The sequence below is a fragment of the Hyphomicrobium sp. genome (genome assembly GCF_051860585.1).
GTDB lineage: Bacteria > Pseudomonadota > Alphaproteobacteria > Rhizobiales > Hyphomicrobiaceae > Hyphomicrobium_C.
In genome coordinates, this window is sequence record NZ_JBHYDS010000002.1 from 256,975 (window position 1) to 310,307 (window position 53,333).

The 53,333-nt window shown below is 64.4% G+C and carries 50 protein-coding genes and 4 tRNA genes (1 of these 54 running past the window's edge); 17 read left to right on the plus strand and 37 right to left on the minus strand.

Going from position 1 to position 53,333, the window contains the following annotated elements; translation table 11 throughout:
* Positions 1-511, minus strand: partial view of a bifunctional UDP-N-acetylglucosamine diphosphorylase/glucosamine-1-phosphate N-acetyltransferase GlmU gene (gene glmU / locus ACTIFK_RS03995; RefSeq protein ID WP_439541755.1) — the start only. The gene continues 848 nt to the left of window position 1, outside the view; the window shows 511 of its 1,359 coding nt (coding positions 1-511); its start codon is at positions 509-511; its stop codon lies beyond the left edge, outside the window.
* Between the two features lie 371 nt (positions 512-882).
* On the opposite strand from glmU, the gene ACTIFK_RS04000 reads away from it, so the two are divergent.
* Entirely contained in the window at positions 883-1,797 is a 915-nt protein-coding gene (locus ACTIFK_RS04000) for a hypothetical protein (RefSeq protein ID WP_439541756.1), read from the plus strand.
* A gap of 392 nt (positions 1,798-2,189) precedes the next feature.
* Here the strand turns inward: ACTIFK_RS04000 and ypfJ are convergent, their stop codons facing one another.
* Entirely contained in the window at positions 2,190-3,179 is a 990-nt protein-coding gene (ypfJ, locus tag ACTIFK_RS04005; protein ID WP_439541757.1) for a KPN_02809 family neutral zinc metallopeptidase, read from the minus strand.
* Positions 3,180-3,534: 355 nt separating this feature from the next.
* On the opposite strand from ypfJ, the gene ACTIFK_RS04010 reads away from it, so the two are divergent.
* On the plus strand, positions 3,535-3,717 hold the full coding sequence (locus tag ACTIFK_RS04010; RefSeq protein WP_439541758.1) for a hypothetical protein: 183 nt from the start codon (positions 3,535-3,537) through the stop codon (positions 3,715-3,717).
* A gap of 234 nt (positions 3,718-3,951) precedes the next feature.
* On the opposite strand, the gene ACTIFK_RS04015 is transcribed toward ACTIFK_RS04010, so the two are convergent.
* The 3 genes from ACTIFK_RS04015 to rpiA form a co-directional block, all read right to left on the minus strand.
* Positions 3,952-4,707: an SDR family NAD(P)-dependent oxidoreductase gene (locus tag ACTIFK_RS04015; protein ID WP_439541759.1), complete on the minus strand. Its 756-nt coding sequence runs from the start codon at positions 4,705-4,707 to the stop codon at positions 3,952-3,954.
* Between the two features lie 62 nt (positions 4,708-4,769).
* Positions 4,770-6,134 carry a glutathione-disulfide reductase gene (gor, locus tag ACTIFK_RS04020; protein ID WP_439541760.1) on the minus strand — a complete coding sequence of 455 codons (1,365 nt, stop codon included), beginning with the start codon at positions 6,132-6,134 and terminating at the stop codon, positions 4,770-4,772.
* A 114-nt stretch (positions 6,135-6,248) separates the two neighbouring features.
* On the minus strand, positions 6,249-6,971 hold the full coding sequence (rpiA, locus tag ACTIFK_RS04025; protein ID WP_439541761.1) for a ribose-5-phosphate isomerase RpiA: 723 nt from the start codon (positions 6,969-6,971) through the stop codon (positions 6,249-6,251).
* Between the two features lie 135 nt (positions 6,972-7,106).
* Between rpiA and ACTIFK_RS04030 the strand changes: the two genes are divergently transcribed.
* From ACTIFK_RS04030 to rpmG, 6 genes are all read left to right on the plus strand, one after another.
* On the plus strand, positions 7,107-7,796 hold the full coding sequence (locus ACTIFK_RS04030; protein WP_439541762.1) for an HAD-IA family hydrolase: 690 nt from the start codon (positions 7,107-7,109) through the stop codon (positions 7,794-7,796).
* A gap of 252 nt (positions 7,797-8,048) precedes the next feature.
* The gene (topA, locus tag ACTIFK_RS04035) at positions 8,049-10,817 is read left to right on the plus strand and encodes a type I DNA topoisomerase (RefSeq protein ID WP_439541763.1); all 2,769 of its coding nucleotides are present in this window, start codon (positions 8,049-8,051) and stop codon (positions 10,815-10,817) included.
* A 148-nt stretch (positions 10,818-10,965) separates the two neighbouring features.
* Complete coding sequence (rnr, locus tag ACTIFK_RS04040) at positions 10,966-13,281, plus strand: ribonuclease R (protein ID WP_439541764.1); 2,316 nt, start codon at positions 10,966-10,968, stop codon at positions 13,279-13,281.
* A gap of 90 nt (positions 13,282-13,371) precedes the next feature.
* Positions 13,372-13,812, plus strand: a complete 441-nt coding sequence (locus tag ACTIFK_RS04045) for a DUF983 domain-containing protein (RefSeq protein ID WP_439541765.1) — start codon at positions 13,372-13,374, stop codon at positions 13,810-13,812.
* The gene (locus ACTIFK_RS04050) at positions 13,809-14,564 is read left to right on the plus strand and encodes an NUDIX hydrolase (RefSeq protein ID WP_439541766.1); all 756 of its coding nucleotides are present in this window, start codon (positions 13,809-13,811) and stop codon (positions 14,562-14,564) included. Before ACTIFK_RS04045 ends, ACTIFK_RS04050 begins: the two co-directional genes overlap by 4 nt.
* A 127-nt stretch (positions 14,565-14,691) precedes the next feature.
* On the plus strand, positions 14,692-14,859 hold the full coding sequence (gene rpmG, locus ACTIFK_RS04055; protein WP_291151579.1) for a 50S ribosomal protein L33: 168 nt from the start codon (positions 14,692-14,694) through the stop codon (positions 14,857-14,859).
* A gap of 662 nt (positions 14,860-15,521) precedes the next feature.
* Here rpmG and ACTIFK_RS04060 read toward each other — a convergent pair.
* Both ACTIFK_RS04060 and ACTIFK_RS04065 read right to left on the minus strand, forming a co-directional pair.
* Positions 15,522-16,892, minus strand: coding sequence for a PleD family two-component system response regulator (locus tag ACTIFK_RS04060; protein WP_439541767.1), 1,371 nt, complete (start codon positions 16,890-16,892; stop codon positions 15,522-15,524).
* A gap of 46 nt (positions 16,893-16,938) precedes the next feature.
* Entirely contained in the window at positions 16,939-17,346 is a 408-nt protein-coding gene (locus ACTIFK_RS04065) for a response regulator (RefSeq protein WP_439541768.1), read from the minus strand.
* 177 nt (positions 17,347-17,523) lie between these two features.
* Between ACTIFK_RS04065 and ACTIFK_RS04070 the strand changes: the two genes are divergently transcribed.
* Together ACTIFK_RS04070 and ACTIFK_RS04075 are read left to right on the plus strand one after the other, a co-directional pair.
* The gene (locus ACTIFK_RS04070; RefSeq protein WP_439541769.1) at positions 17,524-17,829 is read left to right on the plus strand and encodes a DUF3572 family protein; all 306 of its coding nucleotides are present in this window, start codon (positions 17,524-17,526) and stop codon (positions 17,827-17,829) included.
* Positions 17,822-18,742, plus strand: a complete 921-nt coding sequence (locus ACTIFK_RS04075) for an ROK family protein (protein ID WP_439541770.1) — start codon at positions 17,822-17,824, stop codon at positions 18,740-18,742. Before ACTIFK_RS04070 ends, ACTIFK_RS04075 begins: the two co-directional genes overlap by 8 nt.
* A 265-nt stretch (positions 18,743-19,007) precedes the next feature.
* Here the strand turns inward: ACTIFK_RS04075 and ACTIFK_RS04080 are convergent, their stop codons facing one another.
* Positions 19,008-19,889, minus strand: a complete 882-nt coding sequence (locus ACTIFK_RS04080; RefSeq protein WP_439541771.1) for a cell envelope integrity EipB family protein — start codon at positions 19,887-19,889, stop codon at positions 19,008-19,010.
* Between the two features lie 174 nt (positions 19,890-20,063).
* Between ACTIFK_RS04080 and ACTIFK_RS04085 the strand changes: the two genes are divergently transcribed.
* Positions 20,064-20,531 (plus strand): RidA family protein, encoded by a 468-nt coding sequence (locus ACTIFK_RS04085; RefSeq protein WP_439541772.1) that lies wholly within the window; start codon positions 20,064-20,066, stop codon positions 20,529-20,531.
* A gap of 38 nt (positions 20,532-20,569) precedes the next feature.
* Entirely contained in the window at positions 20,570-21,331 is a 762-nt protein-coding gene (locus ACTIFK_RS04090; protein WP_439541773.1) for a glycerophosphodiester phosphodiesterase family protein, read from the plus strand.
* Positions 21,332-21,346: 15 nt separating this feature from the next.
* Here the strand turns inward: ACTIFK_RS04090 and ACTIFK_RS04095 are convergent, their stop codons facing one another.
* The 8 genes from ACTIFK_RS04095 to ACTIFK_RS04130 all read right to left on the minus strand — a co-directional run bounded on the left by ACTIFK_RS04095 (position 21,347) and on the right by ACTIFK_RS04130 (position 26,809).
* On the minus strand, positions 21,347-22,204 hold the full coding sequence (locus ACTIFK_RS04095; protein ID WP_439541774.1) for a hypothetical protein: 858 nt from the start codon (positions 22,202-22,204) through the stop codon (positions 21,347-21,349).
* Between the two features lie 447 nt (positions 22,205-22,651).
* Positions 22,652-23,842 (minus strand): NADH-quinone oxidoreductase subunit D, encoded by a 1,191-nt coding sequence (locus ACTIFK_RS04100; RefSeq protein ID WP_439541775.1) that lies wholly within the window; start codon positions 23,840-23,842, stop codon positions 22,652-22,654.
* Positions 23,835-24,275 (minus strand): GFA family protein, encoded by a 441-nt coding sequence (locus ACTIFK_RS04105; RefSeq protein ID WP_439541776.1) that lies wholly within the window; start codon positions 24,273-24,275, stop codon positions 23,835-23,837. Before ACTIFK_RS04105 ends, ACTIFK_RS04100 begins: the two co-directional genes overlap by 8 nt.
* 5 nt (positions 24,276-24,280) lie before the next feature.
* Positions 24,281-24,736 (minus strand): thioesterase family protein, encoded by a 456-nt coding sequence (locus tag ACTIFK_RS04110; protein ID WP_439541777.1) that lies wholly within the window; start codon positions 24,734-24,736, stop codon positions 24,281-24,283.
* Positions 24,733-25,170, minus strand: coding sequence for a hypothetical protein (locus ACTIFK_RS04115; RefSeq protein WP_439541778.1), 438 nt, complete (start codon positions 25,168-25,170; stop codon positions 24,733-24,735). Before ACTIFK_RS04115 ends, ACTIFK_RS04110 begins: the two co-directional genes overlap by 4 nt.
* A complete protein-coding gene (locus ACTIFK_RS04120; RefSeq protein WP_439541779.1) occupies positions 25,167-25,763 on the minus strand; it encodes an NADH-quinone oxidoreductase subunit C in 597 nt (198 codons plus the stop codon). Before ACTIFK_RS04120 ends, ACTIFK_RS04115 begins: the two co-directional genes overlap by 4 nt.
* 99 nt (positions 25,764-25,862) lie before the next feature.
* Complete coding sequence (locus ACTIFK_RS04125) at positions 25,863-26,453, minus strand: NuoB/complex I 20 kDa subunit family protein (RefSeq protein WP_439541780.1); 591 nt, start codon at positions 26,451-26,453, stop codon at positions 25,863-25,865.
* Positions 26,444-26,809 carry an NADH-quinone oxidoreductase subunit A gene (locus tag ACTIFK_RS04130; RefSeq protein WP_439541781.1) on the minus strand — a complete coding sequence of 122 codons (366 nt, stop codon included), beginning with the start codon at positions 26,807-26,809 and terminating at the stop codon, positions 26,444-26,446. Before ACTIFK_RS04130 ends, ACTIFK_RS04125 begins: the two co-directional genes overlap by 10 nt.
* Before the next feature lie 315 nt (positions 26,810-27,124).
* Here ACTIFK_RS04130 and ACTIFK_RS04135 point away from each other — a divergent pair, with 315 nt between their 5' ends.
* On the plus strand, positions 27,125-28,462 hold the full coding sequence (locus ACTIFK_RS04135; protein ID WP_439541782.1) for a hypothetical protein: 1,338 nt from the start codon (positions 27,125-27,127) through the stop codon (positions 28,460-28,462).
* Between the two features lie 90 nt (positions 28,463-28,552).
* Here the strand turns inward: ACTIFK_RS04135 and ACTIFK_RS04140 are convergent.
* The 12 genes from ACTIFK_RS04140 to ACTIFK_RS04195 form a co-directional block, all read right to left on the minus strand.
* Positions 28,553-28,629, minus strand: a tRNA-Asp gene (locus ACTIFK_RS04140).
* A 173-nt stretch (positions 28,630-28,802) separates the two neighbouring features.
* Complete coding sequence (locus ACTIFK_RS04145) at positions 28,803-29,318, minus strand: AAA family ATPase (RefSeq protein WP_439541783.1); 516 nt, start codon at positions 29,316-29,318, stop codon at positions 28,803-28,805.
* A 146-nt stretch (positions 29,319-29,464) separates the two neighbouring features.
* A complete protein-coding gene (locus ACTIFK_RS04150; protein ID WP_439541784.1) occupies positions 29,465-29,980 on the minus strand; it encodes a DUF1993 domain-containing protein in 516 nt (171 codons plus the stop codon).
* A gap of 160 nt (positions 29,981-30,140) precedes the next feature.
* A tRNA-Val gene (locus ACTIFK_RS04155) sits at positions 30,141-30,215 on the minus strand.
* Between the two features lie 357 nt (positions 30,216-30,572).
* Positions 30,573-30,977: an HU family DNA-binding protein gene (locus ACTIFK_RS04160; RefSeq protein ID WP_439541785.1), complete on the minus strand. Its 405-nt coding sequence runs from the start codon at positions 30,975-30,977 to the stop codon at positions 30,573-30,575.
* 201 nt (positions 30,978-31,178) lie between these two features.
* Positions 31,179-33,602 carry an endopeptidase La gene (lon, locus tag ACTIFK_RS04165; protein WP_439541786.1) on the minus strand — a complete coding sequence of 808 codons (2,424 nt, stop codon included), beginning with the start codon at positions 33,600-33,602 and terminating at the stop codon, positions 31,179-31,181.
* Between the two features lie 406 nt (positions 33,603-34,008).
* Positions 34,009-35,262, minus strand: coding sequence for an ATP-dependent Clp protease ATP-binding subunit ClpX (clpX, locus tag ACTIFK_RS04170; RefSeq protein ID WP_439541787.1), 1,254 nt, complete (start codon positions 35,260-35,262; stop codon positions 34,009-34,011).
* A gap of 395 nt (positions 35,263-35,657) precedes the next feature.
* Entirely contained in the window at positions 35,658-36,305 is a 648-nt protein-coding gene (locus ACTIFK_RS04175) for an ATP-dependent Clp protease proteolytic subunit (protein ID WP_439541788.1), read from the minus strand.
* A 185-nt stretch (positions 36,306-36,490) separates the two neighbouring features.
* Entirely contained in the window at positions 36,491-37,846 is a 1,356-nt protein-coding gene (gene tig / locus ACTIFK_RS04180) for a trigger factor (RefSeq protein WP_439541789.1), read from the minus strand.
* A gap of 98 nt (positions 37,847-37,944) precedes the next feature.
* Positions 37,945-38,029, minus strand: a tRNA-Leu gene (locus ACTIFK_RS04185).
* A 248-nt stretch (positions 38,030-38,277) separates the two neighbouring features.
* Positions 38,278-41,460: an efflux RND transporter permease subunit gene (locus ACTIFK_RS04190; protein ID WP_439541790.1), complete on the minus strand. Its 3,183-nt coding sequence runs from the start codon at positions 41,458-41,460 to the stop codon at positions 38,278-38,280.
* 53 nt (positions 41,461-41,513) lie between these two features.
* On the minus strand, positions 41,514-42,665 hold the full coding sequence (locus tag ACTIFK_RS04195) for an efflux RND transporter periplasmic adaptor subunit (protein WP_439541791.1): 1,152 nt from the start codon (positions 42,663-42,665) through the stop codon (positions 41,514-41,516).
* A 293-nt stretch (positions 42,666-42,958) separates the two neighbouring features.
* On the opposite strand from ACTIFK_RS04195, the gene ACTIFK_RS04200 reads away from it, so the two are divergent.
* On the plus strand, positions 42,959-44,578 hold the full coding sequence (locus tag ACTIFK_RS04200; protein WP_439541792.1) for a glucan biosynthesis protein: 1,620 nt from the start codon (positions 42,959-42,961) through the stop codon (positions 44,576-44,578).
* A 23-nt stretch (positions 44,579-44,601) separates the two neighbouring features.
* On the opposite strand, the gene ACTIFK_RS04205 is transcribed toward ACTIFK_RS04200, so the two are convergent.
* The 4 genes from ACTIFK_RS04205 to sseA form a co-directional block, all read right to left on the minus strand.
* Complete coding sequence (locus ACTIFK_RS04205; RefSeq protein ID WP_439541793.1) at positions 44,602-45,093, minus strand: YciE/YciF ferroxidase family protein; 492 nt, start codon at positions 45,091-45,093, stop codon at positions 44,602-44,604.
* A gap of 73 nt (positions 45,094-45,166) precedes the next feature.
* Complete coding sequence (locus ACTIFK_RS04210) at positions 45,167-45,382, minus strand: CsbD family protein (RefSeq protein WP_439541794.1); 216 nt, start codon at positions 45,380-45,382, stop codon at positions 45,167-45,169.
* Between the two features lie 153 nt (positions 45,383-45,535).
* Positions 45,536-46,225 carry a vWA domain-containing protein gene (locus ACTIFK_RS04215; protein WP_439541795.1) on the minus strand — a complete coding sequence of 230 codons (690 nt, stop codon included), beginning with the start codon at positions 46,223-46,225 and terminating at the stop codon, positions 45,536-45,538.
* A 61-nt stretch (positions 46,226-46,286) separates the two neighbouring features.
* Positions 46,287-47,150 (minus strand): 3-mercaptopyruvate sulfurtransferase, encoded by an 864-nt coding sequence (gene sseA / locus ACTIFK_RS04220; RefSeq protein ID WP_439541796.1) that lies wholly within the window; start codon positions 47,148-47,150, stop codon positions 46,287-46,289.
* A 424-nt stretch (positions 47,151-47,574) separates the two neighbouring features.
* Between sseA and ACTIFK_RS04225 the strand changes: the two genes are divergently transcribed.
* Positions 47,575-48,282, plus strand: a complete 708-nt coding sequence (locus ACTIFK_RS04225; RefSeq protein ID WP_439541797.1) for a hypothetical protein — start codon at positions 47,575-47,577, stop codon at positions 48,280-48,282.
* A 15-nt stretch (positions 48,283-48,297) separates the two neighbouring features.
* Here ACTIFK_RS04225 and ACTIFK_RS04230 read toward each other — a convergent pair whose 3' ends face one another.
* A complete protein-coding gene (locus tag ACTIFK_RS04230) occupies positions 48,298-48,498 on the minus strand; it encodes a hypothetical protein (protein WP_439541798.1) in 201 nt (66 codons plus the stop codon).
* A 213-nt stretch (positions 48,499-48,711) separates the two neighbouring features.
* Between ACTIFK_RS04230 and ACTIFK_RS04235 the strand changes: the two genes are divergently transcribed.
* A complete protein-coding gene (locus ACTIFK_RS04235; RefSeq protein ID WP_439541799.1) occupies positions 48,712-49,122 on the plus strand; it encodes a response regulator in 411 nt (136 codons plus the stop codon).
* 181 nt (positions 49,123-49,303) lie between these two features.
* Here the strand turns inward: ACTIFK_RS04235 and ACTIFK_RS04240 are convergent, their stop codons facing one another.
* Both ACTIFK_RS04240 and ACTIFK_RS04245 read right to left on the minus strand, forming a co-directional pair.
* Positions 49,304-50,491: a trypsin-like peptidase domain-containing protein gene (locus ACTIFK_RS04240; protein WP_439541800.1), complete on the minus strand. Its 1,188-nt coding sequence runs from the start codon at positions 50,489-50,491 to the stop codon at positions 49,304-49,306.
* Between the two features lie 849 nt (positions 50,492-51,340).
* Positions 51,341-51,415 (minus strand) — tRNA-Lys (locus tag ACTIFK_RS04245).
* A gap of 267 nt (positions 51,416-51,682) precedes the next feature.
* Here ACTIFK_RS04245 and ACTIFK_RS04250 point away from each other — a divergent pair.
* Positions 51,683-52,624 carry a DMT family transporter gene (locus tag ACTIFK_RS04250; RefSeq protein WP_439541801.1) on the plus strand — a complete coding sequence of 314 codons (942 nt, stop codon included), beginning with the start codon at positions 51,683-51,685 and terminating at the stop codon, positions 52,622-52,624.
* A gap of 142 nt (positions 52,625-52,766) precedes the next feature.
* On the opposite strand, the gene ACTIFK_RS04255 is transcribed toward ACTIFK_RS04250, so the two are convergent.
* Together ACTIFK_RS04255 and ACTIFK_RS04260 are read right to left on the minus strand one after the other, a co-directional pair.
* Positions 52,767-52,979, minus strand: coding sequence for a hypothetical protein (locus ACTIFK_RS04255; RefSeq protein ID WP_439541802.1), 213 nt, complete (start codon positions 52,977-52,979; stop codon positions 52,767-52,769).
* A gap of 183 nt (positions 52,980-53,162) precedes the next feature.
* Positions 53,163-53,324, minus strand: a complete 162-nt coding sequence (locus ACTIFK_RS04260; protein WP_439542071.1) for a hypothetical protein — start codon at positions 53,322-53,324, stop codon at positions 53,163-53,165.
* Between the last annotated feature and the right edge of the window lie 9 nt (positions 53,325-53,333).

Below are 53,333 nucleotides of genomic sequence, written 5' to 3' on the forward strand. Positions count from 1 at the left end.
GGCGCACGGCGCGCTCGGCATCGGTCGCGTCCTTGGCTTCGCGGATCGCCGTCAGCGTCCCGTCTTCCGCCGTGATGAGGCGGCCATAAGCGCCCGGATCGCGCGCTTCGAAGCCGAGCACCGCAATCGAAGCACCCCGCTCGAGCTCGCTGAGGAGAGCTTTGAGCGTCTCGACCGTGACCAGCGGCGTGTCCGCGAACAGAACCAGGAGATCGCCCCGATGCGCCGCGATGGCGCTGCGCGCGGCGAGCACGGCGTGCGCCGTCCCGAGCTGGGTCTCTTGCACGAAGACACCCGCGCCGGGAGCCGCCGCCAGCGCTTCCTCGCGCACGGCATCCATGCCGGGACCGACGACGACGACGAGGCTGTCGCCTCCAACCTCCTGCGCCACCGTCAGCACATGCCCAAGCATCGAGCGCCCGGCGATGCGGTGCAGCACCTTGGGCATGGCCGAACGCATGCGGGTGCCCTTGCCGGCAGCCAGAATCACGGTGAGAAGGGGTCGAGCCATGAGGCGGTCCTGAACGCTGGAGCATAATCAGACGGCGTCGGACCGCACGCGGCCAGACGGGACCGGCGCATCACGGCTGCCAGCCCGGAATCGGCTGCACGCTATCGTTCCCATGCGCTCCGCGCAAATGGCCCAGCGCGTCCCGCGCAAATGGCCAAACGCAGCTCGGCTGGAAAGCCCTTCCGCCGCAGCATCTTCACTATCCCCAAGTCGTCCACAGTTGCATGACCCCGTTGCGTTGACCCCCTGGGGGGACTCAGCCACCTAGAACGTTGGCGGAAGGCCAGTGCAGAGCCCGACGCCGGTGAGCGAGGCGCGCCCAGTGGCGCGCGAGAATCCTGAAATTTTCTAGTAGGGTCCGGAATCTGATCATGACGGAAAAGAGCATTCCTCAGCCAAGTTCGCCCCAGGTCAGGAGCCGGACGCTGACGCCTTACGTCGTGGGCTGGTCGGTCGCCGCCACCCTGGCCGTCGTCTACCTCGGACTTCTGATGACCAAGCCGACCGATGTGGCCGGCTATCTCACCGCCGATTCGGAACTCTCCAACAGCTCGGCGGATCCCGACGATCCAGTGGAACTCGCTGCCAACCACGCCGTGGCCGAGGTGCGCACGCTGCGCAACACCATCGACCTTTTCCGCAACGAGCTGATCGAGCTCCGCGCCCAGGTCTCGAGCCAGACCGAAGCGGCGCGCGACCTCACGACCCGCATCGCGGCCATCGAGACCGCGCCCCAGCAGACAGCCGCGCTCACGCCGAAGGAAAAGGCTGCCCTCGCCAAGGCGGAGAAAGCCAAGGCCGCCGAGCCCGCTCAGGTCGCCGCGGCCGCTGCAGCCGAACAGAAAAAAGCCAAGGACGAAAAGAAAGCCGCCGCTGCCAAGGCCGCCAAGCCGGACCTCGAAACGGGCAGCGTCGCGCAGCCGGCCGCAGGCGCCATCACGTTCGGCCCGCCGACCGTCACGACCACGATCGCCGTTCCGGGAGGTTCCGAGGCCGCTGACGCACCTGCACAGGCACCCTCGAACAAACTGGTCGGTGTCCGCATTGCGACCGGCCCCTCGGTCGACAGCCTTCGCCTCAGCTGGACGCTGCTGAACGAGCGCCATGGCCAGGCGATCAGCTCGCTCCAGCCGCGCGTCATCACCGACGTCTCCGGCAGCGAGCAGACGTTCGATCTCCTCGCCGGTCCGGTCGCCAACGTCGACGAGGCCCGCAAGCTCTGCCAGGAACTCGCCCTCAAGGCGACGCCCTGCCAGGTTGCCCGCTATACCGGCGACGCGCTCTAGTTCGCGCCGCCCCGCGGCCTCCCGGTCACTGCAAGCTCAACCAAACAAAAGGCCGCGCCCTTTCAGGAGCGTGGCCTTTTCTATCCAACTTCCCGCGTCCTGCGTCAAATTCCGTCATCCCGGCCTGCGCCGGGATGACGATAGATGGCTGAGCGTATGCGCCAACCAAAACGGCGGGACGGGCTTAGCGTGCCGAAGCGGGATTAGAAGTTTGCGTAGACGAACCGCCGAGGACACCCGCTTCGCCACTCCCCGTCTATGCGAGGTGACGAGGGGATGCCTGAACGCACCTGAACCGGAAGCACTCAAGGCCGCGCACACGAATGCTCGCAACGAAACAAAAGGCCGCGCCCCAAACGGAGCGCGGCCTTTTCTCTTCGAGCGGCCCGCTCCTAGAGCGCGCCCGACTTGAACGTATCGCAGGACTTCATCTCGCCCGATTCGAACCCGCGCGTGAACCACTCCACGCGCTGCGCTGCCGTGCCGTGCGTGAAGGCATCCGGCACCACGTGGCCCTGCGTGCGCTTCTGGATCATGTCGTCGCCGATCTGGCTCGCGGCGTTGAGGCCCTCTTGAATATCGCCGGGCTCGAGCCGCTTCTTGAGCTGATCGTTGAGGTTCGCCCACACGCCGGCCAGACAATCGGCCTGCAGCTCCATCATCACCTGGATGCGGTTGCCCTCGCGCTCGCTCGCTTGCTGCTTGGCCTTCTGGACCTGGTCCGAAATGCCGAGCAGCGTCTGCACATGGTGGCCAACCTCGTGCGCGATCACGTAGGCCTGCGCGAAATCGCCCGGCGCATTGAAGCGCCTCTTGAGCTCGTCATAGAACACGAGATCGACATAGACCTTCTGGTCGAGCGGACAATAGAACGGTCCCATCGCCGAAACGCCCGTGCCGCAAGCCGTGCGCGTGCCGCCGCTGAACAGCACGAGCTGCGGCTCCGTGTACTTGCGCCCTAGGCTCTCGAACACATGGCTCCAAACGTCCTCCGTGTCGGCCAGCACGCGCGAGATGAACACCTTCATCTCGTCATCGGCCTTCGGGACCGGCGTGTCCTTGCTGCCCGGCTGCGAGCCCGGCAGGCCTGGAATGTCGTGCGGTCCGCGATCCGCCTGGCGCCGCGGCGCCTCCTGCTGCTGGGGAAGCTGCGAAATGTCGGGGAAGCCCTGTCCGCCCAGCAGCACTTCAAGCGGATTGATTCCAAAAAACAGCATGATCGCGCCGAGGATCAGCAGCGACGTGAGGCTCATGCCTCCCTTGCCACCGATCGGGATCTGGATCCCGCGCCCGCCACCGGCGCCGGGAAATCGGAAGCCGCCCCCTTGGCCGCGCCGGTCGTCGACATTGTCGCTTTGGCGGTCTTCATCGTCGTAGCGCATGAGGCACCCGTATTGCTTCCAACGGCCTCGACCATAGCGTCAGAGACGGGTTGCTTTCCAGTCGTTTGACCCAACGCGGCCGCGGACTGCCGACGCGAGAGGCAACGCGAGCCAAATCTTTGGACGCTCACCTCAGCCGTGGCGCGCCGCGCGGGCGGGAGAAACCGTCAATAGCTTGACGGCGCGGCGCTTTTTGCGCGCCCCTCGCCTTGGCATGGCGATTGCTGAATTCACGTCGGGGTAAAACGGCCAATTCGCCTGTGGGCGAGCGCCTGGCGCCGATTGCCCGGGCAGAACGCCGGGTGCTAATCCGGCCGCCTGTCGACACAGTGAGCAAACCTCAAGGAGGCGTCATTTGCAGCGTCCACTTCCGCCGTTTCGCGCCCAGCCCTCTCGCCGGGCCAACGCGCCCAAGCCCTCCGCCGATGCGCGCAAGGACACCGTGATCGAAATTTCGGTCAAGGCGCGCCGCCATCCCGTGAAGCTTGCGCGCCTCAACGCCGCGCCGGCTCTGAAGGTGCTCAGCCCTCTCGCCTGAGACCAACGAAAGAGGCATCCCGGACCGGGTCTCGCCCGTCCGGGATGCGCACTTGCCCGCATCTCCAGTTGCCCTGTCATCCTAGGCCTTGTGCCTAGGACCCATTCCTCCACGTCGGAAAGCCGTGGTCAGGTGGCTGACGCTTCAGCAACTGCATCTCTTCGCGCAATCTGAAACTTGGATCCTCGGGACAAGCCCGAGGATGACAGTGAGTGAGCGGCGCTCCAAAAAAGACTAAAGCCCGGCCGACATGCCGCCGTCCACGGCCAACTCCGCGCCGGTCACATAGAGAGAATCGTCGCTCGCGAAAAACAGTGCCGCCCGCGCGATCTCGTCCGCCGTCCCGAACCGCCGCATCGGTGTCTTGTCGAGCAGCGCCTTGGCGACGAGCGGGTTCTTGATGAAGCGCTCGGTCAGCGCCGTTTCGATATAGCCCGGCGCCAGCGTGTTCACCCGGATGCCGTACTGCGCGTACTCGACCGCGAGCGCCTTGGTCAGCGCCGTCACCGCCCCCTTGGTGGCCGAATAGGCCGCGAGCTGCCGCAGACCGCGGTTGCCCATGATCGACGAGACGTTGATCAGCGACCCAGCGCCCGACGCCTTGAGCAGCCCGAATGCATCGCGCGCGATCCGCACCACGCCGTCGAGGTTCACTTCGCGGATCTTGACCCAGTCTGCGTCCGAGAGGTGGCGAAAATCGCTGCGCACGTTGAGACCGGCATTGTTCACGACGATGTCCGCGCGCCCGAACGCACGCTCGACCTCGCGAAACAGCGCCGTCACGTCCTGCCCGCGCGAAACGTCCACAGTCATTGCCGTCGCCTTGAGGCCCTGCCCCGAGAGCGCGGCAGCGGCTGCCTCGGCGCTTTCGCCGTTGAGGTCGGTCACGAACACGTGCGCGCCCTCGGACGCAAACAGCGTCGCGATCGCCCGGCCGATACCCGCACCCGCGCCGGTCACAACGGCAACTTTGTCTTTCAATCTTGTCATAGCGTGCTCTCTAGCGCGGTTCTGCGGGCGCGAAAACGGCTACCCGCGTGCAAAGTAAAGGATCAGGGCGCGACCCACTTCTCGCGCATCGTCACGAACTCCTCGGCGGCCGACGGATGGAGCGCCACGGTGGCGTCGAAGTCGGCCTTCCGCGCGCCGAGATGCAGCGCGATCGCCGCCATTTGCACCATCTCCGCCGCGTCGGGCCCGATCACATGACAGCCGAGCACGCGATCCGTCGCGGCATCGACAACAAGCTTCATGAACATCCGCTCGTCACGCCCCGAGAGCGTGTTCCGCAGCGGCCGGAAGCGCGCCTTGTAGAGATCGAGTTCGAAGCCTTGCGCGCGCGCCGCCTCCTCGGAGAGACCCACCGTCGCGAGTTCCGGCGTCGTGAAGACGGCCGTCGGCACGAGCGAGTGATCCACCTTGACCGGACGCTTGCCGAATACCGTGTCGGCGAACGCATGCCCCTCGCGGATCGCGACCGGCGTGAGATTGACCCGATCCGTCACGTCTCCCACGGCGTAGACCCCGGGTGCGCTCGTTTCGGAATACCCATCGACGATGATCTGGCCGCGAGGGCCGGTCCGCACGCCGGCCGTTTCGAGCCCGAGGTCGTGCGTCGCTGGCTCGCGTCCGATCGCGGACAGCACGAGATCGGTTTCAATCGCCTCTCCGCCGCGCAGCGCGAGATTGAAACCGCCCGGACACTCCGCGACGCCCTCGAGCACGGCTTCCATCCTGAGCGCGATGCCGCGCGCTGCCAGCGCCTCCATCAGGCCGTCGCGCAATTCCTCGTCGAACCCGCGCAGGATCTTTGCGCCGCGATGCATCAGTGTGGTCTCGACGCCGAGCCCCGCGAAGATCGACGCGAACTCGACCGCGATATAGCCGCCGCCGCACACCACGATGCGCTTCGGCAAGGCTTTGAGTTCGAAAATCTCGTTCGACGTCACGATGTGCGCGGCACCGGGAATGTCGCCGTAGCGCGATGGGTGCCCGCCCGTTGCAATCAGGATCGTGCGCGCCTTGATGCGCGTCGCGTCCGACAGCGCCACCACGCCCGGCCCGTCGAGCCGCGCGCGTACCGCGAACGTCGTCACGCCCTTGGCCTTGAGGTTGCTTTCGTAGATCCGCTCGAGCCGCGCGATTTCGCGATCCTTGTTGGCGATCAGCGTTGCCCAGTCGAAGCCAGTCTCCCCGACGCTCCAGCCGAACCCCCGCGCGTCCTCGAATTCGTCTCCGAAGCGCGACGCGTACACGAGCAGCTTTTTCGGCACGCAGCCGCGGATCACGCAGGTGCCGCCAAAGCGATCGCATTCCGCGATCCCGACCTTGGCGCCGTACCCGGCCGCGATCCGCGCGGCACGGACACCGCCCGAGCCGCCGCCGATGACGAAGAGATCGTAGTCCGTCGCTGTCATGGGTCGCGTGTCCGGCCTGTCAGAAAAAGGGGGCTGTCAGGATGGGAGGCACCGTGCCGGAAGTACGCCCAGTTCGCAACACGAGGGCGCAACAACACGGCCGCGCAACAGGCGCTAGACCGCCTCGGCGCTTTCGCCGTAATGCGCCTCGAGCACCGCCACGCCACCGGCGCCCCCGATGATCGCCACGTCTGCGATGCCGAGGAAAAGCCCGTTCTCGACCACGCCCGGAATGAACTTCAGCGCTTCGTCGAGCGACTCGGGGTCGTCCACGCGACCGAACGCGCAGTCGAAGATATAGTTGCCGCCGTCCGTCACGAACGGGGTGCCGTCCCTTGCGAGCCGGAGCGCAATTTCGCCCTGGCAGCCAGAATCATGAGCCAGCATCTCGATCATGTTGCGCGTGGCGGTCACGCCAAAGCGCACGACTTCGACCGGAAGCGGAAACGTGCCGAGCTTGTCGACGCGCTTGCTCTCGTCGGCGATCACGATCATGCGGTCGGATGCGGTGGCGACGATCTTTTCACGCAGCAGCGCGCCGCCCCCGCCCTTGATCAGCCGCAGCTCTTCGTCCACCTCGTCGGCGCCATCGATCGTGAGATCGAGCAGCGGCATCTCGTCGAGCGTCGTCAGCGGTATGCCGAGCTTGGCCGCCAGCGCCCGCGTTTCTTCCGACGTCGGCACGCAGAGCACCGACAGCCCGCCTCGCACCTCGGCCGCAAGCAGCTCGACGAAAAGAGAGGCCGTCGATCCTGTTCCCAGCCCTAGCCGCATCTTGGGCTCGACAAAACTGAGCGCACGCCGCGCTGCGGCCAGCTTGTGGTCTTTCACCGACATCCCGCGTCCTTCTGATGCCATCCTGTCTGCCAGTCGTTCGCGGCGAGGGCAAGGGTCAAACGACGCCCCGACGGGCAATTGACCCGCTGCCGCATGGCCTTGCTGCCGCCGGACGATAGGCATAAACGAGTGGCCATGAAAAATGCCACCCTCGTCTTCGATCTCGACGGAACGCTGGTCGACAGCGCGCCGGACCTTGTCGCCGCCACCAATCATGCGCTGGCCGATCTCGGACTCGAGCCCATCGCCGGCGCAACCCTGCGCGCCACGATCGGTTTCGGCGCGCGCCGCATGATCCTCGAAGGCTTGAACCACACCGGCCGCACGCTGCCAAATGACGAGGTCGATCGCCTGCTCGCCCGCTTCCTCGCATATTACGAGCCCAACATCGCGCGCGAAAGCCATCCCTTCGACGGCGCCGTCTCCGTGCTTGAGAATTTTCGCACCCACGGCGCCCGCCTCGCGGTCTGCACGAACAAGCGCCTCGCGCTCGCCAAGCGCCTGTTGCGTGAATTGCATCTCGACCGGCTCTTCGACGCCGTCGCCGGACGCGACAGTTTCCCGGTTTATAAGCCCCACCCGGATCACGTTCTCGGCGCCATCCAGATGGCCGGCGGCGATCCGGCGTACGCGGTCATGATCGGCGACACCGCCATCGACGTCGCAGCCGCGAAAGCCGCCGACGTCCCGGTCATCGCCTGCTCGTTCGGGTATTCGGACCAGCCCGTGGAGGATCTTGGCGCCGATGCCGTCATCGGCCACTTCGCCGAATTGGACGCCGCCGTGCGCCGCCTGCTTCCGTCCTGCCCCAACCCTTCCGGCTGACCCCGTAAGCCTCAGCCCCCGGGCGCTTTTCCCGCCGCCAACCGCTTGACCTGGCCTTGTCTCGCGCCCGACGGCTGGCGGGGCCGGATTTGCAGGCCGTTTGACAGGCGGCCCGTCCTCTCCCATGTTCCCGCCCCGAGTTTAGAGCATTGAACCGCCGCGCGCAGAGCATCGCGTCCGACAATTTTAGGTGGAGCGCCGCCGCACTAGTCTGAGAGCGCCACAACAAGTTCAAGGCCAAGAAAGCACAAAATGAACGTTGTTATCGTGGAATCGGCCGCCAAGGCGAAGACGATCAATAAGTACCTGGGCAGCAACTATAAAGTGCTCGCGTCGTTTGGCCATGTGCGGGATCTGCCGTCGAAGGACGGCTCGGTCGCCCCCGATCGCGATTTCGAGATGACCTGGGAGATCGACAGCGGCTCCCAGAAGATCATTCGTGAGATCACCGAGGCCGTCAAAGGCGCCGACAAACTGATTCTCGCGACCGACCCTGATCGCGAAGGCGAGGCCATTTCCTGGCATCTGCTCGAGATCCTGACCCAGAAGAAGGCGCTCAAGAAGGGCATCCAGATTGAGCGCGTCGCCTTCAATGCGGTGACAAAGCAGTCAATTTTGGCCGCCATTGCCGCTCCGCGCCAAATCGACGAGCCGCTGGTCGACGCCTACCTCGCCCGCCGTGCGCTTGATTACCTCGTCGGCTTCACGCTCTCGCCCGTGCTGTGGCGCAAGCTGCCGGGCGCCAAGTCGGCCGGCCGCGTACAGTCCGTCGCCCTTCGCCTTGTCTGCGACCGCGAAGCCGAGATCGAAGCCTTCCGCACGGACGAATACTGGACCGTCGAAGCCACGCTTGCGACGACCTCGAACGAAGAATTCCCGGCCCGCCTCCAGGCCATCGACCGCACCACGCTGAAGAAGCTCGACATCAAGGACGAGGCGTCCGCCTTCGCCATCAAGCGTGCCATCGAAAAGGGTGAGTTCCGCGTCGTCTCCGTCGAGAGCCGCGATGCCAAGCGCAACCCTTATGCGCCGTTCGCCACCTCGACGCTGCAGATGGACGCCTCGCGCAAGCTCGGTTTCTCCGCCAAGCAGACCATGCAGGTCGCCCAACGCCTCTATGAAGGCGTCGACGTCGGCGGCGGCGAGACCGTCGGCCTCATCACCTATATGCGTACCGACGGCGTCACGATCATTCCGGAAGCCATCAGCGCCATTCGCGGCATGATCGCTCGCGAGTATTCCCAGCGCTACGTCGCGCCCTTCATCCGCGAGTACAAAACGAAGGCCAAGAACGCGCAGGAAGCGCACGAAGCCATCCGCCCGACCGACGTCACGCGCACGCCGGCGTCCGTCGCCCGCTATCTCCAGGCCGACCAGGCCAAGCTCTACGAGCTGATCTGGAAGCGCGCTGTCGCAAGCCAGATGGCGTCCGCCGAGATGAAGCAGACCACTGCGGACATCGAGGTCAAGGGCCGCGACGGCAAAACCTACACGCTTCGCGCCACCGGCTCGATCATGCAGTTCGAAGGCTTCCTCAAGGTCTACGACGAAGGCCGCGACGATCGCGTGCTCACGATCAACAAGGGCAAGGACGATCCCGCCGAGGACGATTCTGCAAACCGGCGCCTGCCGACGCTCAACGAAGGCGACAAGGTCAGCGACCGCGCCATCGAGCCCGAGCAGCATTTCACGCAGCCCCCGCCGCGCTTTTCCGAAGCGACCCTCGTCAAGCGGATGGAAGAGCTCGGTATCGGCCGCCCGTCCACCTATGCGTCGACGCTGGCCGTGCTGCAAGAGCGCGACTACGTCCGCATCGACAAGAAGCGCCTCGTCCCCGAGGATAAGGGCCGTCTCGTCATCGCGTTCCTCGAGAGCTTCTTCGGCAAGTACGTCGAATTCGATTTCACGGCCGCGCTGGAGGAAAAGCTCGATCTCATTTCCTCGGGCGAGATGGAGTACAAAGAGGTGCTGCGCGATTTCTGGCGGGACTTCACCGGCGCCATCGACAGTATCAAGGATCTCCGCGTCGGCGACGTGCTCGAAGCGCTGAACGAAATGCTTGGACCGCACATTTTCCCGGCCAAGGAAGATGGATCGGATTCGCGCGCCTGTCCGAAGTGCGGTACCGGCCGCCTCTCGCTCAAAATCTCGGGCAAGTCCGGCGCCTTCATCGGTTGCGGCAACTACCCGGACTGCAAATACACGCGCCAGCTCTCCGGCGAAGCCTCGGGCGGCGGTGGCGAGCGTAATCTCGGTTTCGATCCGGAGACGGGTCTGCCGGTGGTCGTCAAGGCTGGCCGCTTCGGACCGTATCTCCAACTCGGCGAAGGCGAAGGCGACGAAAAGCCCAAGCGCTCGTCGATCCCGAAGGGCCTCGACGCCGCCACCATCGATCTTGAAAAAGCGCTGCAGCTTCTCTCGCTGCCGCGCGAGGTCGGCATCCATCCCGAGACGGCCACGCCGATCATGGCCGGCCTCGGCCGTTACGGTCCCTTCATCCAGCACGATGGCACCTATGCCAACGTGGAAAGCATCGAGGACGTGTTCACCATCGGCCTCAACCGCGCCGTGACGCTGTTGGCTGAAAAGCGCGCAGGCAAGGGCGGCGGCCGCTTCGGACGCGCGGCCGCGAAGACGGTGCTGAAGGAACTTGGCGAGCATCCCGGCGGCGGCGGCAAGATCCAGGTGCTGGACGGCAAGTACGGCCCGTACGTCAGCTGGAACAAGGTCAACGCCACGGTGCCGAGGGGCACCGAACCGGCGAACCTCAGCCTCGACGAGGCGATCCGCCTGCTCCAGGAACGCGCGGCCAAGGGCGGCGGCAAGAAGCCCTCGCGCGGCGGCGCCAAGGCAGCCCCCAAAGCCAAGGCCGCACCCAAAGCGAAAGCCAAGGCAGCGAGCGACGACGGCGACGCAGTAAAAAAGAGCGCAAAGGCCAAACCACAGGCAGCAAAGAAGCCTGCCAAGAAAGCCGCGCCCAAGTCCAAGAAGAGCTCCGCCAAAGCCGACGCTGAAGGCTGACGCTCATGACGAACGCTTGCGGATCACGCCACCCTCGTCCCTCCCCCCTTGTGGGGGAGGCTAGGAGAGGGGGATTGCAGTACATTTGCGTTGGGATGCTCCCCGCTCCCAACTCCTCCCGACGCGCCGTCTTCGAAAAGGTCGCCTGATGGCCAGGAAGCCGCCGGCGAAGCGCTCCGCGCATAAAGGAGGCAAAGGCTTCCGCACCGGACCCGCCCCCCGTCGCGGCCGCGAGGACGCGCTTCCCTCGCGTGAGGACATTCTCGCCTTCGTGCGCGAAAGCGAGGGCAACGCGGGGAAACGGGAGATCTCCCGCGAGTTCAACATCAAGGGTGATGCCCGCATCGGCCTCAAGCGCCTCCTCGCCGAAATGACCGAGGAAGGCTTGCTCTCCGGCACCAGGAAAGAGCTGCACGAGACCGGCAAGCTACCGCCCGTCACCGTGCTCGAAATCACCGGCCGCGACGATGACGGCGACCTGATTGCCCATCCCGCCGTCTGGAAGGCCTCCGACGGCGATCCGCCCTCCGTACTCGTCCTTGCACACCGCGCACGCGGCGAGGAGCGCGAAGCCGCCCTCGGCGTCGGCGACCGCATCCTGGCCCGCATCACGCGCCTCGACGCGCCGGACGTCGAAGGCCACGCTTACGAAGCCGATCCGATTAAGATCCTGCCGCGCGACAAGCGCCGCCTGCTCGGCATCTTCCGCTCGCGCGCCGGCGGCGGCGGCACCATCGAACCCGTCAATCGCCGCGAGTTGAAAGCCTGGCAGGTTCGCCAAGGCAACACCGGCGACGCCAAGGACGGCGATCTCGTCCGCTTCGATCTCTCCGCCCGCAATCGTCAGTCCATGTCCGAAGCGCGCATCCTCGAAGCGCTCGGCAACCCGAACGACCAGCGCAAGATCAGCCTCATCGCCGTCCACGCCCACGGGCTGCCGGACGACTTCCCGGCGTCTGTCGTCGCCGAGAGCGAGGCCCTGATCCCCTTCACCACGGAAGGCCGCACCGACCTGCGCGCCATCCCGCTGCTGACGATCGATCCCACCGACGCGCGCGACCACGACGACGCCGTGTACGCCGAGCCGGACACCGATCCGAGGAATCGCGGCGGCTACGTCGTCCTCGTCGCCATCGCCGATGTCGCCCACTACATCCGGCCCGCCTCGCGGCTCGACAAGGAAGCCCAGCTTCGCGGCAACTCGGTCTATTTCCCAGATCGCGTCGTGCCGATGCTGCCCGAGCGCATCTCGAACGATCTCTGCTCGCTGCGCGAACTCGAAGACCGCCCCTGCCTCGCCGTCCGCATGATCTTCGACTCGGCCGGCAAGAAGCGCCGCCACGAATTCCTGCGCGCGGTCATGAAGAGCGCGGCCAAGCTCTCGTATCAGGAAGCCCAGGCCGCCATCGACGGCAACGTCAGCGAAAAATGCGCGCCCCTCATGGAGCGCGCGCTGCGTCCGTTGTGGCAGGCCTACGCCGCGCTCGCCCGCGCCCGCGACGAGCGTGGCCCCCTCGACCTCGATCTCCCCGAACGCAAGATCCTGCTCGATGCCGAAGGCCGCGTCGCCCGCGTCGTCATTCCCGAACGCCTCGATGCACATCGGCTGATCGAGGAGTTCATGATCCAGGCCAACGTGGCCGCCGCCGAAACACTCGAGCAGGCCAAGACGCCGCTCATCTACCGCACGCACGACGAGCCCTCGAAAGAGAAGCTCAAGAACCTTCGCGATTTTCTCGAAACGCTCGATCTCCAGCTCGCCCCCGGCACGGGGCTGAAGCCGGAAGCGTTCAACCGCATCCTCGCCCGCGCCAAGACGCTCCCCGTTCCGGAACTCGTCAACGAGGTCATTCTGCGCTCGCAGGCCCAAGCCGAATACACGCCGCAGAACATCGGCCACTTCGGCCTCAACCTCGCAAAATACGCGCACTTCACGTCGCCCATTCGCCGCTATGCGGACCTCATCGTGCACCGCGCGCTGATCCGCGCGATGAAGCTCGGAGACGACGGCCTGACCGACGAGGAGATTGGCCGCCTTGGCGATGTGGCGAAGGACATTTCGGCCGCCGAGCGCCGCGCCATGGCCGCCGAGCGCGAGACGGTCGACCGGCTCATCGCCGCCCACCTTGCCGATCGCGTCGATGCGTCGTTCGAGGGCCGCATCGCCGGCGTCACGCGCTCCGGCCTGTTCGTGAAGCTCAAGGACACCGGGGCCGACGGCTTCGTTCCGGTGTCGACCCTGGGCCAGGACTTCTTCAACCATGTCGAAGAGGCGCACGCGCTGGTCGGCAACCGCAGCGGCGAAACCTATCAGCTCGGAGATCCCGTGACGGTCCGCCTCGTCGAGGTCATTCCATCCGCCGGCGCCGTACGCTTCGAGATGCTGACGCCCGGCAAGAAGAGCGCGTTCGCCCAGATCAAGGGCGCCCGCCGCTTCCACCAGCGCCGCGGCCGTCGCAGGTAGGAAACCCGGCGGCCACCGCTACGGCGATATGCGTCGTTGAGCACGCCGCCCCGGGCGCTAGAATGGCGTCCTCAGTCAGGAATGTGCGTCATGTCGATCGAGTTCAATGCGCCTCCGCCCGCCTCGGTGGAGCCGAAGCGGTCCATCACGGACGCGATGCTGCGCGGCGCGCGCCAGCGCTGCCCGGCCTGCGGCGCGGGCGCCATGTTCCGCGCCTACCTCAAAGTCGCCGACGCCTGCCCGGCCTGCGGAGAGGAACTACACCACCAGCGCGCCGACGACGCGCCGCCCTATTTCACGATGGTCATCGTCGGCCACGTCGTCATCGGCGGCGTGCTCCTGCTTGAAACGGCATATGCCCCGCCGAGCTGGGTGCATCTCACGCTCTGGCTTCCGCTGACTGTCATCCTCAGCCTGTGGCTCTTGCCGCGCGTCAAGGGCGCGCTCGTCGGACTGCAGTGGGCGCTGCGCATGCACGGCTTCGGCGGCGCGACCGACGAAACGCCCGACCTCGACACGCGCCCGCATTGACAGGGGACCCGCAAACGTCCGCACGAACGCAAGACGACGGGACACCCCGCGCGCCGGCCAACCGCCTGCGCCCGCGCGATGCGGCGACCCTCATCGTGGTGGATTGGAGCGCGCCCGAGCCGCGGATCCTCATGGGGCGGCGGCGGCCGGATCAGGTCTTTCTGCCCGACACCTACGTTTTTCCGGGCGGTCGCGTCGATCCCGGCGATCGCGCGTTGGCGCGCCACGCTCGGCTTCCCGCATCCGAGAGCGCCTGCGTGCAGACCTCCCTGCGCGGCAAACCCTCCGATGCGCGCGCCGCGGCTTTGGCGCTCGCAGCCGTCCGCGAGACCTTCGAGGAAACAGGCATCCTGATCGGCGCACCCGGCCCCGTGGGCACGGAGCACGCGACCAAGGCCGGCGGCTGGGACGCGTTTCTCGCCACCGGCTTCCGCCCGTGCCTCGACCACCTCACCTACTTCGCGCGCGCCATCACCCCGCCCGCGCGCCCGCGCCGCTACGACACGCGCTTCTTCGTCGTCGATGCGGACCGCATCGCCCATCGCACGGACGCGATCGACGGCGAGTTGCTCGACATCGGCTGGTTCACGGTTTCCGATGCGAAGGCGTTGAAACTGCCGTCCATCACGCGCGTCATCATGCAGGACATCGCGACTTTCATCGCGCTGACGGAGGCGGAGCGGCGTGTGGTGTCCGTGCCGTCTTATGCCCACCGCCGGGGGGTGTTTTACCGCACGTTGCAGCCCCGCTGATTGTACTCTCGCGGGCGTCAACCCGCGCGCGCATGTCACCTGATCTGCACCTTGACACTGAAGGCGCGGTCAGTATGGTGCCCAATCCGAATTCGAGAATTATTCCACTTTCGAGGTCTGAAGACCAATGGCCAAGCAGATTACCCAGAAGATCAAGCTGCTCTCGTCCGCCGGGACTGGCTTCTTCTACGTCACGAAGAAGAACCCGCGCACGTCGACGGAAAAGCTTGTTTTCAAGCGCTACGACCCAGTCGTCCGCAAGCACGTCGAGTTCAAAGAAACCAAGATCAAGTAGTCGAGGCGGCTGCGCACGCGCGCAGCCAGCCGGCGCCGGGCCGCGAAGATGCGCGGCTGTTCAGCGACTGACCCTATCGGAAAATGTTGCTTTGAAAGCCCTCAACCAGGGTCCGTAACCGCTCTCGGCAGCGGGGTAAGCATTCCGAGGTTAGCCACGGACCCTGGCCTAGTGACCAGATGGGGTCAAAGAGGGCGTTGACGTTCCACCTGGTGTCGTAGCGGTAAGGCGACGGTTAAACTTTAGGAGGTAACTCCAAGCCGTCACCACCCGCTACAATTTCCCGCTCCATCAGGAGATGCGGCGGACCCAACGGGCCGCGGGAACTGATTTTGCCACGAAATCGCGCATGGCCAACAAACAGGCGGTCGCGCTCCGGGCAAGAATGAAATCCCCTCCGTTCAAGGTAAGTCTGGCAGAACACTTAGAGGATTGCAAGTTTAGAGCTTGACCATAGCGTGGCGAGCACAAATCTTCCGATTCGCCAATCCGCCGACGGACTAACGCGACGAACCAAACCAAGTCTCAACATCGAACGTGCAAGGTCAGCCAAGCCCGATGCTTGCGTAGCGCCGCCCCGACGGCGGCACGCGTCATTGGCCGAGCCTCACGGCGCCGCGGGAATTTCATATCCTCTAGAGGACTTATGACCGATCGGCGCTTTACGCCGCGTCGGCGACCACCTGATTGCGGCCAGCCCGCTTGGCGGCGTAAAGCGCGTTGTCGGCTCGCTTGAAGAGCGCCTCCGACGTGTCGAGCTCACCTTCCCAGGTTGCAAGACCCACACTTGCGGTCACCGGAATTTCCTGGCCGGGTGCGATCCGGAAGGGCTGAGATGCGACACATTCGCGCACCCGTTCGCCGACCTGCCGTGCAAGGCCCTTGTCGGTATCCGGCATGATGATCAGGAACTCCTCGCCGCCCAGACGGCAGGCCAGGTCGACGCCGCGCGTGTAGCGGCGGAACCGGTCGGAGAACTCCTTGAGCACCAGGTCGCCCGCGTCGTGGCCATAGGTGTCGTTGACGGCCTTGAAGTGATCGATATCGGCGATCAGCACCGACAGCGACCGGCCCGAACGCTTGGCGTCCGCGATCAGTGTCTTGAGGTGCCGTTCCATGTAGCGGCGATTGTGCAATCCGGTCAGCGGATCGGTGATCGACAGTTCCACGCTCTCGCGGATCTGGTTGCGCAGATAATCCGAGAACCGCTTGCGCCGGATCTGAGTCCGAACGCGTGCCAGCAACTCGTGCCGATCCACCGGACGCATCAGGTAGTCGTTCACGCCCATGTCGAGGCCGCGCAACAGGCGTGCTTCGTCGCCCGTGTCGACCATCATCAGGATCGGCAGATGCCGCGTCCGGTCGAGCGAGCGCACCTGCGAGCAGAACCGCAGCCCGTCCGAATTCTCGAGCCGCAGCGCCACCACGACCAGGTCGAACGGCTGCTCCGCCAGATGCGCCAAGGCAAGCTGGGGCTCGGGCTCGATATAGGCGTCGTGCACTTTGACCAAGGCGCTCATGACGCGCGACGACGAGCGCGGATGATCATCGACCACGAGCACGCGCCCAGGCCGGTCGCCGAGAATACCCGCCACCGTCTCTTCGTCGGAGAGCCCCATCTGGCGGCTCGTCGAGACGCGCATCAGCATCTCGTCGTTGAGCATCTTGAGCCGCGCGAGGCTCTTCACGCGCGTGACCAGCGCGATGTCGTCGACGGGCTTGGTGAGGAAATCGTCGGCGCCGCTGTCGAGGCCCTGGATCTTGTCGGCCGCCTGATCGAGCGCGGTCACCATCACGACGGGAATGTGGAGCGTTTGCGTCGAAGCCTTGAGGCGGCGGCAGACTTCGAAGCCGTCCATGCCGGGCATCATCACGTCGAGCAGCACGACATCGACGCGCTCGCGCTCGCAGATCGCAAGCGCATCCGGCCCGTTCGTGGCGGTGACGACATCGAAGTATTCGGATTCCAGCCGGGCTTGCAGAAGCCGGATATTGGCCAGGATATCGTCGACGATAAGAACTCTAGCAGTCATGCTGACTCACACACCAGAACGCACGCAAAACAAAACGGCGCGCCGCTCAGGCATCCCCCACAAATCGACGCACAGTTTCGAGAAAAACAGCAACCGAGATCGGCTTCGACACATAAGCCTCGCAACCGCCGGAACGGATGCGCTCCTCATCGCCTTTCATGGCGAAGGCCGTGACCGCCACGACCGGAATGTTGCGAAGGTCCTCGTCTTCCTTGAGCCACTTGGTCACCTCGAGCCCCGAAACCTCCGGCAGCTGGATGTCCATCAAAATCAGATCGGGACGATGCACACGGGCGAGCGCAAGCGCATCGAGCCCATTACGCGTTTGAACCGTCAGGTAACCATAGGCGTCGAGCAGGTCGTGGAAGAGCTTCATGTTGAGCTCGTTGTCCTCGACGATCAGCACGGTTTTAGCCGCGCGGGCGGTGGCCTGCGTCGGGGCCTCGACGGCCATTCTGGTCTCCTGATAGGTCATCGTCGAAGGCTGTACTCCCCGCTGCAAACTGCACCGATTCTGCGGGCCTTGAGTGCCACTGTGCCCGCTTTAGCTTAAGCAACTGTTGAAACATGCGGAATCAAGAGCAATCGTGTCCCAAGTGCCCGGGCGGACACGCAAAACGGAGAGCTGGCGATGGCGAAACTCCCACCCAGGCCGAGCGCGGAAAATGCGGCGGCGCTGGCGCTGGCCGGCCTGGCCTTCCTGGCCGAGGACGCCCCGCGCCTGGAGCGCTTCCTGTCGCTGACCGGCATCGGCCCGGAGCACCTGCGGGAAGCGGCGGACGCAACCGGCACCCTCCTCGCCGTCCTCGACCATCTGCTAGCGGACGAATCTCTCCTGCTCGTCTTCGCCGCCTCGAAAGGCATCCCCCCGGAAACCGTCGCGCCCGCCCGCGCCGTGCTGGCGCGCGAACTCGGCAGCGAGGCGGTTCATGACTGATCGCCCAAGCGGCGCGGCCCGTCTCGGCATCGACCTCGGGGGCACCAAGATCGAAGGGCGCGTTCTCTCGCCCGCAGGTGAGGAGATCGCGCGCCGGCGCATCCTGGCCCCGCAGGGCGACTACGACGCCACCGTCCGCGCCCTCACCGGCATCATCGGCGCCCTCACGCACGACGCCGGAGGCGACGCGACCGTGGGCATCGCCATGCCGGGGTCCCTCTCCCCCTCGACCGGGCTCGTCCGCAACGCGAATTCCACGTGGCTCAATGGCCGCCCGCTGCGCCAGGACCTCGAAGCCGCCCTCGGACGCCGGGTCCGCATGGCCAACGACGCCAACTGCTTCGCGCTCTCGGAGGCCATCGACGGCGCCGCCGCGGGCGCGCGCTCGGTCTTCGGCGTGATCGTGGGCACCGGCTGCGGGGGCGGCATCGTGCTCGACGGAAAGTTGCTCGAAGGCGCGCGCGGCATCGCCGGCGAGTGGGGCCACATCCCCCTGCCCTGGGCGGACGCGGACGAGCACCCGGGGCCCGAATGCTGGTGCGGCCGCAAGGGCTGCATGGAGGTGTGGGTCTCCGGCTCGGCTCTATCGGCCGACTACCAGCGGCGCACGGGTGAACGGGTCTCGGGCCATGAGATCGTCGAGCGCGCGCAGCTTGGCGAGCCTGCCGCGCGGACCAGCGTCGACCGCCATGCCTCGCGGCTTGCGCGCGGATTGGCGCAGATCGTCAACATCATCGACCCGGAGGTGATCGTGCTCGGCGGCGGCCTATCGAAGCTTCCGCATCTTTATGAGGTGCTGCCGGGGCTCGCTGCACCCTACGTGTTTTCAGATGTCGCCGTGCTGGACATCCGCCCGCCCAAATGGGGCGACGCCAGCGGCGTGCGCGGCGCCGCCTGGCTGTGGAACGACTGATAGTCCCGGCAGGACAGCTAAAGCCTTTTCTCATCTGATGGAACCACAACGCATCCCCTCCCCCGTCATGGCGAAGCCATGCTCCGCATGGACGCGGGGAGGGGTTAGGGGTGGGGGGATGATCTTGAAGCGACGCCTGAAGCGGCACCCCAAGCCCATCACCCCGCCCGGCATGCTTCGCGGACGCTCGATGCCACCCTCCCCGTCAAGAGGAGGGTGAAGGGAGCAGGAGCGGCGTCGGTGCAAAGCCGTATGATCGAATGCCCTAGGGCGTCGGCGACTTGCAGGGCGACGCCTCGAAGTACTTCAGCTCCTTCAGCTCGCCACGGATGGCAAAGTCACCGTGATTGATGCGCAAGCTGCTGGTGACGCCGTTGTCGTGAAACCGGTAGCTCATCTCGTAGAGCGGAAGCGTATCGCCGGGCTCGGGCGTGGTCGGAAAATAGCTCACCGAGATCGGCCACGAGGGCACCTCGTCGAGGTTCGTCCCCTTGGCGAGCGACACCACCGGGCCTTTGCTCTCGCGCCCGATCGCCGTCGACGTCGAGAAGATCTTGTCGCCGCTCTCCGACCCATCGAAGAGATCGGCCGCCAGGATGGTCCGCCCCGCGCGCGCGGCCCTAATGATTGCCATCGAATGCTGGATTGGGAAATAGACGTCGCCCGCGAGCTTCACCTGCCGCGTATTCGGACGCACGAGATCGACGGTCGCCGTGCCCTTGGCGTCCGTGCGGCGCGCCACACCCTGGGTCTGCTCGGCCTGGATTTCGTTCTGATAGGTGCTGGTCGAGAACCGCAGCCGTTTGGCCGGAACTTCCTCCCAGCTCGACGTGCGCAGGTCCGTCGTTTGCAGGTTGCCCTCTTGATTGACCGTCTGCGTGACGAACCGCATGCTCTGGGCGTAGCCTTCGCACGCGTTGCCGGAGAGCTCATAGACGATCCGGCCGTTGACGCCGGTCACGCTCGATCCCGAACGCGTGCCGTCCAGCGAAAGCTCGTAGACCGCGCGATGCGGGGCGAACACGACATCCTTGAGTGCGGGCGCTGCATGGCCTTCCGTCACAACCGGCGCGCCGGCGCCCGTCAAGAGCGCCCCAAAGGCCGCGACCACACATCCCAGAGCCCGGTTCCGAGCGCCATGCTGCATTCTGCTCATCCTATTTCCATGGGCTACAAATACGGCCATGCCGCGCCCACTGATCGGAATCTAGGGTACTGTCAGGCCGTTGCAAAGTGCGTTCAACGCGTTAACAAGAAATCGACGCAACCGCGGGCGGAATTACGGCCGCCACACAACACGAAAGACCGGAGAGCACCGCACATGACCGGAACCATCGAGGCCCGCCTCGCAGAGCTTGGCCTGACCCTTCCCTCGGCCCCAAATCCGGTCGCCAACTACGTCCCCTACGCCGTGACGGGCAACCTGCTCTTCATCTCCGGTCAGATCTCCAAGGCCGCCGACGGCACGATCGCGACCGGCCTTCTGGGCCGCGACGTTACGGTCGAAGCGGGCCAGGCCGCCGCGCGCCTCTGCGCGCTCAACATCCTGGCCCAGGCCAAAGCCGCGCTTGGCGATCTCGACCGCATCGCTCAGATCATGCGCCTGACCGGGTTCGTCGCCGCGACGGCCGACTTCGCCGACCACCCCAAGGTCGTCAACGGCGCGTCCGACCTGATGGTCGAAGTGCTCGGCGACAAGGGCCGCCACACCCGCGCTGCGGTCGGCGTTGCCAGCCTGCCGATGGGCTCCGCCGTCGAAGTCGACGCCATCATCGCCATCGCCGGCTAAGCGGCCACACGACGCTCCAACGCGAGATCCCAGCGCCCATGCTCGATCGCGGTAAATTCCTGCGCCCCATTGCCCACCGGGGGCTGCATGACGCAGCGAAAGGCATTGTCGAGAATACGGCGCCCGCCTTCGAAGCCGCCATCGCGAAGGGTTACGGCATCGAATGCGATCTCCGTCCCGCGGCGGATGGCACACCGCTCGTCTTCCACGATCTCGACCTCGCCCGCCTCACCGAGGGCAGCGGCTCGATTGCCGACCTGAAGCCCGGCTGCGCGGCAAAGCTGCCGTTCAAGGGCGCGAAGCTGACCGGCATCCTGACGTTCGCGGACTTGCTGGCGCTCGTCGCCGGACGCGTCCCACTGCTAGCCGAGATCAAGAGCGAATGGACGAGCCCCTCGCCGGCCTTCATGCTGGCCATTGCGATGCTCGCCGAGACTTACGAAGGCCCGTTGGCGCTGATGTCCTTCGATCCGGCCGTGATGGCCGAGATGCGCCGGCTCGCGCCCGGTATCCCGCGCGGCATCGTCACGGGCTCCTACCGCTTTCCGGATGGCACGCCGTGGTACCCGGACCAGCTCACCGACGCCCGCCGCGACGCACTCGCCAACATCGAAGAGAGCGTGTTGGCGGACCCGTACTTCTACGCCTACGACGTGCGCGGCCTGCCCTCGCCCGTCGCCCAGCGCATTCGGGGCGAACTTGGCCTGCCGCTCTTCACCTGGACGGTGCGAACGGAGAAAGACCGCCGCACCGCCGCCGACCACGCCGACGCCGCGATCTTCGAAGGCTACGAGCCCTAGCGGTGACGCACGCCCTCAATCGTTCTCGTGGCAGCCTTCCTGCGCGTTCCAGCCCATGCCCTTCGGACAACCCTTCTTGATCGCCTCGATCTGCCAGGACGGAAGCTGCTTCTGCGGCTTCGGCTGCTGGTATCCCGCCACGCATTTGTTGCCCTGCAGGCGGAAACCGGGACCGCAGTGCGTCGCGGCGTCCTGCTTCAGCACGCACCGCCCGTCGACTTTCACGCGTCCCTTCGCGCAACCCTGAGCGGCTTTCTTCGGCTCTTGGCGTCTCGGTTCTTCACGCTTGGACGGCTCCTCCACATGGCGCTTCAGCGGGGTCGTGCACGTCTTGTAGACGTCCGGCCGCTCGGCTCCGACCGCACAAAGAATGCCGCCCCATTTAAATCCGATCTTGCCGTCCCGGTAGGCGATCTTGAACCACGGATAGCCGTCTTCCATCACGTCGGACCGCCCCATCAACGTGATTTCTTCGCCCTCTTCCAGGCTGTCGATCTGGCGATGCTGCTTGCCGGGCCCGTCGCGCACGACGCCGCCCCACGAGCCCGCTACAATCGGGAAATCGTCGAACTGAGCTGCCGCAGCCGCAGCCGGTGCGGGTGCCGGCGCAGCCTCGCCCAGCTTCTTGACATAGGCGCGCGCCAGATCGGCGTGGAAGCCGGTCGGATAGTTTGACAGGAACGCGTCCCAGGCCTCGACGGTGCCGAGCTCCTTGGCCGCCTCGAACGCATCCTTTTCCGCAGCGCCCGGCGCCTGCGCGAAAGCCACGCCGTGGCCCCACGATATCGGATCGCGCACATCGAGCGAAGGAGCGGACAGGGCGGCGAGGCAGAGACCGGCCCGCAGTACGAGACCGGAAATCGTAAACTTCATTGGATTGGCTTCCCCAAAAAGGCCTTGCCCGGACGGCAGCGCACATTCGGGCAAACTCCAAACGGGAGCAAGAGATCAGAATGCTGACGGCAGCCTGAATTTGCGGCAGTTACCCGATTTCAATCCGAGCAGGGCAACGTTCGCCTACCGGTCAATCTCGCCGACAGGTATGGCAAAGCCGGAGCATTTTAGACCGACGCCTATCCACCCATATCCGTCATGCCGGCGTCATGGCGGAGCCATGCTTCGCCTGGAAGGCCGGCACCCACGCAAGTTTCCACCCCTCACTTGGTGCAAGAGCTTGAACGGCTGCCGGTGCGAACATCGACAATACAGTAAACAGAATCTTGTGCTGTCGTGGGCCCCGGGCCATTCGTGCGAAGCACGACTTCGCCGTGACGCCGGGATGACGTTCGAGCATTGGCGCTCCGCTCCGCCCCAATAACCCTACCGGTCGATCTCGCCGAACACGATGTCGAGCGAACCCAGAATCGCCGAGACGTCGGCCAGCATGTGGCCCTTGTTGAGGAAATCCATGGCCGCCAGATGCGGGAAGCCCGGCGCGCGGATCTTGCAGCGATACGGCTTGTTGGAGCCGTCCGCCACGAGGTAGACGCCGAACTCGCCCTTCGGCGCTTCGACCGCGGCATACACCTCGCCTGCGGGCACATGGAAGCCCTCGGTGTAGAGCTTGAAGTGATGGATCAGCGCTTCCATCGAGCGCTTCATCTCGGCCCGCTTCGGCGGCACGACCTTGGACGCGGCCGCCGTCACCGGCCCCGCGCCGTCCGCGCTCATAAGCTTTTCGCAGCACTGCTTCATGATCTTCACGCTCTCGCGCATTTCGAGCATGCGGATCAGATAGCGATCGTAGCAGTCGCCATTCTTGCCGATCGGGATATCGAAGGCGAGTTCCGAGTAGCACTCATACGGCTGCGACTTTCTCAAGTCCCACGCCGCGCCCGAGCCGCGCACCATCACGCCGGAAAAACCCAACGCGAACGCATCCTCGAGGCTCACGACGCCGATGTCGACGTTGCGCTGCTTGAAGATGCGGTTCTCGGTCAACAACCCTTCGATGTCGTCGAGTATCTTGTTGAACGGATCGCACCACGCATAGATGTCTTCGACCAGCTCCGGCGGCAGGTCCTGATGCACGCCGCCGATGCGGAAATATTTGGCGTGCATGCGGCTGCCCGAGGCGCGCTCGTAGAACACCATCAGCTTCTCGCGCTCTTCGAAGCCCCACAGCGGCGGCGTCAGCGCGCCGACGTCCATGGCCTGCGTCGTCACGTTCAGCAAATGCGAAAGGTGCCGGCCGATCTCGGAATAGAGCACGCGGATGAGCTGCGCGCGGCGCGGCACGACGATGCCGAGCAGCCGTTCCGCGGCGAGGCAGAACGCGTGCTCCTGGTTCATCGGCGCGACATAGTCGAGCCGGTCGAAATAGCCGATGGCCTGCAGATAGGTCTTGGCCTCGATCAGCTTCTCGGTGCCCCGGTGCAGAAGGCCGATGTGCGGATCGACGCGCTCGACCACCTCGCCATCCAACTCCAGCACGAGCCGAAGCACGCCGTGCGCCGCCGGATGCTGCGGGCCGAAGTTGATGTTGAACGGACGGATCTCTGTCTCAGCCATTGGGATCTTTCTCCGTCTCGAATGCAGCGAACGCTTGCTGGCCCGTGAGCTTCGGAACGTCATTCGCAAGATCGTAGTAGGCGGGCTTTTCGTCGATGAAAATCTCTTGCGTCAGCACCATCTCCTCGCGCGGGTCCAGCAGCCCCGCCGCAAAGGAATAATGCTGCGTCCCCAGCAGGTGATAATAGAGCGAGCTGCCGCAGATCTTGCAGAACGCACGCTCCGCCCACTCCGACGACCGGTAGACGCCGATGTGCTCAGCACCCTCGAACCGGACGTCGCCATCGTAGCCGAACCCGATGAAAGGCCCGGCCGACCAGCGCCGGCACATCGAGCAGTGGCAAACGTCGACCTCACGCTTGGCTGTGACCGAAAACGAAACCGCCCCGCAAAGGCAGCGTCCCACCAGGGCAGCGTCACCTTCCTTTGCCATCCCGTTCACGCTCCCGTTCCCGGCATCGCGATCTCCGCCGCACCCGCCTTCGCCGCCTTGGCGTTGACGAGCCCGACGAACCGCTTCCACGGCACGACCATGCGGTCATGCGTGCCGGCGCCGATCACCTCGACGCCGTCGTGCGCCGTCACCTTGAACGAGATGCGCCGCCCGTTGACCGCGGTGCACTCGCAGTCGACCGAGACGACCTGTCCCGGCACCGTCGCCGCGCCGTGCGAAACATTGACGTGAATGCCGAGCGAGCCCTCGCCGTCATCGAGATGCGGGCGCAGCAGTTCCAGACATCCCCATTCCATCAGGCCGACCATGAAGCCGGTCGCGAACACGGCCGGCATGGCCTGAAAGTCGGGCGACTCCGGATAGAGACGCGGCACGGTCTTCTCGACCGGAACCTTGAAGTCCAGCCGTGACCGGTCGCCGACTTTGAGCGTGCCTTTCATGCCGCCTCGCCGCTGCTGCGCGTCAGCTCGGCGAGCTTTCCGGTGGCGACGAGATCCACGCAGACATCGTAGAAGCTGAGGATCGACTCGCCCGCCGCGCTTCCCTGTTCGAATTGCTTTTCCACCTTGCCGAACGGATAAGCCGTATCGCCGCACGCGAACGCGACGCCGACGCCGCCCGCCTCGTCACTGACCCAGTCTCCACCGGCGCGCGCGATGATGGCTTCGCCGAGAAAGCTACCGATCACCGACACGAGGCCGCCCGGCGCACTTTCGTCTCCGTAACGCGCACGCATGCGTTCGATGAACCCGTCCACCCACGCGACCGAGTCCCGGTCGAGTGCGATTGCCGCGCCGCTGGCCTCGCTGAATCCGCGGATCGCGAAAGCCGCGTTGTCGCGAACCCGCGCCAGCCGCTCATCATCGAGGATCATGACGGCCCGGCCTTTTCGTCGCCCGGCAGCACATAGGACGAGCCCTCCCACGGGCTTTCGAAATCGAACGAGCGGAATTCCTGCACGAGCTTCACGGGCTCGTAGACCACGCGCTTGGCCTCGTCGTCGTAGCGAACCTCGACATAGCCGGTAAGCGGGAAGTCCTTGCGCAGCGGATAGCCCTGGAACCCATAGTCGGTCAGCAGCCGCCGCAGATCGGGATGCCCCGAGAACAGAATGCCGAACATGTCGAAGGCTTCACGTTCGTACCAGTTCGCCGCCGGATACACTCCGATCACGCTCGGCACCGGCGTCTCGTCGTCGATGTGCAGCTTGACGCGCACCCGCTGATTGAGGCGCGGCGAAAGCAGGTGGTAGACGACATCGAAGCGCATCGCACGCGCCGGCCAGTCCACGCCGCAAATGTCGATCAGCACTTCGAAACGGCACATCTTGTCGTCGCGCAACGTCGTCAGCACGTGGACGATGTCGGATGCCGCAACCGTGAGCGTGAGCTCGCCGACCGCAATCCGCCGATCGAGAATGGCTCCGCCCAGCTTCGATGTGATGTGCGCTTCAAGTTCGGTCAGCATGAGTGAACCCCGGCAGTAGGCAGTGTGGCAGTAGGCAGTCGTGAACTCGGAGGCTCAGCCGCAAATCCCGACTGCCGAACTGCCGACTGCCTTACTGCCTCATCTCTCAATCGTCCCAGTACGCCTGATCTTGCGCTGCAGCAGCAGCACGCCGTAGACGAGCGCTTCGGCCGTCGGTGGGCAGCCGGGCACGTAGACGTCCACCGGCACGATGCGGTCGCAGCCGCGCACGACCGCGTAGGAATAGTGATAGTAACCGCCGCCGTTGGCGCAGCTTCCCATCGAGATCACGTACCGCGGCTCCGGCATCTGGTCGTAGACCTTGCGCAGCGCGGGAGCCATCTTGTTGGTCAGCGTGCCGGCCACGATCATGACGTCCGATTGGCGCGGCGACGCGCGCGGCGCGAATCCGAACCGCTCGAGATCGTAGCGCGGCATCGACGCCTGCATCATCTCGACGGCGCAGCAGGCAAGCCCGAACGTCATCCACATGAGCGAGCCGGTACGCGCCCAGTTGATCAGGTCATCGGTCGACGTGACGAGGAAGCCCTTGTCGCCAAGCTCGTTCGAGAGATCCGAAAAGAACGGATCGTCCGGCTTAATCAGCGGCGCCTTGGCGAGCGCAGTGCCTCCGCCCGCGCCTTCCTTGGGCTTGTCGAAAGCAAACTCCGGCGGAACGATCAATCCCATTCGAGAGCTCCCGTCTTCCACTCGTAGATGAAGCCGACCGTCAGCACGCCAAGGAACAGCATCATCGACCAGAAGCCGAATGTGCCGATATCCGCGAAAGCCACCGCCCACGGGAAGAGGAACGCGATCTCGAGGTCGAAGATGATGAACAGGATCGCCACGAGATAGAAGCGCACGTCGAACTTCATGCGCGCATCATCGAAGGCATTGAAGCCGCATTCGTAGGCCGAAACCTTCTCGGGATCCGGGTTGCGGTAGGCGATCAGGAACGGCGCCACCATGAGCGCCGCGCCGATGGCGAACGCCACGCCGAGGAACACCGCAAGCGGCAGGTAGTTGGTCAGCAGATCATTCATGAAGTCCGTCCTTGGCAGCCCGCACTCAGGACTTTCGCACCGCAAAATCACTGCCCTGGTGTTAACCTATCGGGGCTTGGGCGCGCAACTGATACTAGGGTCCAATTCAAGGCTGTGAGACCGGCAAAAGGATCCTCCCCGCGCAGGATCGGCCGTTTGCCTGACAACGCCCGTCCCGTGAGCCCTGCCCAGCGACACGTCCCCGCTCCTCCGCTAGATTGCGCGGGCGGCACGCCCGCCGCCGGGGGCGAAAACGGCATGAATCGGCTTGGACTTGGGTCGGTCGCAGGCGTGCGACTTGGGGTTGTCGTGGGCATGACCGGCTGCATGGCCATGATCGCGACCGCGATGGCCGAGGAACGGCGTGTCGCGACCGCCGGGGAACTCACCGCCGCACTCGAAGCCGCTGCTGAGGGTGACGAGATCGTGCTCGCGCCCGGCACCTACGCCGGCGGGCTCTACCGTGAGAACCTCCGCGGCGTAACAATCCGGAGCGCCGAACGGGACAACCCCGCCGTTATCGATGGCGGATCCTACGGCTTGCAACTCTCGGACCCCGTGCAGGTCGCGCTCTCCGACCTCGTCTTCCAGGGCCAAGCGGAAAACGGCATCAACATCGACGACGGCGGCTCGTATGAAACTCCGGCCCGCTCCATTCGCCTCACACGCATTACGGTCAAAGACATCGTGGAGAAGGGCAATCACGATGCGATCAAAATGGCCGGCGTCGAGGATTTCCTGATCAACGGCGCACGCATCGAGAATTGGGGCACAGAAGGCAGCGCCATCGACTTCGTGGGCTGCCGCAACGGCCTCGTCCAGAACTCGCTTCTGATTCACACGGCGCTCACGGTCGGCGGCTCCGGCATCCGGCCCAAGGGCGGCAGCAAGGACATCGTGATCCGCGCCAATCGCATCGAGATGCCGGTCGGCACCGGACGCGGCATCCAGGCCGGCGGCTCGACGGACGCGGAGTTTTTCCGCTTCGCCGAAGGCGACAAGAACTACGAGGCGGACACAATCACGATTGAGGGCAATGTCATCGTCGGCGGCGGCGCGGCCTTTTCCTGGGTCAACATCGACGGCGGCATCATCCATCACAACTTCGTTCAGGGCTCCGCTCCGTGGGTCGTGCGCATCCTGAACGAGAACCCCGGCACACCGATCGTTGTCACAAAGAACGGCGCGTTCCATGACAACGAGATCGCCTTCGAAACCGGCGGCGCCTTCAACTCCGCCGTCAACGTCGGCGACGATACGGAACCTGGGACCTTCCGGTTTTCGCGCAACCGCTGGCTGAACCTCGCCGGCCCGACGCCGGACGGCTCACGCCCGAAACTTCCGGTCAAGGAGAGCGACGGCGTCTACGGCGAGCCGCTCACGAACGCGCCGGACCGCGTGCAGGTGTGGGAATTTCCGTGGGGCAAGTGGCTCGTCAACGCCACTGCCAAATCGCGCAGCGTCGAGGTTCCGGACCATGCCGTCTTGAAGCAGGCCGTAAGCGTCAAGTCGGCCCGTTTCGGCCCCCTCGACGAGCGTCCGCTCACCGGCACCTGGCGCTCGGAGGATCTTGCCGGGCAGAAGCTGACGCTTCCCGCCATGTCGCAGGCGATCCTGATCAATCCCGAGACCTGCAGCGGTTGTCTGGACTAGGCGAAACCCGGCCAAGCCGGGCGCAACAGCCTGACGGGCCCGCAGACCCTCAAGCCGTGTGAGCCACTTTCGATCGATCTGTGAGGAAAGTGGCGCGAGAGACGGGACTTGAACCCGCGGCCTCCGCCGTGACAGGGCGGCGCTCTAACCAACTGAGCTACTCCCGCAATCCGCATCGCACCCTGTCGTGGGGCGGCGACGCAAAAGCGAAGCGTCGAAATACGTGTTCGCGGCCCCCAAGTCAAGCGACGCGGAGAGCCAATTCGTTCAGTTTATAAAGGCCCGGCTTTTAGGGCCATGGTGCGATTGCCGCAGGCCGGCCCGTGGGTTGCCGATCGGATCAGCCGATCCGCGACAGGACGAACTGCACGCGATCCGCAACCGGCGCGCGCGGCAACTCCACAAGTCCATATCCGGCCTGGGAATAGGCGTCGGCCAACGCGTGAAAGGTCGCGTCCGCCTCCGCCAGTGACTGCCTGCGCTCCGCATCTGCCGTGAAGATCTCGGGCCACGGCGGCGCGATGAACACGTCCGGCCGGTAGCGATAGGCCGCCACCGCCCGCGCGACATGCGCGCCGACAGGCAGGCCGGAAAGCGCGAGATAGCCTGCCACATCCGGGATCCCGCGGTCGAACAGAACAGGCCCGGCGTGCCGCTTGGCCTCACGATAGGACCGCAGCTCCCAGCCGAGCATCTGCTCCGAGAACGCAAGGCGATCGCCCCATGGCAGCGCGGCGCCGCCGATCGCCACCTGATCCTGAATGATCGCCCGCCCCGCTTCGGGCATCACCGCGAGCCCGTGCGCGCCCAGCGCGTCGATGAGGGACGTCTTTCCCGACCCGGGCCCTCCGGTCACGACGATGAAACGGTCGATCCTAGGCTCTCCTTTGTCATGCCGAAGGCGTGCGCCAAACAAGCGTCATGCCGGAGGCGTGCACCAAACAAGCGTCATGCTGGAGGCGTGCATCCAACAAGCATCATGCCGGAGGCATGTGGCGCATGTCATGCCGGAGGCATGCGCCTCATGAAATCGCGCTTGCCGATCTCGACGCCGTTGTGGCGCAGGATGCCGTAGGCGGTGGCGCAGTGGAAATAGAAGTTCGGCAGCGCGAAATGCAGCAGATACTCGCGTCCCGTGAACTTCAGCTCGCGCGGACCGGCCTTGATCGTCACCTCGCGTTCGGCGGCCGCCTCCATGGGCTCCGCCTTGGCCTCGGCGAGAACGGCGAGCGTTTCGGCGATCCGCGTCTTCAGCTCGGCAAACGTCTTCTCGCTATCGTTGTGCACCGGCGGCTTCAGATCCGCGAGCCGGCCGACTGAGAGCTTCGCGAAGTCGCACGCCGACTGCACCTGCTTCGTGAACGTATACATATCTGGATAGAGCCGCGCGGTCAGCAGCGCATCGGGATCGATCTTCTTCGCCGCACAATGCTCCGCTGCTTTGTCGAGAATCGCATCGAGCGCTTCGAGATGCTTCGTGAACGACGGAACCGCAATCTCGTACATCGTGATGGACATTGGGATTTCCTCTTGAGAGCGCCCTTCGGCCCGGAGGGCCGGGAGCAAGGCGACCCGGCGGGTCATGGCGAAGCCATGCTTCGCAAGGACTGCGCCGGCCGTCCACAAAGCAACACCTCGCTTGAGCGAGAACGATTTCAGCTTGTGTCACTAGAAAGAGTGGTGGGCGATGAAGGGATCGAACCTCCGACATCCTCGGTGTAAACGAGGCGCTCTACCGCTGAGCTAATCGCCCGACACGCACTCCTTACCGGCCTAAGGCTCCGACTGCAAGCTCACCTGACACACATCTGTCGCGCCCGTTGGTCGGCGCCACCGCGGCCCGAGGCGATCGACTACCACGCTTCTCGCAACTTGCGACAGACAGCAAGAACCCGCGTGAGTTTCTGTGTCACCAACGCGGCGCGAAGCGCCCCGGCGCCAAGGGCGCTCGCGGCCAGTGCCGCGGTCCTCCACACAGCACCACGCCCCTGGCAGCAAAGCTTCGCTCAGCTTGTGTCACTAAAAACAAAAAAAGCGCCGCGGCATGGCCACGGCGCTCCCTGTATTCGATGTAAGCCGTCCCACGCGCAAACGCGCGCGGCGCCGAGATTTAGTTCAGCGCGTCCTTGAGGCCCTTCGACGGCGTGAACTTGGCGACGCGCGAAGCGGGGATCTTGATCGTGGCGCCGGTAGCGGGATTGCGGCCCTCGCGTGCCTTGCGGCTGGCGACCTTGAACGTTCCGAAATCGGGGATGCGCACTTCGTCGCCGTTCTTGAGCGAGTTGCGGATGTGCGCCAGCGCTGCATCGACCGCCGTACCTGCCTTCTCCTTCGTCAGCTCGCATTCCTTGGCAACAGCGTCGATCAAATCTTTCTTGCTCATTTCTACGTCCTCGTGACTGGGAATTATTTTCGATTGTCCAGAATGGCTGGGGAACGCCGCTGGCGCGCGCCGAAATCTCGAACGATCAGCGCTAGTGGGCGCACAAAAGCCCCGAAATACGGGCCTCGTCAAGGGGCAAAACGACCCTGCGCGCCTTAAAAAACAGGGTAAAAAACAGTCAACCCAAACCAGTGCAATACCGCCCCGACGCCTGTTTCAAAACGATAAAAAGCGAGCGGCTCGGAGGTGTGTAAACCTCGTTTGCCGCTCGCTTCGGTAACGTCCCGACAGTGAGTTTCGGCAGCCTGACGGAGGCTGCCGAACCATGACACGCTAGTGCGCGGTGATGCGCGGCGTGCCCTCGGCGCCATCGGCCGCGACAGCCGCCGCTTCCGCCTGCTCGTCGATCTGGATCGGATCCGGCACACGGACGAGCGCGGCCTTCACCACGTCCTCCATGCGCGCGACCGGAATAAGCTCGAGCTTCTTCTTCACCTCTTCCGGAATATCCGCGAGATCCTTCACGTTCTCCTCGGGGATCAGAACGGTCTTGATACCGCCGCGCAAGGCCGCGAGCAGTTTCTCCTTGAGACCGCCGATCGGCAGCACGCGTCCGCGCAATGTGATTTCGCCGGTCATGGCGACATCCTTGCGCACCGGAATGCCGGTGAGGATCGAGATGATCGCCGTCGCCATCGCAACACCCGCAGACGGACCATCCTTCGGCGTCGCGCCTTCCGGCACGTGCACGTGGATGTCCTTCTTGTCGAACAGCGACGGATGAATGCCGAACTCGATGGAACGCGAGCGCACGTAGGCGTTCGCGGCCTGGATCGATTCCTTCATCACGTCGCGCAGGTTGCCGGTGACGGTCATCTTGCCCTTGCCGGGCATCAGCACGCCTTCGATCGTCAGCAGCTCGCCGCCGACCTCGGTCCACGCCAGCCCCGTGACGATGCCGACCTGGTCTTCCAGCTCCGCTTCGCCATACCGGTACTTCGGCACGCCGAGATAATCGCCGACGTTCTCGGCCGTGACCGTGATCGCCTTCTTCTCCGACGTCAGCAGCTCCTTCACCGCCTTGCGCGCAAGCTTGGCGATTTCGCGCTCGAGCGAGCGCACGCCGGCTTCACGCGTGTAGCGACGGATGAGCTCCATGAGAGCCCCATCTTCGACGTTCCACTCCGCCTGCTCCAGGCCATGCGCCTGACGCTGCTCCGTGAGGAGATGGCGCTTGGCGATCTCAACCTTCTCGTCTTCCGTGTAACCGGCGAGACGGATGATCTCCATGCGGTCCATGAGGGCCGGCGGGATGTTGAGCGTGTTGGCCGTCGTCACGAACATCACGTTCGAAAGATCGTAATCGACCTCGAGATAGTGATCGTTGAACGAGGCGTTCTGCTCCGGATCGAGCACTTCGAGCAGAGCTGCCGCGGGATCGCCGCGGAAGTCCTGACCCATCTTGTCGATCTCGTCCAAGAGGAACAGCGGGTTGGTCCGCTTGGCCTTCTTCATCGACTGGATGACCTTGCCGGGCATCGAACCGATGTAGGTGCGCCGATGGCCGCGGATCTCCGCTTCGTCGCGCACGCCACCGAGGCTCATGCGCACGAACTCGCGTCCCGTGGCGTTCGCGATCGACTTGCCAAGCGACGTCTTGCCCACGCCGGGCGGACCGACGAGGCAGAGGATGGGCCCCTTGAGCTTGTTCGTACGCGCCTGCACCGCGAGATATTCGAGGATGCGCTCCTTGACCTTCTCGAGACCGTAATGCTCGGCGTCGAGCACGGCCTGCGCTTCAGCGATGTCCTTCTTGACCTTGCCCTTGATGCCCCACGGAATCGAGAGCAGCCAATCGAGGTAGTTGCGCACCACCGTCGCTTCAGCCGACATCGGGCTCATCTGCTTGAGCTTCTTCAGCTCCGCAGTCGCCTTGTCCTTGGCTTCCTTCGACAGCTTGGTGTTCTCGATCTTCTCTTCGAACTCCGCGATGTCGTCGCGCTCTTCGGTGTCGCCGAGTTCCTTCTGAATGGCCTTCATCTGCTCATTCAAATAGTACTCGCGCTGCGTCTTCTCCATCTGGCGCTTCACGCGCGAGCGGATCTTGCGCTCCACCTGCAGCACGGAGATCTCGCTCTCCATGAGCGTGTAGACCTTCTCGAGACGGTCGGACACGACCGTCGTCTCGAGCACGTCCTGCTTGTCCGCGATCTTGACCGCGAGATGCGAGGCCACCGTGTCGGCGAGCTTCGAGTAGTCCTCGATCTGCGCCACGGTGCCGAGCACCTCCGGCGAGATCTTCTTGTTGAGCTTGACGTAGTTTTCGAACTGCGACACGGCCGAACGCGCCAGCGCTTCGATCTCGCCCTTCGTCCCGATCGTCTCGGGGATGCGCTCCACTTCGGCTTCGAAGTAGTTCGGGTTGTCGGTGTAGCGCAGCACCTTGGCGCGCGCGGTGCCTTCGACGAGCACCTTCACGGTGCCGTCGGGAAGCTTCAGAAGCTGAAGCACCGAGGCGAGCGTACCCACCTGATAGATCGCGTCCGTCGCCGGGTCGTCGTCACCGGCGTTCTTCTGCGCGGCAAGCAGGATGTGCTTGTCGGCGCGCATCACCTCTTCGAGCGCGTTGATGGATTTTTCGCGGCCAACGAAAAGCGGCACGATCATGTAAGGGAAAACGACAATGTCGCGCAGCGGAAGAACCGGATAGTGGTCCTTGGCTGCGGCTTTGTCTTTTGTCTGCTTTTCGTCGGTCATTTATCGTCACCCGTTTAGCGTTGTGCCGCGCTGCCTGCCATCAGCCTCGCAAGCCCACCTTAACTGTCGGGACCCGCTTCATTATGGCCGAAAGCGGGAAACCCACGTGCCATCTGTGTTCAAGTTCGCTGGGTAGGAAATGGTCGAAAGTCGGCGTCGTCAACAAAGATGGGGACGGTCCCCTGCCTTATCAATGACGCACTTCAGCCGCGGCTGAGCATCGCCAATGTCGCCGCGGATGAGCCGTGCCCGGAACCGTGGAGCCGATCGTTCGGCGGCTTCGCGAGCTAAGCTTCAAATGCTCGAAGGCAGAAAAGTGCCGTTCGCTTAGTGCTCCGCGCACATAGCCTTGGCCGGGGCTCCCCGCCAAAGCGCAGCTGCGGGTCGTCGCGGCCCGCGGCGTCCGTTAGGACGCCGTCGAACCCTTTTCCTCGGCCCGGTCGGAGTAGATCCGAAGCGGACGCGCGCCGCCCTCGACCACTTCCGGTCCGATCACGACCTCTTCGACGCCCTTCAGCGCCGGCAGGTCGAACATCGTCTCGAGCAGGATGCCTTCCATGATGGACCGCAGCCCGCGTGCACCGGTCTTGCGCTCGATCGCCTTGCGCGAGATCGCTTTCAGCGCATCGACGGTCAGCGTGAGCTTCACGTCTTCCATCTCGAACAGGCGCTGATACTGCTTCACGAGCGCGTTCTTGGGCTCGGACAGGATCTGCACGAGCGCCGGTTCGTCGAGATCCTCGAGCGTCGCGATCACCGGCAAGCGGCCGATGAATTCCGGGATCAAGCCGAACTTCAGCAGGTCCTCGGGCTCGACTTCGCGCAGCACCTCGCCGGTGCGGCGCTCGTCGGGACCCAGCACCTTGGCGCCGAAGCCGATCGACGTGCCCTTGCCGCGCCGCGCGATGATCTTTTCGAGACCCGCGAATGCGCCGCCGCAGATGAACAGGATGTTCGACGTATCGACCTGCAGGAACTCCTGCTGCGGATGCTTGCGGCCACCCTGCGGCGGCACGGATGCAACCGTGCCTTCCATGATCTTGAGCAACGCCTGCTGCACGCCTTCACCCGACACGTCGCGCGTGATGGACGGGTTGTCGGACTTGCGGCTGATCTTATCGATTTCGTCGATATAAACGATGCCGCGCTGCGCCCGCTCGACGTTGTAGTCGGCGTTCTGCAGGAGCTTCAGGATGATGTTCTCGACGTCCTCGCCGACATAGCCCGCTTCGGTGAGCGTCGTTGCGTCCGCCATCGTGAACGGCACGTCGAGGATGCGCGCGAGCGTCTGCGCCAGCAGCGTCTTGCCGCAGCCGGTAGGGCCGACGAGCAGGATGTTGGACTTGGCCAGTTCGACGTCGTTGTTCTTCGCCGCGTGGTTGAGGCGCTTGTAGTGATTGTGAACCGCGACCGACAGCACGCGCTTCGCATGGAACTGACCGATGACGTACGAGTCGAGCACCGTGCAGATTTCCTGCGGCGTCGGCACGCCGTCGCGCGACTTGACCAGCGTATTTTTGTTCTCTTCGCGGATGATATCCATGCACAGCTCGACGCATTCATCGCAGATGAACACGGTCGGGCCGGCGATAAGCTTCCGGACCTCATGCTGACTTTTGCCGCAGAACGAGCAGTAAAGGGTGTTCTTTTCCTGAGCCATTCTGTTTCTCTCACCCGCAGCCGGGATGTGCCGGTATTTGCGAAAATACGAGACTCTGTTGAGCCTTACGAAAGCGTCACAGCCGATCCGCAGCGATGACATAAAACCGCTAAACCCGATCTCAGCACGCTAGCGTTCCCGAGATCAAGATTCGATTAATGTCTATCCAAGCCCGGACGTACCTTTCGGCCCGATTACCACAGCCTTGACGGGAGCTTGCCAAGGTTGCCTGTCGGACCGAATGACCAGCCTAACCTGCCAACCTTGCGTGGCCCCAATGCGGCCACGCGGCGGGTTTGACCCAGCATATCAAAAGGCGTGCTGGGAGGACGGGTATAGAACGTAATGCGACCCTACGGCACACCGCGGGCCGAACGTTCCAACAACGCCGGGTTTTAAGCCGGCTTGCCGTCGCCGATTTTGATATCGGCATCGTCGCGCTGGTTAAGCACCTTGTCGATAAGGCCGAATTCCTTGGCCTCTTCAGCGGTCAGGAAGTAATCGCGATCAAGAGTCTTCTCGATCTTCTCATACGGTTGACCGGTATGCTTGACATACACTTCGTTCAAGCGGCGCTTCATCTTGATGATGTCTTCGGCGTGCCGCTCGATGTCGGAAGCCTGGCCGGAGAACCCGCCTGAAGGCTGGTGGACCATGATCCGGGCGTTCGGCAGCGCGTAGCGCATGTCCTTGGTGCCGGCCGTCAGCAGCAGCGAGCCCATCGAGGCGGCCTGGCCGATGCACAGCGTCGCAATCGGCGGCTTCACGAACTGCATCGTGTCGTAGATCGCCATGCCGGCCGTGACCACGCCGCCGGGCGAGTTGATGTACATCGAGATCTCTTTCTTCGGGTTTTCGGCCTCGAGGAAGAGAAGCTGCATGCAGATGGACGCAGCCATGTGATCTTCGACCGGACCCGTCACGAAGATGATGCGTTCCTTGAGAAGACGCGAGGGCAGGTCGTAGCCGCGCTCACCGCGCGCCGTCTGCTCGACGACCATGGGCCAGAAAGAACCGGTGAGAGTGGCGACGGGATCGCGCATGTGAGTATTTGCTCCTTGGATTGACCGCACCCGGCTTTGGGCCGCGGCCTCGAGCCTCCGAATCGACCGGCAGGCGAGACATCAAATCAGCATAGCGACGCGCCACTTCAAGCCCCTTGCCGCAAGCGCCGGCGAGGCGCGCGGTTGAAGCGCGCCTCACTGGACGGCAAAAGGGCAGCTCAGCCCTAGGCTTCCGTCGCTTTCTCAAGACTGTCGAACAGCTCCTGGCGAGAGACCTTCTTCTCGGCGGGCTTGACCAGTTCGAGAACGAAATCGATCACCTTGTCCTCGAAGATCGGCGCCCGGAGCTCCTGGATCGCGCCCGGCGTCTTCTCGAAGTATTCGTAGACGTTCTTTTCCTGGCCGGGGAACTGGCGGGCCTGCTCCATGAGCGCGCGCCGCAGTTCGTCCTGCGTCACTTCGATCTTGTTCTTGTCGCCGATCTCGCCGACCACCAGGCCGAGCCGCACGCGACGTTCCGCGATGGCGCGGTATTCGGTCTTCGCCTCGTCCTCGGTCTTGCCTTCGTCGGCGAACGTCTTGTTGTCGCGCTGCAGGCCGTCCGTGACTTGCTTCCAGATCGCTTCGAACTCGCGCTCGACCAGCGTCGGCGGCAGCTCGAACGTGTGCGCCTTCTCGAGCGCGTCCAGCAGTTCGCGCTTGAGCTTCATGCGCGAGGCCTGGTCCAGCTCGCGCTGGATCTGGGCCGACACGAGGCTCTTCAGCTGGTCGATGCCTTCCGTGCCGAGCGACTTGGCGAACTCGTCGTTCATCTCGCTCTTAACGGGCTTCTCGACGTCTTTCACGGTGACGGCGAACACGGCTTCCTTGCCGGCCAGCTCGGCCACCGGATACTCGGCCGGGAAGATGCCCTTCACGTCGCGGCTCTCGCCCTTCTTCGCGCCCTTGAGGCCTTCCTCGAAGCCGGGAATGAAGTTGGCGTTGCCGATCACGAGCTGCAGGTTTTCGCCCGAGCCGCGCTCGAATTCGACGCCGTCGATCGTGCCCTTGAAATCGATGGTGGCGCGGTCGCCCTCTTCAACGGCCCGTCCCTCTTCGGCAGCGAACGTCTGGTTACGCTCCGCGATCTCGGCCAGCGCCTTCTGGAGCTGCTCGTCTTCGACTTCGGACACGAGGCGTTCGAGCTTCAGCGACTTGAAATCGGCGAGCTTCACCTCGGGCAGCACCTCGAAGCTCATCTCGTAGGCAAGGTCGGCCTTGCCCGCGACGACGTTCTCGATCTCGGCTGCGTTTTCGCCGAGCGAGATGTCGGGCATCATCGCCGGACGCTCCTGGCGGTCCTTGATGGCCTTGCTGCTCGTCTCGCGGATCGTCTCCTGCAGCACATCGTTCATGACCGAGCGGCCATAGACCTTCTTGATGTGCGCGATCGGAACCTTGCCCTTGCGGAAGCCCTTGAGCTGCACCTGGTCCTTGATCTTGTCGAGATGCGCCGTGTAGCGCTCGCCAAGCTCATCTGCACCGACCACGACCTTGAGCTTGCGCTTGAGGCCTTCCGAACTCGTTTCCGTAACCTGCATGACGTCCTGCTGCCTTCGCTTCGCTCGAATAATCCTGCGCCTCCCGCGAGAGGCGAATTGCTGAACCCGTCAGCCGACGGGTCAGTCCCAGTGGTCCCTGGTGCGGGCGGAGGGACTTGAACCCCCACGACTTGCGCCGCTGGAACCTAAATCCAGTGCGTCTACCAATTCCGCCACGCCCGCATTTTCTTGACCGGGACCGTGCGCCTGCATCGGCTGGGCACAAATCCCGCTTTTAATTCAATTCGTTAAGGCACGGCGACCGCACGCCGGGACAGGCACGCCCCGGCCCGGATGGACCAGCAAAGAAAGAGGAAGCCGGCCCCGTTCGGGCCGTCAGGCCGCGCCAGGATGGGCACCATATACTCGCGGGGCCCCCGGAAGATCAAGGCATTCTCCGCCCGCCAGTATCGAGAGCGGAGCAAAGCCCCCTACTCCACCACCTCAGCCCCGGGTTCACCCGCACGCGCCGGCGCCCCCCGTCCCGCCAGCCTGCTCGTCAGCACGTAGAACACGGGCGTGAAGATCAGGCCGAACAGCGTCACGCCGAGCATGCCGGAGAACACCGCCGTGCCGAGCGATTGACGCATTTCCGCGCCCGCGCCCGTCGCGAGCACCAGCGGCACCACGCCGAGGATGAACGCAAGCGAGGTCATGAGGATCGGCCTGAGCCGCGTCCGCGCCGCGCTGACCGCAGCGTCATAACGGCTCATCCCGTGGTCCTCCGCCTGCTTGGCGAACTCCACGATCAGGATCGCGTTCTTGGCCGCGAGCCCGACCAGCACCACGAGCCCGATCTCGACCAGGATGTTGCGATCCAGCCCTGCGATGTTGACACCGATCATCGCCGCCAGGATGCACATCGGCACGATCAGGATGACCGCCAGCGGCAACAGCCAGCTCTCGTAGAGCGCGGCCAGCACCAGGAACACGAACACCACCGCGAGCCCGAATGCGACCACCGCCGTGCTGCCCGCAAGCTTTTCCTGCAGCGCGATCTCGGTCCACTCGAAGCCGAAGCCGGACGGCAGTCCCGTCTCGACGATGTGCTCGATGGAGGCGATGCCCTGCCCGGACGAGAATCCGCGCGCAAGGCCCACCTGCACTTCCGCCGCCGGAAACAGGTTGTAGCGCGGCACGCGATAGGGACCCGTCGTATCCGAGAACGTCGCCACCGAGCCGAGCGGCACCATCTCGCCCGAGTCGCTCCGCGTCTTCAGGTTCGCGACATCGCGCAGCGTTTCGCGGAACGGATTGTCGGCCTGCGCGGTCACCCGGTAGGTGCGGCCGAGAATGTTGAAGTCGTTGACGAACGCCGAGCCCATGTAGATCGACAGCGCCTCGAACACGCGCCCGATCGGCACACCGAGCTGCTCGGCCTTCGTGCGGTCGATGTCGGCCCAGATCTGCGGCGTGCGCGTGTTGAAGAGCGTGAACGGCTGTACGATGCCCGGCACCTGCCCAGCCCCGCCCGCGACGGCCCACGCCGCGCCCTCGAGCGCCGGATAGCCGCGCCCGGCGCGATCCTGCACATACCCCTTGAGACCGCCGCCCGTGCCGATGCCCGGCACCGAAGGCGGCTCGATCACGAATGCGAAAGCCTCCTTGATGGTCGACATCTGCTGGCGCAGATCGCCCAGGATCTGATCCTTGGTGATGCCCTCCTTGATGCGGTCCTCGAACGTGTCGAGCCGCACGAAGATCACGGCCGTGTTCGGCGCGTTGGTGAAAGTCGCGCCGTCGAAGCCTGCGAAGGCGACGGCGTCCGAGACGCCGGGCCGCGTCAGCATCAGCTCGGACGCCTTGCGCACCACCGCATCCGTCCGGTCGAGCGTCGAGCCCGGCGGAAGCTGGAAGGCGGTGATGAAATACGTCCGGTCGAGCTGCGGGATCAGGCCGGTCGGCGTGCTCGCCAGTCGATTGTAGGTGAGAAACAGCAGGCCGCCGTAGAGCAGCAGCAGGATCAGCGGCAGCCGGATCATTTTGCTCGTCGCGCCCGCATACCCATGCGACAGCCCTTCGAACATCGCGTTGAAGCCGCGGAAGAACAGGCGGATCGGCGCCCCCACGATCTTCGAAAACCGGCTCTTCGGCGCGTTGTGATGCGCATGCGGCTTGAGCAGCAGCGCCGCCAGCGCCGGTGACAGCGTGAGCGACACGAAACACGAGATCGCCGTCGAGGCCGCGATGGTGATCGCGAACTGCTTGTAGAACGTGCCTTGTAGGCCCGAGATGAACGCCGTCGGCACGAACACCGCGATCAGCGTCGCCGTGATGGCGATCAGAGCGCCGCCCACTTCGTCCATGGTTTGGTGCGCCGCCTCCTTAGGCGACAGCCCCTCGGCCAGCTTTCGCTCCACGTTCTCGACCACGACGATGGCGTCGTCGACGACGATGCCGATGGCCAGCACTAGGCCGAACAGCGACAGCGTGTTGAACGAGATCCCGAGCGCGCCCATGACGATGAACGCGCCGATCAGCGACACCGGAATGGCGATGATCGGAATGACGGCCGCGCGCCACGTCTGCAGGAACAGGATGACGACGAGCACCACCAGCACCAGCGCCTCGATGAAGGTGTCGATCACGGCGTCGATCGAATAGCGGATGAAGTCCGTCGGGTTGTAGACGATGGTGTAGGCGACGCCCGGCGGGAAATCCTTCGACAGCAGCTCCATCTCCGCCTTGACGGCGGCGGCGGTCGCGAGCGCATTCGATCCCGGCCGCTGGAACAGCACGACCGCCGTCGCCACCTTGTTCGAAAGGTAGGCGTTGACGGTGTAGTCCTGCGAGCCGAGCTCGACGCGCGCGATGTCCTTGACGCGCACCACCTCGCCGCTCGTCTCGGCGCGGATGACGATATTCTCGAATTCCTCCGGCGTCGTCAGGCGCCCGAGCGTATGCACGGACAGCGTGAACGCACCGGGCGAGGATGCAGGCGGCTGGTTGATCGAGCCCGCAGCCACCTGCAGGTTCGCCGCCCTGAGCGCCGCAACCACTTCGCTGGCCGTCAGATTGCGCGAGGCCACCTTCTCCGGATCGAGCCAGACGCGCATGGAGTAGTCGCGCGCGCCGAACACGCGGCTGTCGCCGATGCCGTCGATGCGCGCCAGCCGGTCGCGGATGTAGAGCGTGGCGTAGTTCGAGATGTACTGCTGGTCGCGCGTGCCGTCCGGCGAGATCATGTGCACGACCATCATCAGGTCGGGCGAGGCCTTGAGCACCGTCAGGCCGAGACGGCGCACGTCCTCCGGCAGCCGCGGCTCGGCGATGGAGACGCGGTTCTGCACCAGCACCTGCGCCTGGTCGATGTTGGTCCCCGGCTTGAACACCACGCTGATCGAAAGCCGCCCGTCACCCGTCGACTGCGACACGATGTAGAGCATGTTGTCGACGCCGTTGACCTCCTGCTCGATCGGCGCGGCCACCGTTTCGGCGATCACGGCCGCCGAAGCGCCCGGATAGTTCGCCGAGATGTTGACCGTCGGCGGGGCGATCTCGGGATACTCGGCGATCGGGAGCGACGCGCCCGCGATCACGCCGACGATGGTCAGGATCACGGACAGCACGGTCGCGAAGATCGGCCGGTCGATGAAAAAATGGGAAAAGCGCATGGATGTGTTCCGTGGGCGTCTGCCCCAGTCCGCCTAAAAAAGTCTGCCGTGAACTAAGGTGCCGCAGCTTTGATCTCGCCCGCCTCGGCCGTGACCTGCGTCCCCGGCCGCACCATTGGATTGGCAAGGCCGTCGATGATGATCTTGTCTTTGACTTCGATGCCGGCCGTCACCACCCGCAACCCCTCGTAGAGCGGCCCGAGCGTCACCGAGCGGCCCTGCACCTTGCCGTCGTCACCCACCACGAAGATCATCTTCTTCATCTGGTCGGACACGACCGACGCGTCAGGAACGAGCAGCGCATCCACCTCACCGCCGAACAACCGCAGACGGGCGAAGATGCCCGGCGCGAACAGCTGCTCCTTGTTGTCGATGATGGCGCGCCCGCGCATGGTGCCCGACCGCGGGTTGAGCTGGTTGTCGACGAAATCCATCGCGCCTTCGTGCGTCCAGTCGGTCTCGTCGGACAGACGGATGCGGACCGGGTTGGAGTTATCGCGCGAGGAGGCCCTCTTGCCGGACGTCGCAAGGCGCGCGTAGCGGAGATAATCAGACTCCGACACGTCGAACAGGAAATGGATGGGATCGAGCGAAACGATCGTCGTCAGCAGCGTCGTCCCCTGCGCCCCGCCGATGACGAGGTTGCCGATGTCGACCTTGCGGTCCGAGATCCGCCCCGAGATGGGCGCCTTGACGACCGTCCATTCGAGGTTGAGCTCGGCGTTCTTGAGATTGGCTTCCGCGACCTGCAGCTGCGCTTCGGTCACGCTGAGGTTGGCGCTGCGCTGCGTGAAGTCTCGCTCCGTCACCGCTCCGGATTTCACGAGGGGCGCCGCCCGCTCCACCTCGCTCATCGCCAGCGCAACGGTCGCCTTCGCCCGGCCCGTCTCGGCGCGCGCGCTCTCGACCGCGATCTCGAACGGCCGCGGATCGATCGTGAACAGCTGATCGCCCGCCTTGACGATCTGCCCGTCCTTGAAATGCACCTTGTCGACGAAGCCCGAAACGCGCGGACGAACCTCCACGGTCTCGACCGCCTCGAAGCGGCCGGAATATTCGTCCCATGTCGTGATGTGTTTTGCGATCGGCTGAGCAACGGTCACTTTCGGCGCGGGGGGCGCCTGGGCGAACACCGAAGAGACGGCCAGGAAAACTGCCGGCACGCCTAGGATCAGGGTGGCCAGCACTTCGCGGGAGCGGCGCATTGAAAATCTCTCGACTAAATGAAAGACGGGATGGAACGAGACCTGAAACCCATTCTTTATACGTCGCGGCTTCAAAATCCCAGCCCGCCGTCCGCCTTTTCACCCTCCTGTGGCAGAGGCGCGCTCCGTAATCAGCCAGGACAGTTTGTGGTCGGCATGACCTTGACTTTATGCGGCCGCGCCACCAAGGGGTGCGCACCGCAGCCCACGGTCGATGTTGGCAAGCGTCCCCAATGTGCGGTACGGGGAACAGGGGACGACGCTCAAATAAGCAGCAACCAGAGAGTTGGATCGTGACGGGCTCGAAATTTGATCGGCGGCAGATCCTGTCCGGGGTCGCGGCCACCGGCCTTGCCGCAACACTGAAAGTTGCAGCGGCCGAACCGGCATCTGCAGAGAGTGTCGCCGCCAAGGCAGGAGCACGAGTCGGCTTGAAGCTCGGTTCGCCCGAAAAATTTTCGTTCACCCTGCTCGAGGACCGGGCCCGCGAGCGCGCCGGGCAACCGTTTGAGCCGGCGCAGCCGGTCGCGCCCGCCCTCCTCGACCGCATCGACTACGATGCCTACCAGGCCATCCGCTTCCGTCCCGAGGCGACCCTGATGCTGGATGAGGACCGCGCCGTGCCGGTCCAGCTCTTCCACCTCGGAAAGCATTCTCGCGACTCCGTGAAAGTACATCTGTACCAGGCCGGCGAGGCGCAGGAGGTGCTGTACAGTTCCGCCCTGTTCGACACCCCCGAAGGCCACCCCGCTCGCGAGTTGCCGCCCGATGTCGGCTTTGCCGGCTTTCGCGTCATGGCGCCCGACCTCAAGACCGATTGGCTGGCGTTCCTCGGCGCGTCCTATTTCCGCACCTCCGGTCCCTTCAATCAGTACGGCCTCTCCGCCCGCGGGCTGGCCATCGACACCGGCGCGCCGACGCCCGAGGAGTTTCCGCGCTTTACCGACTTCTGGCTCGAGAGCGGCGACAACGACGCGCACGTCTTCACGGTCTACGCCTACCTCGACAGCGAGAGCGTCACCGGGGCCTACCGCATCACCGCCAAACGCAACGTCGACGACCACAACATCGCCCGCATCGACATGGAGATCGAGGCGAAGCTGTTCGCGCGGCGCGATATCACCCGCCTCGGCATAGCGCCCTTCTCGAGCATGTACTGGTACGGCGAGACCAGCCGTCGCCAAGTTGTTGACTGGCGCCCGGAGATCCACGACTCCGACGGTCTAGCGATCTGGACCGGCTCCGGCGAGCGCATCTGGCGCCCGCTCAACAATCCGCCGCGCGTCATGGGCAACGCCTTCGTCGACAACGACATCCGCGGCTTCGGCCTGCTCCAGCGCGACCGCGACTTCGTGCACTATCTCGACGACAGCGTATTCTATGAACGGCGCGCCTCCGTCTGGGTGGAGCCGATCACGCCGTTCGGTGAGGGCGAGGTGCACCTCCTCGAAATTCCGACCGACGACGAGATCCACGACAACATCGCCGCGTATTGGTGTCCGAAGGCGCCCTTCAAGGCCGGCGAAAGCCGCCGCTACGTCTACCGGCTGCGCTGGCTCGACGACATCCCCTTCCCGCGCGCGCTCGCCAAGGCGACCGCGACCTGGACCGGCATCGGCGGCCGCCCCGGCCACAAGCGGCCGGAAGGCGTGCGCAAGTTCGTGGTCGATTTTCAGGGCAGCAGCTTCCGCGGCATCGGTCGCGAAGACGGCGTGGAAATCGTGGTCACGCCCTCACGGGGCACCCTGAGCAACGCCTACTGTCACCCGGTGGTCGATCAGCGCGAGCGCTGGCGCGCGCTGTTCGATCTTGAAGCGACAGGCACGGAGCCCGTCGACATCCGCATGTTCCTGCGCAAGGACGATCGCGCGCTTACCGAAACATGGGTCTTCCAGTACTTCCCGGAAGCCTGACCGGCGCGGCCCAGCAGCGCGCGCTAGGCAACCGCCTCGCTGTTGAGATGGCTTTCTGCAATCTTGGTGAGCTTCGAATCCGCGCCGTACTCTTCCTTGAGGGTCTTGCCGAGGATCTGCGACGCCTTCTTATGACCCAACAGGTCCGCCCACGAGATGAGCGTGCCATACCGCGTGATCTCGTAGTGCTCGACCGCCTGTGCGGCAGCGATCATGGCGGCATCGCGCGTATCGGGATCCTTGATCTCCTCCATCAACGAATCCGCCTCTTCGAGAATGCCGTCCATGGCGGGGCATTTGCTGGCTTTCGGCTTGAGCTCGAGGGATGCGAAGACCTCTTCGAGGCGCGCGACATGCTCCTTGGATTCCTCGAGATGCCCCGTGAATGCCTTCGCGAGTTCGGATGAGTCCGCCGCCTTCGCCATCTTCGGCAGCGACTTCACGATGAGCTTTTCGGCGTAGTAGATGTCCTGCAGCGTATGCTGGAACAGGTCGCTCAGCTTTTCGACTTTCATGGTTTCCTCCGGCAGCGTTCTGATTGAAAAAAAGGCCGGTCAGGGACCGACCTTTGATGCAAATGAAAGCGTCTCAAAGTTTTTCGTTGATCTTGTCGGCGACCTTGTTGGCGCCGTCCTTGACGGCTTCCTTGGCGTCGCCCACGGCGACCTGCGCCTTGCCCTTGAGCTCTTGCACCGCGCCTTCAGCTTGCAGCCTCTCGGAGCCGACAACCTTACCCACGCCCTGCTTGACGTTGCCTGCGGCTTCGTTGGCGTAACCTTTGATCTTGTCTGTCGTGCTTCCCATCGGACTTGAACCTCACAAAACACCCGCGTCGTTGCGAGTTTGCGATCAACGTTCAAGTGTTCTCTTGGTTCCGGGGGAGAGTAGGCGCTTGCCGGCACTTCGCTCAATGCGCGGCGACGGTAAGGGCGTTTGGGATCACTTGGACGCCGGAGATCACTTCGGCGCCTGGGAGAAGAGCGGGCACGTCAGCGTCTTCCGCAACGCGTCGACCAGCTCTTTCCGGTTGCGTGCGGTGAGCGAGAGACCGCCGGTCTCCTCCGCCATGCAGGCCGATCCGGTCCCGCTCGCGATCCACGTCGAACCTGGCACCTTGAATTGGATCACGTGAATGGTGAGCTGCTTGGCCTCGGAACGAAGCTGACGGGCAAGCTTGCACGGGTCGCCGCCGCACGTTTCCTCGCCGTCCGTCAACAGCACCACGACCGCCGGCTTCGCGCGGAAGTCCAGCGCGGCCGCCGCATCGCGCACCGCAGACGTGATCGGCGTCTGCCCCGCCGGGACGACGCCAGCCACCTCGGCCATAATGGTTTGCGCGCTGTTGGGACCCGGCTTCAGCCGCAGCTCGACGTTGTCGCATCGCTCATGCGGGCCGGGCCCGTACACGATGAGACCGAGATCGCGGCGCGGCGTCACCTGGGGCAGAACCGCGTCCAGGGCTTCGCGCACCTTGGCGATGTGGGGACGCTGCTCGTCGATATCCGTTCCGGCCATCGAGCCGGACGCGTCGAACACAAGCATGGCGTCGTCGAGACACCGGGTTTCAGAGCCGGTCTCGGCCACAACCGCACCCGACAGCGCCATGCAGATCGCGAGTGTAGAAACAGGAACGGCCCGGCATCGCATCGCGCACTCCGCGGCTGGATCCTGCCCGGACGCTCAGGCAAGCCCCGTTAGGCCAGTCCTGTTACGCCGGGCCCGTCGCCACCGGCGTGTCGAGCGCCTCCTGGCCCCATTCGGCCCACGATCCGTCGTAGACGGCCGCGTTGGTTTGACCGATCACCGCCAGCGCCAGCGACAGCATCGAGGCGGTGACGCCCGATCCGCACGTCGTCACCACCGGCTTCAGCGGATCGATGCCCACATCGGCAAAGATCTTTTGCAGCTCGGCCTTGGATTTGAGCGTGCCGTCCGGATTGAGGATCGTCACCGACGGGACGTTCTTTGCGCCGGGAATATGCCCCGCGCGCAGGCCCGGCCGCGGCTCGGGCTCCGTGCCCTCGAAGCGCGCCTTCGGCCGCGCGTCGACGATCTGCATGTTGCCGGCGGCGACGTAGCCCTTCATGTCGTCGATATCGCGCAGCAGGGAATTGTTCTGCAGCGGCGTGAAGTGGCGCGCGGTGCGCGACACGGGAGCCATGTCCTCGAGCGGCCGGCCCTCGGCCTTCCACTTCTTGAGGCCGCCATTGAGCACCGCTACGTCCTGATGCCCCATGGCGCGGAACGTCCACCACACGCGCGCGGCCGAGAACAGGCCATACGTGTCGTAAACCACGATGCGCATCCCATCGCCCACGCCCATCTTCTTCATGCGCGAGGCGAACTTCGGCGTCGGCGGCAGCATGTGCGGCAGGGGCGATTTCTCGTCGACGAGATCGTCGATGTCGAAGAACAGCGCGCCGGGGATGTGCTCCGCCAGGTATTCGGCTTTCGCATCGCGCCCCGCGTTCGGCAGATGCCAGGAGCCGTCGAAGACGATCAGATCCGGCGCATCCAAATGCTCGGCGAGCCACTCTGTCTCGACGATCCAATTCTTGGCGGTCACCGGCACGAAATCCTCCCTGAGTGCTTGTCTGCGATGCGGCCGCTATATCGGCGGCGTGTTATCTGGCCTGAAGCGGCCCCACCTCGTCGCCATAGCCTGAAAGGCAAGATCACCGAAGCCTGAAAGGCTTGGCGCGCGGATCGATGGAGGCCGGCGGGCGCCGCGGGCGACTGCCCGGGCACCGAAGCGCGCCGTACCCTAATGGCGACATGTGACGGCCGCAAGTGCCGTCCCTGACGCTGCTCGGAAGGAGCGAAAACCTCCTCCCGATGAATATCTTGGACCTTGAGCGCCTTACAAAAATGTAACCGCTGCGCCGCCTTACGGATGCACGTGACGCAGCCGCACCCCTTGGACGTCGCATCATCGCATCCACATCTTCCTTGAGGGCCCTCGGTGGGCCTCAAGGATAGAGCAACGGAGGTGCATCATGTCCATCGTCACTCATCTGCCTGCAGGTCTCGTCCTCGGCCTTCTCCTTGCCGTCAGCCCCGGCGCCGCATCTGCTCACCAGGGAGGCGGAGGGGCTCATTCGGTCGGAGTATCGCCGGGGATACCGACGGCGCTGTCGCACAAGCCGTCTTCACTCTCTCTGTCTTCACCCGCTATAGGAGCAGCCGCGCGCACGGCCACCGGCGCGACATCGATCCCCTCATCTCCTGGCGCGGCGTCTCCTGGCGCGGCGACGGGAGGCGCCTTGGGGTCGCCGACGCTGAACATTCCCCCAACCTCGCCCGCATGCGAGACGGCCGAAAGCGTCAATTGCGAAGCCAAGATTGAATCGTACGCAACGGTCACTCAAGGCGATCCGAACCCGCCCTGGATTGCACCGGTCCCGACCACCATCCCTCCGACGCCCGCCGCCCCGGCGATCGTCGAACCGTCCACGGATACCGGCACCCTCCTCGAGCAGAGCGGCGGCGCGACCCAGATCGAAACTGCCGGTGGCGGCCCGACGCTTACCGATTGCATGTCGCTTTGGGACAAGGACGTCCACATGACGAAAGCGCTCTGGAAGACTGTGTGCATCCGCACCATGAACGGCATTGACGAGCCGACCGAGGGTCTCGGCATCCCGATGCCCAAGGCATCCGCGGCATCCGCGCGGGTTCACGCCCTTCCTGTCGCGCGCAACTGACGCTGCCAGAGACAGCTACTCCTTCGTCTCGAAGGAGCTGCCGTTATGGATTTTGAGCACTCCGAAATCCTTCGAGCGCGAGTTCGCGCTCGCCGGCCCTGTATCGTGCGCCTCGAGGCCCCGTTTCAACAGCTCGCGGATTGCGGCGGCGCGGCTGGGTAACCGGAACATGAATCTGAAGTCGTCGATGGCCTTCAACTCCTCATGCGACAGCATGATTTGGAGGCGCTCTTCTCTCTCTCTGCTGATCATCTCAAAAACCCGAAGCAAGACCCCAATATGAGATTTGTTAGCTAAAAACGCACGAGGCTGCAATTTGGTTGCATACGGTCAACTCGTGGAAAACGTCGTGTCCGGATTGTGCGCCACTAACACCTTGATTAATAAGCGAAATAGCATAGTTTCGACGGCATGAGCTAGGAGGCAGCCATGCCGCGTTTCTTTGTGTTGGAAGACGAGCCCTTGATCGCCGCGATGCTGGCGGACTGGCTCGAACAGCAGGGGCACAGCGTCGTCGCGCTCGCCCACACCGCGTCCGAAGCCCTCGCGATTGTCGATCGATTACAAGTGGATGCCGCAATCCTGGACATCAAAGTCCGCGACGGCGCAGCCTACCCGGTCGCGGAGAAACTCAGGCAACGGCGCATTCCGTTCCTGTTTGCGACCGCCTGCGAGAAGTCCGGCATCGAAGCCGAGTTCCGCCAGGAAATGTGGGTGTGCAAACCGTTTGAATTCGACGTGCTGAGCGAAAAATTGCACGACGTCCTCGCGCGCGGCCTCCATCGGACGCTTGCGGAAGGTGGTTGCGGGCGACCGCAATTCGCCGCATCGGGCGCCTGATCTCTGACCGCGGACGGCCAATAGCGGTTTCCAGGATGCCGGCTGCGTTTACGCCGATTGCGGCACTTAGGCCGCCAAGTCTCTCGCCACGAACGCGTCGCTCGCCAGCGCAATTTTAACCCGGCCGAGTTTGACCCGGCCGAGTCTGATTTGATTGAAACCCAATCATCGGGCCAACAACTCAATCTTTCGAATTCAGCGCCACTGTCTTGCTGCCGTCATCCTCGAGCTTGAGGTGAACGCGCTTTTCTTTTCCCTGGCGCCAAATGGTCATTGACACTGAAGTCTCGGGTTTGGAGTCCGCAACGCGGCGGGCAAGATCATGACTGTTCTTGATGAGCGCTCCGTTGAACGTCAGTATCACGTCACCGCTTCGCAAGCCGGCCTTCGCTGCAGGGCCATCGGCGGCCGGGTTGGACACCAACGAACCACGCTCATCCTTAAGCCCGACGCTGTCGGCGATATCACGCGTCACGTCCTGGATCTCGACGCCGAGCCAGCCGCGCTCGATGCGTCCTTTATCCCGGAGGATCGGAATGACGTTGGACACGAGGTTAGCGGGAACATCGAATGCAATCCCGACCGAGCCGCCGGATGGCGAATAGATCGCCGTATTCACGCCGATCACTTCTCCCTGCATGTTGAATGTCGGGCCGCCGGAGTTGCCTTTGTTGATCGGCGCATCGATCTGGATGTAGTCGTCATATGGGCCTGAGCCGATGTCACGCCCCTCGGCTGACACAATTCCAGTTGTGACGGTTCCGCCGAAGCCGAACGGATTACCCACAGCCATCGCCCACTCGCCGACACGCGGCTTTGCGGCTGCAAGCTTCACGAATGAAAAGTCGGAGCGGCCGTCTGCCTTGATCAGCGCCAGGTCTGTTTTCGGATCGGCACCAATGACGCGCGCGGGATAACGCTTCCCATCGTACCCAATAACTTCAACCTTTTTTGCGTCTTGAATAACGTGATTGTTGGTCACTGCGTAGCCGTCCGGGGTGATGAAGAACCCGCTACCGGTCACCAACGACCGCTGCTTACCCGGTGCCGCGCGGTTTTGCTGCTCGCCACCGTTTTGCGGCCCGCGATTGAAGAATTTATCGAACGGGATGCCTTCCGGCGGATTGCTGTCCGGTTCGGTCGCGGCGTCAGGCTCCTCGGCAACACCAATCCGCACGACGTTGATCGAGACGACGGCCGGCTTCACGCGTGCAGCGAGTTCGGCGAAGTTCGGCAACCCAAAGACCGTCGGCGACATGACTGCCGCAGGACCCGGGTTTTGCGCCGTAACTGGTTCTGCGGCGAACGCGATTGTGCTCAACGCGATACAGCTGGCCGCAATCATCACCGTCGGCTTGGCGGCGCTCATGACCGGCGAAGCCGGGAAGACCGATTCCTTAAACATCTGGCATCGCTTTCCTCGACATGGCGAAGGTTTCTCAGTTTCTCATTATCGAAGGTAATGCGACGCAAGTTGCCGAACCATGGATGTGGAAATACCATTTCGTAAGCCAGCATTTTCCGGTTAGCGCCAGACGCGATCAGGCGCCTGTTTTGACGCCGAAAGACAGGCACAGGCGCGCCTAGTTTAATGCTTCGATGGATTTAACCGTGCCCTCGTCTCAAAAAGCGGTGTCAGCGGTTGTGCGAACAGCACCCTTCTTGGGCACGTGCCGACAGAGAGAACGAGATGCAGCAATGGCAGCAGAATGAGCATCAGCCTGCCGAGGGCGAGACAGGCGCCCCGCGCCATACGCGTGCTCGACGCCGTGCGCGCGGACGAAGCTGTCGAGACCGCGAAAATCAATCTCAACTATTGCCGTATCGTGTCCCCGATCAATGGACGCGCGGGCCTTCGGCTGGTCGATCTTGGAACTATGTCCAGTCGGGAGACACCAGCGGTGTGGTCGTGATCACGCTGACGAAACCGATTTCAGTAATCTTCTCCGTCGCGCAAGACACCATCCCCCCAGTTCTTGCCGAAGCAGCGAAATGGCGAGCTACTGTCGGTCGAAGCTTTCAGCCGCGACGGGTCGCAAAAACTCTCGCCGCGCACCCTCCGAGCCGCGGACAACCAGATCGACACGTCGAAAAAACGAGAGAGCCGCAGGCCGGTGCAGCGGCCGCGCTGAGGCATGCGTTGTCAACGCAAGCCCACGCCGGCTTTGTACCAACCCAGAACTTTTTTTCGTTTTCAACGTCAACCCGTTGAAAACATTGGTGAGCCGGGAGGGAGTCGAACCCTCGACCCCATGATTAAAAGTCACGTGCTCTACCGCTGAGCTACCGGCCCACAGCCGCGGAGCGCGGGATGTCCGCGCCGACGCCAATCATGGAGTGCGCTTTCTAAGGGCGGCGCTGCGGCGGGTCAAGGCGAGGCGCGCGCCAAAGCCGAGATGTCACGGGACTGCGCGGCTGAGAGGGCGCGGACCGCGCAACTCAGGCAACTCAGGAAGAGCGGCTCGCACGACTTGCCACTCCCGGAAAAATGCCACGTCCCAAACCGCGCCCCATGCGCTAAGAGAGGCCCCTCATCCAGCCGGTGCGCTCCCCTGGTGCCATGACAGACGCCTCACCGATCCATCCCCCCACAGACCCTTCGCGCGACCGCCTCACGGCCATTGGCTTGATGGTGGCCGCGGTTGTGCTGTTCTCCGGCCTCGACACCGCCGCCAAATACCTCGTCACGCGCGAAGGCCTCTCGGTCGCGCAGGTCGTCTGGTCGCGCTTCGTCGGTCAGTTCGTGCTGCTGCTGGTGCTGTTGCCGGCCTTCGGCATCATGACCGCCAAGGCCCTGTTCACCACCAACCGCTTCGGCCTGCAGATGGCCCGCTCGGTGCTGATGGTCGGCACGACGGCCTTCAATTTTCTGGCGCTTGAGCACCTGCGGCTCGATCAGACGATCACGATCGTCTTCCTCGCGCCGCTGGTCGTCGCCCTGCTGGCGGGACCGCTCCTCGGCGAATGGGTCGGCGCGCGCAGGCTGATTGCAATTCTCGTCGGCTTCATCGGCGTCCTCATAGCGGTGCGCCCGGGCCTCGGCGCCGTACCGCCGGCCGTGCTCTACGCCTTCGCCGCCATGGCGGTCTATGCGCTCTTCATGCTGCTCACGCGCTACATGGCCCACTTCGACCCGCCGCTCGTGACGCTCTTCTATTCGATGTTCGTCGGCACCTTCGTGGGCGCGCCGTTCGCCTTCGCCGAATGGCAGGCTCCGCCGGACATCCTGTCCTGCGTGTTGCTGGCGTCGCTCGGCGTACTCGGCGGAACGGGCCACTGGCTGTTCCTGCACGCCTACCGCCTGGCGCCTGCATCCGCCATCGCGCCGTTCCTCTACATGCAGCTCTTGAGCATGGTCGCGTTCGGTTTTGCCGTCTTCGGCGACCTGCCGGACGTCTGGACTCTCGCCGGTGCGACGCTGATCGTCGCCTCAGGCGTCTACCTCGTGCAGCGCGAACGCCGTCTCGCCCGCGAGATGGCCGACGCCGCCCCGATGCCCTAGAGTGCTTCCGGAAAAGTGGAAACCGGTCATGGCGAAGCCGTGCTGGCCACAGTGTCCGATAAGAAGCACGATAAAACAAAGGGCTAGAGTCTTTCCGCGATTCAACCAAAACCGGAAAGACTCTAGGCGAGACGCGCGGGGCTTAACACTGGCGGCCGACAGCGCGGCGCGCAACGCAACCGGCAACGAGCCCGCCGAGCTGCGCGGCATCCTTGGCGGACTGCTTGGCGTGGCGCGCCGTGTTCTGCAAGGCGCCCTTGGCGACGCTCGTGAAGAAACCGGCCTGGGCGCCGCCCACGGGAAGCGACAGAGCGGTAGCGGCAAGGACCAGCAGGGCGAGGCGAGTGCGGCGCATAATATGTGTCTCCCAGTTTGCTCCGAGCGCGCCGGAATGGCGCCTCGTTGGGAGGCTTATGACAGTCGCGGCCCGGCCCCGCAGTTCTCTGCGAAACACATGAGTGCTTCCGGAAAAGCGGGCACCGGTCATGGCGCAGCCATGCCAGCGACAGTGTCCGATAAAGAAGCACGATTCTAGTGATCAGGCCGCCTTGGCGAGCGTCACACGCGCCTTGGTCTCGTCCGCCCAGGCTTCGAACCGCCCCTCCTCGATAGCCGAGCGCATCCCCGCCATCAGGTCCTGGTAGAACACGGTGTTGATCCACGACAGGATCATCGCGCCCAGATATTCTCCCGACCGCATCAGGTGGTG

Coding starts and splice junctions, on each gene's coding strand:
- ACTIFK_RS04000 (WP_439541756.1), top strand. CDS start 883: ATGACGGAAAAGAGCATTCCTCAGCCAAGTTCGCCCCAGGTCAGGAGC.
- ypfJ (WP_439541757.1), bottom strand. CDS start 3,179: ATGCGCTACGACGATGAAGACCGCCAAAGCGACAATGTCGACGACCGG.
- ACTIFK_RS04015 (WP_439541759.1), bottom strand. CDS start 4,707: ATGACAAGATTGAAAGACAAAGTTGCCGTTGTGACCGGCGCGGGTGCG.
- gor (WP_439541760.1), bottom strand. CDS start 6,134: ATGACAGCGACGGACTACGATCTCTTCGTCATCGGCGGCGGCTCGGGC.
- rpiA (WP_439541761.1), bottom strand. CDS start 6,971: ATGTCGGTGAAAGACCACAAGCTGGCCGCAGCGCGGCGTGCGCTCAGT.
- ACTIFK_RS04030 (WP_439541762.1), top strand. CDS start 7,107: ATGAAAAATGCCACCCTCGTCTTCGATCTCGACGGAACGCTGGTCGAC.
- topA (WP_439541763.1), top strand. CDS start 8,049: ATGAACGTTGTTATCGTGGAATCGGCCGCCAAGGCGAAGACGATCAAT.
- rnr (WP_439541764.1), top strand. CDS start 10,966: ATGGCCAGGAAGCCGCCGGCGAAGCGCTCCGCGCATAAAGGAGGCAAA.
- ACTIFK_RS04045 (WP_439541765.1), top strand. CDS start 13,372: ATGTCGATCGAGTTCAATGCGCCTCCGCCCGCCTCGGTGGAGCCGAAG.
- rpmG (WP_291151579.1), top strand. CDS start 14,692: ATGGCCAAGCAGATTACCCAGAAGATCAAGCTGCTCTCGTCCGCCGGG.
- ACTIFK_RS04060 (WP_439541767.1), bottom strand. CDS start 16,892: ATGACTGCTAGAGTTCTTATCGTCGACGATATCCTGGCCAATATCCGG.
- ACTIFK_RS04065 (WP_439541768.1), bottom strand. CDS start 17,346: ATGGCCGTCGAGGCCCCGACGCAGGCCACCGCCCGCGCGGCTAAAACC.
- ACTIFK_RS04070 (WP_439541769.1), top strand. CDS start 17,524: ATGGCGAAACTCCCACCCAGGCCGAGCGCGGAAAATGCGGCGGCGCTG.
- ACTIFK_RS04075 (WP_439541770.1), top strand. CDS start 17,822: ATGACTGATCGCCCAAGCGGCGCGGCCCGTCTCGGCATCGACCTCGGG.
- ACTIFK_RS04080 (WP_439541771.1), bottom strand. CDS start 19,889: ATGCAGCATGGCGCTCGGAACCGGGCTCTGGGATGTGTGGTCGCGGCC.
- ACTIFK_RS04085 (WP_439541772.1), top strand. CDS start 20,064: ATGACCGGAACCATCGAGGCCCGCCTCGCAGAGCTTGGCCTGACCCTT.
- ACTIFK_RS04090 (WP_439541773.1), top strand. CDS start 20,570: ATGCTCGATCGCGGTAAATTCCTGCGCCCCATTGCCCACCGGGGGCTG.
- ACTIFK_RS04095 (WP_439541774.1), bottom strand. CDS start 22,204: ATGAAGTTTACGATTTCCGGTCTCGTACTGCGGGCCGGTCTCTGCCTC.
- ACTIFK_RS04100 (WP_439541775.1), bottom strand. CDS start 23,842: ATGGCTGAGACAGAGATCCGTCCGTTCAACATCAACTTCGGCCCGCAG.
- ACTIFK_RS04105 (WP_439541776.1), bottom strand. CDS start 24,275: ATGGCAAAGGAAGGTGACGCTGCCCTGGTGGGACGCTGCCTTTGCGGG.
- ACTIFK_RS04110 (WP_439541777.1), bottom strand. CDS start 24,736: ATGAAAGGCACGCTCAAAGTCGGCGACCGGTCACGGCTGGACTTCAAG.
- ACTIFK_RS04115 (WP_439541778.1), bottom strand. CDS start 25,170: ATGATCCTCGATGATGAGCGGCTGGCGCGGGTTCGCGACAACGCGGCT.
- ACTIFK_RS04120 (WP_439541779.1), bottom strand. CDS start 25,763: ATGCTGACCGAACTTGAAGCGCACATCACATCGAAGCTGGGCGGAGCC.
- ACTIFK_RS04125 (WP_439541780.1), bottom strand. CDS start 26,453: ATGGGATTGATCGTTCCGCCGGAGTTTGCTTTCGACAAGCCCAAGGAA.
- ACTIFK_RS04130 (WP_439541781.1), bottom strand. CDS start 26,809: ATGAATGATCTGCTGACCAACTACCTGCCGCTTGCGGTGTTCCTCGGC.
- ACTIFK_RS04135 (WP_439541782.1), top strand. CDS start 27,125: ATGACCGGCTGCATGGCCATGATCGCGACCGCGATGGCCGAGGAACGG.
- ACTIFK_RS04150 (WP_439541784.1), bottom strand. CDS start 29,980: ATGTCCATCACGATGTACGAGATTGCGGTTCCGTCGTTCACGAAGCAT.
- lon (WP_439541786.1), bottom strand. CDS start 33,602: ATGACCGACGAAAAGCAGACAAAAGACAAAGCCGCAGCCAAGGACCAC.
- clpX (WP_439541787.1), bottom strand. CDS start 35,262: ATGGCTCAGGAAAAGAACACCCTTTACTGCTCGTTCTGCGGCAAAAGT.
- ACTIFK_RS04175 (WP_439541788.1), bottom strand. CDS start 36,305: ATGCGCGATCCCGTCGCCACTCTCACCGGTTCTTTCTGGCCCATGGTC.
- tig (WP_439541789.1), bottom strand. CDS start 37,846: ATGCAGGTTACGGAAACGAGTTCGGAAGGCCTCAAGCGCAAGCTCAAG.
- ACTIFK_RS04190 (WP_439541790.1), bottom strand. CDS start 41,460: ATGCGCTTTTCCCATTTTTTCATCGACCGGCCGATCTTCGCGACCGTG.
- ACTIFK_RS04195 (WP_439541791.1), bottom strand. CDS start 42,665: ATGCGCCGCTCCCGCGAAGTGCTGGCCACCCTGATCCTAGGCGTGCCG.
- ACTIFK_RS04205 (WP_439541793.1), bottom strand. CDS start 45,093: ATGAAAGTCGAAAAGCTGAGCGACCTGTTCCAGCATACGCTGCAGGAC.
- ACTIFK_RS04210 (WP_439541794.1), bottom strand. CDS start 45,382: ATGGGAAGCACGACAGACAAGATCAAAGGTTACGCCAACGAAGCCGCA.
- ACTIFK_RS04215 (WP_439541795.1), bottom strand. CDS start 46,225: ATGCGATGCCGGGCCGTTCCTGTTTCTACACTCGCGATCTGCATGGCG.
- ACTIFK_RS04225 (WP_439541797.1), top strand. CDS start 47,575: ATGTCCATCGTCACTCATCTGCCTGCAGGTCTCGTCCTCGGCCTTCTC.
- ACTIFK_RS04230 (WP_439541798.1), bottom strand. CDS start 48,498: ATGCTGTCGCATGAGGAGTTGAAGGCCATCGACGACTTCAGATTCATG.
- ACTIFK_RS04235 (WP_439541799.1), top strand. CDS start 48,712: ATGCCGCGTTTCTTTGTGTTGGAAGACGAGCCCTTGATCGCCGCGATG.
- ACTIFK_RS04240 (WP_439541800.1), bottom strand. CDS start 50,491: ATGAGCGCCGCCAAGCCGACGGTGATGATTGCGGCCAGCTGTATCGCG.
- ACTIFK_RS04250 (WP_439541801.1), top strand. CDS start 51,683: ATGACAGACGCCTCACCGATCCATCCCCCCACAGACCCTTCGCGCGAC.
- ACTIFK_RS04255 (WP_439541802.1), bottom strand. CDS start 52,979: ATGCGCCGCACTCGCCTCGCCCTGCTGGTCCTTGCCGCTACCGCTCTG.
- ACTIFK_RS04260 (WP_439542071.1), bottom strand. CDS start 53,324: ATGCGGTCGGGAGAATATCTGGGCGCGATGATCCTGTCGTGGATCAAC.